Genomic DNA, 57,671 nt, shown 5'->3' on the forward strand with positions numbered 1-57,671 from the left:
AACCAACAAATTAGGCCGATATACGGGTACTACTATCGTTTGGTCAGCTTAAAAATTAAGTTTTCAATTTTCTAAAATCTTAATAGAATGAATGTATATATCACTAAAGGATTTTCACCCTTTCTTCTAAGTGTAGAAGATAAAAGCGTATTGATGGAAGGACAAACAGAATTTGTTTCTCAACATCAAAGCAGATTCGTAACTGGTACAGATTGCACCTGTACAGTATCGGTTTTTGAATCAATAAAAGACCTCGTAGGCACAGAAAACGCACCTGCATTGCACGCAAACAAGGATGTAGCAGAAACACAACCTTACACAGACCGTTTAAATCTGTACATTGAAGACGGTTCTTTAAAATTAGTTTCATAGTCAAAATAAAACAGTAGCCTTATTATTAGTAAGGCTACTTTCTTTCAAATGCTGTATTTACCTTACATCCTTATTTTCATTGCTGCATTTTGTAATGCAATAATGGACACACTTACACATAAGTTTTCAAGTTCTGTTTTCAAAAACTTTAACCCACAGTTTTGGAATCCTACAATAAGTTGGACAAATAAATACAGAAACGGCAAAAAAGAAAATGGTAGAAAGTACCCGTCTTTTCTTTCGGGTGTTACCGACACTTTTAGCGATGGGTGGCACATTTTCAAACTCATATTTATATTGTCAATTGTCACAGGTTTTAGCCTTGGTAACTCTTTTAGGTGTGAGAATATACTCATTTTATTGGCAATTTGGGGGGTAACATTCAAATTGTTTTATGCAGTAATTTTAATTAAAAAATAACCTACCACATGGATATAATGCCTATACTCTCGAAACTATTAGAGGTTTCACCGTTTGCAGGTTTACTGCTTTACTTACTTTTTCGCTCGGAGAAAAGATTGGACGAAAAAGAAGTAAAATATGAAGCGAGATTAGATGCAAAGGACACAGCAGTTAAAGAGGTAACAGACAATTACCATAAATCACAGGCACAGCACACAGCCGTTTTACAGGAACTTGCAACCGTTATAAAAGACCGTAAGAAATGAAACTTACAACCGAACACTTCACAGCCATTGACAAGCGATTAAGTAAAATAGAACCTTACTTGGTTTGGCTTAATCTTTATTTGCCACAGTTCAATATTAATACATGGCAAAGACTTAGTTGTTTCTTAGCACAGTGTTTCCATGAAAACGACTTTTTGAACGGAATCGAAGAATATGCAAGCGGTGCAGCGTATCAAGGTAGAGAGGATTTAGGCAATATTCACCCAAACTACGGAGTAAAATATAAAGGGCGTGGATTTATACACACCACAGGATATTTTAACTATTTAGAATTTACGAAGTTCGCTAATATGATGGGTATAAGTATTGATTTTACTAAACAACCCGAAAGATTAAAAGAACCTCAATTTGCGGTTTTGTCAGGCATTTTCTACTGGAATAACAAAAAACTAAATTCATTCGCTGATAAATTAGATTTTCAAGAAATTACCGAAATAGTGAATGGTGGTTTAACTCATTTGGCCAAACGCAAACAAACGTGGCTCAAAACCTTAGAGATATGCAAACAGATAATTCAATCTTAGCATTTATTAAGCGTGAAGGATGGAAACGCTTAATAGTTTACTTCTTTGTTGTAATTTTTGCCCTCAAATATGCCTTTGGCTTCATTAATTCTTCCCTCCGTGACTATTACACAAAAGATGTAGAAGAAAAGCACCTTAACGAGTTGTTAATGCTTGATTCTCAACTTCAAGAACTCGAAACAGCACTTTCAGAGCGTGGCAAGGTGCAGAAAGTAGAAGTACAAAAAAGCACGGTAACGAATAACAAGGCCGTGCAGAATCAGAAAGATTTAGAGCAAAAAATTAAAGTCTATGAAAAAACTGGTATGGTCATTCGTGAAGGTAGCACTACTGATGCAGTTAGCAGCATTGACAGTCTTAGGGCAGCCCTCAAAGAGCAAGCAGCCGAACGCAAACGAAGAAGTAATAAATCTTTATAAAGATGCGTACCATCTTTGCAAAATAGACTTTGACACCTGCCAAAATCTTGTAAATAAGCAATCAAAATACATTCAGACACTCGAAAGTATCATAGACGTACAGAAACAACGTCTTGGGAAGTTTGAAGCACTTATTTACAAAAATAATGGCCGAAAACGTAGAGCGTTTGGCCTGTACTTTATTTGGAAACGTAACCGTAAAAAATTTTAATATGAAAACAATTAATGTAAACAATGACGGCAAAACATTCATTGCCTTTCAAAATGATGAAGGCTTACTGGTATTTAACCCGATTTTGGGCGGTAGTGCAACCGTATCTGTTAATGATAATTACGTAGCAACTGAACTAAACGGCCAAATGCAATTGGGCAGCCCAATTTTCTCGTTGCCTGCTTTTACTGATAACATCGAAGTTGCAAGGCAGGTAAGAGATAAAGTAAATAGTATTTCTGATACAGATTTTAAGACTTTAGAAAATATACTTCTATGAAGGAATTAATCTTATTTGGTTTGGCGGTCTTAGTACTGACCAACCGCAAACGCACCACCACAACGGCAAATACAGCCCAAACGGAGCAGCCAGTTCCCACCAAAAAAACTACAACCGTAGTAAATAATGGTGGCACTGCTGGCGGTGGAACTATCGAAACTCCTTTGTACTGGTTTACTCATAACCAACAATCTTTTGGTGAAGGTGATACACAAGTACAAGTGCAGCTTGTTTCTCATAGTAGAGTTGCACTGCCAACTGGACAGGCCACAGGCAACGATAATGCAAAGTGTGACTACTGGATTTATGACATGAATAATAATGTCATTGTTCAAATGCACGATGATTTTAATGCACACCATCCGAACTATTTTCCAAGTTCAGACCAATACGCAGGACAAACGGAATCGGTGAAAGTAGAAGTTGCAAGATTAAGCAGCATTTATCAGCCTGTAAATCCTTTTACTAACTATGAGAGCAAGGGCAACAACCACCACCCTTTTTTCAACCGATATTTGAAAGCAGGGAATTATAGATGGTTGATTCAAAACAAAAGCAATTTGAAAACGAATGTTTTTGTAGGATATGCCAACAGCGAACAAGAAAACGTGCAACACGACTTCGATATAGAAGCAGGTGGCACGGCAGATATAACATTTACGGTGGCACTGCACCCAACAGATACGGCCGTACCTATGAAAATCAACCTAAATAATTATCGTAGGTAAAAAACATACATTCTTAGGGGTAAGACTGTATTTCCATCAAACCCGAAAACTAAAAAAGCCACTCGTTTGAGTGGCTTTTTTGTTGTAGGTGCATTTAATTTATTTCTTTGCTTTTATTATAACTTCATCGTCTAAATTATACTCAAATAAAGTACCACGCACAAAACCTGCCTTTTCTCCGTCTTCATAAATTTCTATATCGTCACCGTTTTTCTTTAATTCAAAGGTACTTGTTTCAGTGGTTTTATCTCCATTGTCGTTTATTGTGAAAATAAAATTTACTTTATTTTCGCTTACTTTTAGAAGTTGTATGCTTGAAGATACGCCACCAATAGGCAGGTTTATGGAATCACCGAAAAGTTCTACATAATAAACTTGGTAAGTTCCTTCGACTTGGGCAGAAAGTTCGGGTTCTACGTCTTTTTTAGTGCAAGAAAATACAGCAAAAGAAAGCAGCAGGATTAAGATTTTTTTCATTGTGTTAATTATGTTTAGTGAGTTTCAAAATTATTTCCTAAAAACTTGTAGACCTAAATGTTTTTGATTTATTGATTATTCGGTGTCTTGTTTTTTGTTAGCATTTTTTTAGCTGCAGAGAGCTGATGGAAACACGCTCGGTGCAGAGCGATTGTTTTTAATGGCGTTATTTGTTAACAAATATTCTTAATTCGGTCTAATCTGTTTTGTAAATCCGTTATTTGCATAGCGTAGTCACTTAGTTTTGTACTTTGGTATTGTACTCTTTTACTTAGGTCGTTTATTTGGTTTATATTGGTTGGGTACTGGTATATAATATATTGGATTATATCAGTTGCAGACTTTTTACCAATCTTTGCCCCTACTTCGTTTAGTATCTCATTTGTACGTTCGTCTAAGTCACGAAGCATTACGGTTTTAAATTCTTTCTTCATTAGTACATTCGTTTACGGTGAAATCTGATACAAAATATTTTCCATCTTGGTTTTTTAATGTAAAACAAAAGGTTCTTGCACCTTGCGAAACTGCATATTGACAATCGTCTAAAACAGAAACAAAATCGGTTTCTCTATCTATATTAGTTTCTACCCAACCACGACCATCTACAAAAAAACTATCCAGTGAAGTTACTTCATGGTTTGGGTAAACTTGGTGTACTTTGTTTAGGCTTAAATTTTTCATCTTACAATCGTAAAGTTTTTGTTTTCTAATTCATTTAAAAATCCAAGTTCGAGAGACTTTTTAAGGCGTTCTCGTGCCTTCTTTTTCTGACTATCAATTTTAGAGTTTTTGTCTATTGTTTTGTCATAATTCAGAAAGCCAGTAATTACGTTTTCTTTGGTTAGTTCGATACTGGTGGCAAACATTTGTTTGCATACTTCGTGCAGTTCAGCGTTTTTGGTTTCTTCGCTTTTAGTTTCGAGTGCCTTCACTTCGTTATCGAATAGCACTCTAAAACCTTCCAAATCTTTATCCCACTGGAAAAAGTATGGTTCAAAATCGGAGGTATAGCGGTTTAGCTTACAGCGAACTTGATGCACACCTTTTGCCCTATCTTTTGAAAGCGAAATTGCACCTGAACATTTACGCTCAATTTCCTGCCCGATGTGACCCCTTGCACCGTTGCCGTCCTTGCCTTCGTGTATTACCATTGCCATAGTTGTACCGTTTTCGAGAAGTTTCAATACTTTTTCAATTATCTTTTTAGATTGTTCCTCGTTGTTTACGGAGTCGATGAAATCGGTTATACCATCAATTACGATTAGGTGTGCGTTTGAATGTTCGAGAAAAACGTCTTGCAAGAAGTTCAAACGTTCTTCCATTTCCATCTTGCGAATGTTGTAAGTGAATAGGTTTTTCGGTTCTTCGATTTCGGCAATCTTACAGATACGCTCGTAAAAGCGTTTTGTTTGTTGGCGTGCCTGTTCGGTATCAATATAAACCACGTCCTTAGTGGTGTGCGTGGTTCTGATTAATAGAGTTTGGTTTGTATCGACTTCTTTCATTAGAGCCGTGGCAAGCATATAAACGAGAGCGTTTGATTTACCTGCTTTTTTTTCGCCCGAAATCATCAATATTTCGCCCTCCGTGCCTATCCAAGTATCATCAATAAAAATCGACGGTTGCAAAGGTTTCATTTCGGTATGCTTATTTATTAGGTAATTTTTAAGTATAGATTTCTTTGCCGTTTCGGGTGCAGTATCGTTGTTTGATAGTACAGCACTGATATTAAGTTTCTTTGACATTAGGCAGTGATTTTAATTTTAACTCGTAAAATTCTCGTAATGGTTTAGGGCTTGTTTTTATTTCTTGCCTTATAAATGTTTCAAGAAAATGTTTAGCCATATATCTTGCTTTATAGTTTGGGAGTTCGTTGTATCGCTCAAAAAGTGATATTTCGCACTCAATGCCAACGTACTGGTATTGATTCAATAAACCCCAAAACTCCAAAAGCAACTTGAAAAGCATTTCAGATTCAAGCGGTTGCGGTGGTGGTGGCGTTTGCTCAAACTTCAAAGTTTCGTTTTCTTCAATCAGTTGTTTGACCCCAAGTAAAAATTCAGTCTCGTTCTGAATTGTTCTTATACTCCAACTTTGATTTTGTTCGGCCAGTTGAACACGCTCAATTTTTTGTTGCAACAGTTCTTTTAGTCGATTCATTTTGGAGTATCTTTTTAAGGTCTTTGAAAAACTGTTTATTTCTTGAATGACATCGTAAAATTTCGGCATCTATAAACGGTATAGCTTCATTTATTCGCTTCATTGGTTCGTCACTAATTTGATTCAACTGAATAGAAAGTCTTTCGTTTTTCCATTTCAGTTCTTCAATTTCTTCGTTTTTGTCTTCAATTATTTCTTTCAATCGTTGTATTTCGTAATTCATAGTAGTATCAGTTTGAGGTTTGTATTTACACGGACTGCACTCACAGCCAGTACGCAAAAGGTGGCAATTATGCCCGCAGGTTGTTTTCATTCTCGACGTGCTTTTTATCAATTATTAGAACTATTACCATCAAAATAATTGCAGGAATTAAGCACAGAACCCCGATAACTCTAAGTATTGCTTGCATGGTATTGGTCGGATAAGGTTTGGAGTTCGTAAATTTCTTTTCTCATAAAGTTGAGCCAATAATCAGAATTTTGTTTTGTGCCTACGGTTGTAAGGCCGTTTTCAAACATTTTTAAATCCGTTCGGATAACATTGCCCAACTGTTTAATTCGGTTTTCGAGTTTGGTTTTATCGCTCATGGTTTTGGTTGTTTTCAAAATTTGCACAGGTGTCTTGTTTATCTACATACCATCTTAGTAGCACACAGTATTTGTATTTTAGTGTTTCTACTTTTACGCCCTTTTTGCTTGCGTGTCCTTCTTGACCGCCTGTATAAAAGGCATTTGCACAGTTATCACAATTTCTCATTTCTTCCATCTTAATAAAGCGTTATACACAGCCTTTGAAATAGTGCTTATATGAGTTTCTTTGTCTTTACTTGTATTTGAAAGATTGTAAATAACTCCATCGCCATTTTTATCGGTTTTTGAAACCGTAATAACAAACTCGTCTAATCCGAAACGCTCGCAGGTTTCGGCAATAACTTCTTTAAATAATTGAATCTCGTGAGGTTTCATTAGTCAATAGTCATTTGAAGGTTATTACCGAAAGGAGGAATGTTTTTAAACTTGTCTTGCATTGGTTTCAAGATTAAATCTTTATCAACCTTGCAAACATGGCAAAACAAAAGAATGTCATCCGTTTCGGGTTTTTTCAGCCGTTTGTAAAATTGTTCTTTCGATAGCTTGGTTCGTTCTTGCCAAACCGTTCTAAAATACTTTGCTGACATCGGATTTACCGTACGATAAATATTTTGTAATTCTGACATATAAATATTTGGTATAGTGTTAAAATATTACATTGCTTTGTACTAATATTACAATGCAGTTGCGTATTAGTACACTGCAAATGTATGTCAATATTTGTGTACTATCCAAATATTTGAACCATATTTTTTTATATATGCACGTATTTATTAATGTAAACCCATAAGAAATGCAGAAATCGGCAGAAAAAATATTAGAACTGGTGCTTAGTGAGATGAGCAAAAGGGGTGTGACCAAAAGAAAAGTATATCAATATTTGGATATAGCCCCCACGTCACTGGATAACTATTTTAAAAACAAATATCCTATTTCTTTACAACACTACTTATCTATATGCGAACTGTTAGAATTAAATCCATCATTTTTTTTTGAAGCCAACCACACCAACGTAATCAGTGATAGTAACGTACAGACGGCCACAGGCAAGGGCATAAAGCAAACCATCGGAGCATCGGCCAGCCATGACAACAAAGAAACTGAAATTTTGAGAGTAGAAAATGAGGGCTTGAAGAAAGAGAACGCCCTACTCCGTGAAATGATTGAAATGTATAAAAACAAGTAGTTTCAAACAATCTCTAAAACAATCCGAATTAAACCCAAGACGGACGGACGGATACTACTATATAGATATATCCGTCCGTCCGTCTTTATTTATGTATTTATAGCTGTGTAGGTTCAAACAATTATTCAAACATGAATTATAAGTATTTTATTATCAAGTTTTTGCATGTATCCTTCGGGAACACCAAGACGCATTATTAAGTGCGTCAAAGCCGCTGACTACTTAGTAGTCAGCGGCTTTTTTTGTTATTGATTTACATTAGATAAAACTTAAGTAAACGCACTTAAATCAGTACAATATCATTGGCATTTGCTACCTCGTAGTTGATTGTTTTTAGGTTTTCGACTAACTCAACTGAGGAAACCTTCGTGCGTGCAACAGCCAACATTTCACCGTGATTATCAACTATTTCTACAACTTCACCGATTTCAAAATCACCTTTTACTTTTCTGATACCAACGGCCAACAAACTACTGCGTTTTTGAATTGCTTTGGCTGCTCCTGCATCAATCTGCAAAGTTCCTACTGTAACGCTTCCACTGGCCAACCATTTATTTCTTGATGAAAGATTGACTTCTTGAGCCGTAAACTCGCTTCCTGCCTCACCTTTGATGGCTTTCAAGATACCATCTTGCTCTTTCGTCCCGAAAATAATCACCTTGATTCCCATGCGAGTGGCGAGTTTCGTAAAAGTTAATTTAGAAGCCATTCCGCCTGAGCCGAGTGCCGATTTTGAATTATCAACCAATCCAAGAATCTGATTATCAATGTTTTCTATTTTACGAATGATGTTTTTGTCTTTATCCAAAAGTCCACCAACTGATGTGCAAATCATTAGTGTTTCTGCCCCGAAACCCGTGGCGATTAATGTTGCCAGTTCGTCATTGTCCGAAAATTTTAATTCACGATTACTCACAACGTCGTTTTCGTTGGCAATCGGAATAATATCATTTTTCCAAAGTTCTTGGTAAGTTTCTTTGAGTTGCAAAAACTGCTCACGGTTACCAAAATGTTGACGTTCGCACAAACTTTGAGCGATCTGAATACCGTATTTGGAGAAATATTTTGAGTAAATATTCAACAAAAGCGGATTTCCGATGGCAGCGGCGGCCTTACGCTCGGCAATTTCGCCCGAATAGTTTTTGATAAAATGCTTTCCTGCACCCACCGCCCCCGATGATACCATAACTATCTGATAGTCAGCGTGAAGAATGGCTACTTGGCGGGCAATATCGGCAATGATGGTTTCATCAGGCTCTCCGTTTTTTTGAGTAATCGAAGCTGTTCCGAATTTTAGGATAAGAATAGGTTTTTGAATCATAATGGCAAAGATACAATTTTCAGACTACACAAAAAAAAGCCTTGATAATCTTCCGACTATCAAGGCTTTTATATATTTCTCAGAAATTAAGCTCCTGCAAAAGCGTTTTTGCTTTCTGCACGTTTACGCTCGTTTTCGTCAAGGTAAATCTTACGCATACGAATTGATTTTGGAGTGATTTCCAAATATTCGTCTTTTTGGATATATTCCATTGCATCTTCCAAAGAGAAGTTGATTTTTGGAGCAATCTTCACGTTAGTATCAGAACCCGAAGCACGCATGTTGGTTAATTGTTTCGCAGTTTGTACGTTCACAACGATGTCGTTCTGACGGTTATGCTCACCAATTACCATTCCCATATAAACTTCTTCACTTGGGTCGATGAAGAATACACCTCTATCTTGCAATTTATCAATTGAATACGGAGTAGCTGGACCATTTCCGCTGGCAATCAATGAACCGTTTACACGGCCAGGAATTGCACCTTTGAATGGCTCATACGATTTGAAACGGTGGTTCATGATAGCTTCTCCGAAAGTAGCTGTCAATACGCTTGAACGTAAACCAATCAAACCACGAGAAGGAATATTGAACTCAAGGTGTTGTAAGTCGCCTTTTGGCTCCATAATCAACAATTCACCTTTACGTTGTGTTGCTAATTCGATTACTTTTCCTGCTGTTTCTTCTGGCACGTCAACAACCAATGTTTCGATTGGCTCCAAACGCTCGCCGTTTTCTCCTTCTTTGTATAATACTTGTGGTTGACCAACTTGAAGCTCATATCCTTCACGACGCATCGTTTCGATAAGAACTGATAAGTGAAGAATACCACGACCAAATACTAAGAATTTATCTTCAGTGTCACCTGTTTGAACTCTCAAAGCAAGGTTTTTCTCTGTTTCTTTCATCAAACGGTCACGAAGGTGGCGTGATGTTACGAATTTACCTTCTTTTCCGAAGAAAGGAGAGTTGTTAATCGTAAACAACATGTTCATCGTTGGTTCGTCGATTGAGATACGTGGTAAAGCCTCTGGGTTTTCCATGTCAGCAATAGTATCACCGATTTCAAAATCTTCGATACCTGTTACTGCACAAATTTCTCCTGAACTTACTTCCGCAACTTTTACTTTACCAAGACCTTCAAAAACTTGTAATTCTTTGATTTTATTACGTTTGATTGTGCCGTCAGCTTTGCAAAGTGCTACTTGCATACCTTCTTTCAAAGTTCCACGAGCTACACGACCGATAGCGATACGTCCAACAAACGAAGAATAATCAAGTGATGTGATTTGCATTTGGGCTGTTCCTTCAACTACTGGTGAAGCTGGAATATGCTCAATGATAGCATCTAATAACGGAACGATGTCGGTTGTTGGTTTGGTATAATCCGTACTCATCCAACCTTGTTTTGATGAACCATAAAGGCAAGGGAAGTCGAGTTGGTCTTCGGTTGCTTCAAGGTTAAACATCAAATCGAACACTTGTTCGTGAACTTCGTCAGGGCGACAGTTTTCTTTATCAACTTTATTTACAACAACGATTGGTTTCAAACCCAATGCAAGGGCTTTACCTAACACGAAACGTGTTTGTGGCATTGGTCCTTCAAAAGCATCCACCAATAAAATTACGCCATCGGCTAATTTCAATACACGCTCCACCTCTCCACCAAAGTCAGAGTGACCAGGGGTATCAATGATGTTAATTTTTACGCCATTATATCTTACTGATACGTTTTTCGAAACGATAGTAATTCCACGCTCACGCTCAAGGTCGTTGTTATCGAGAATTAAGTCACCAAATTCTTGGTTATCTCTGAAAAGTTTTGACGCATGAATGATTTTATCAACCAATGTAGTTTTACCGTGGTCAACGTGGGCAATAATGGCGATGTTTCTGATATTATTCATTAAATGTATTTGTTAATTCGTTGTGCATCAACATTTACCATTCACAACTGATAAACAAAGACGAACAACACCTTTCTTAAATAAACCGCAAAATTAGGCAATATAAATGACAAAACCTTGACTATCCTATACAATCCCCTGATTATCAAATTGTTAATAAGAATAGTACAATTATTTTCGAGAAAATCAATGTTTCGTAGGTTTGCGTAAGCTCAACATTTGAGCATTTTGACCTATTACTCACTAATTTGGTAGATTTAGTGGTATTTTAATTTTACCTTAATTTTTATTGTTATATTTTTGCGGTCGATTTTTTTAGAACCCTGTATATCAGATAATTACATTAGTGAAAAACGTACAACAAGCCTTTATTATACATACACCCAAGCAAATCCTTCTGGTTTTTAGATTATGTTTTGCCTTATTTTTCTTGAATATTTCGAGTCATGCCCAAAGTTATAATCACACGACTGTTTGGTCGAGATTATTACTCAGCAAGCAATTTGGGAAGTGGGTTGTTTCGGGCGATGTAGCGTATAGGCGTCAAAATGATTTTCATAAGTCTAAATACAATTTTTTAGATAAGCCATTGCTCGATGCACAGCGTATAATTGTAGGGTATCGTACAAAAAATTGGTTATTCAATTTTGGGGCTTCACGGTGGCATTCTTACCAAATTTTAGGAAAAGAAGCTGACTTCGAAAGACTACCAACTGTTGAGTGGCGATTTACTCCAGGAATTGAGTATTTTAAAAGCTTTAACAAAGCTACTTTTCAGTGGCGAACCCAATATGAGTATCGAAGCTTCGTTGACCGTACGGCTGGACGTTTTCGTCAGCGTTTGCAGCTTCGTCAGCCTCTTTCCGAAACTAATAGTTTGGTTTTTATGCAAGAATTTTTGTTCGGAGCTCCCCCAAACTCTACAAAAAAATATGAGCAGAATCAGATTGGATTTACGTTCAATCATAATTTTACAAAACATTTAGAGTCGGAGTTGGGCTATCGTTATATTTTCCGCCGCCGCCGTACTACCGCCGAAATTGATAACGAAAATGCACTCGTAGTAGGGTTGATGTTTCGTTATTAACACAATTTTTAGTCTGTAATTTCCTTGTTGAACTAATTTAAAGTCAAAAAAATATAAGAAAAAGCAAATATTTCGGTAGTTAAGATTGAAAAAGAGTGCTTACTTTGCTATATTAATTTACTCTATCCAATTTAAAAAACTCATGAAAAGAATATTTTTACTTTTTTCACTTGTTCCTGCTGCTCTTTTCGGACAAACAAAGCCTGTGAAAATTGTTCGTGATGATGCCAATAAAAAAGTGGATGTACTCGTCGATGGTAAGGCTTTTACTTCTTATATCTATCCAGGCCCCGACAAACTAAAGAAAGCCGTTTTATATCCAGTTCGTACATCGGAAGGTACACTTATCACTCGTGGCTGGCCAATGGACCCACGCCCAGGCGAGCGTGTTGACCATCCGCACCACGTAGGCGTATGGTTTAACTACGAAGACGTAAACGGTCATGATTTCTGGAATAATTCAAACACACCGCCAAATCCGAAGGGTGTTTATGGTACAATCGTGCATACAGGAATTAAGTCTGTAAAATCGGGTAAAGATAAAGGATCGTTGGTCGTAACGGCCGATTGGCTCGATAAAGATGGAAAAGTGATGTTGAAAGAAACAACAACTTATGTTTTTCAAGGAACTGATAAACAGCGTGTTACGGATAGAATTACGACATTAACGGCTGTCGATAAAGAAGTTTTATTTAAAGATGTGAAAGACGGTACTTTTGCGATTCGTTTAGCTCGCCAATTGGAACATCCATCTACCAAAGCAGAAATCTTTACCGATGCAAGTGGGGTTGCTACCAGCGTGCCGTCGTTGGATAATACAGGAATTACAGGAAGCTACCGCAATAAAGAGGGAATCGAAGGAGAAGATACTTGGGCAAAACGCTCGGACTGGGTAAATCTTCGTGGTAAAATCGGTGAAGAAAAAATCTCGGTTGCTATTATCGACCACCCAAAAAATGTTGGGTATCCAACCTATTGGCACTCTCGTGGATATGGCCTTTTCTCGGCAAATCCGCTTGGACAAAAGGCATTTTCTAATGGAAAAGATGTCTTGAATTTCAAACTTGCTCCGAATCAATCAACCACTTTTCGTTTTAGATTAGTGGTAACTTCGGGCGAAGTTTCAGACACCGAAATGAACAAATTAACTGCCGATTTTGCGAAGGTGCAGTAAGATTATAGATTTTAGAAAGCGAACGTGGTACATCTCATGAATGTGCCACGTTTTTTTTTATTTTCCAAACATCACATTTCTTTACGTTTTTCATTGAAATTAATCATTTATCAGTATAATTGTGGCGAAATCCAATATTTACAAACAATTATATTCACACCATGACATTCCGCTATTTCTTCGTATGGCTATTATTTATTTCCCAAATAACCTTCTCGCAAGTAAAATTTGAAAGTTTTGATGATTTACCAACCTTGTTTACTGCCGCCCAAACACGCAATAAATTGATTTTCGTACAGACCAAATCTGAAAGTTGTAATCAGTGTAATGATGTTGCCCGAAAGGGTTTGAGTAGTACAAAATTGAGAGAAAAATATGCCCAAAACTTCATTTCTATTGAGATAGAAATGAACTCAAGAATTTATAAGGAATTAGTAAAGAAAACTACATTTAAAGTTCTTCCAAGTTCGATTTTTTTAGATACCAATGCCGATTTAATAGGTTTAGAGTGGGAGAGCTATTCTGATGAAAATAAATATTTAGGACTTGCAAACAGTGCTATTACAAATGCAAAAGACCCTGTAAGACAAGACTTAGAAACCAAATATAAAAGCGGCAATAGAGATAAAAATTTTTTAAAAAAGTATATCGAATATAAAATTTCGGTCGAACATGAAGTGGAGAGCATCACAGAAGAGTATATCAACTTGCATACAATCGGAGAATTATCAACGATTGAAAATGTAAAACTTTTGATAAATACAGCTTCTCCGATTGATAGTAAAGTAAGAAAGGTTTTATATGCAGTTTTACCTGAAAAAATGACAGATAGTTTATTCAGAATTTTACCACTTAATCAACGAGTTATAATAAATAGTAGGATTAGTGGTGCTACATTTAGAAAAGCGGTTACTGAAAGAAATAGCACTTTAGCTGGTCGTTTGGCTACTTTTGTTTCTAATGGTCATGGAAAAGACTGGGAAAAAGGAAGTTTTTTTTATCAAACAACAATACTTAGATTTTATAAAGAAGTGAAAGATACATTGAAGTTTCTGAGTACTGCAGAAACATTTGCAAACTATACTTTGATGACTTCAAGCCTTGATACTCTGTTGAAAAGAGATAGCATTGCTCGAAGTAAATACCTTGCAAGTACAAAAAAAGACACACTTATTTCAGAATCTTATAGTTCATTTTATCAGAAATATGCCGATGAACTTAATAATATTTCTTACAGATATTTTGAGTTTTCAAATGATTTTAATAACTTGAATAAAGCCTTGAAATGGTCGAAAAGAGCTTTAGAAATCAACGAAGTGTTGTCAATGGATGCTTCACGAAAGAAAAACCCTTATATGATGGATACCTACGCCCAATTACTTTTCAAGTTAGGGCAGAAAGAAGAAGCTATTAAATGGCAAACCGATGTAATAGAAACAGCAAAATTATGGAAAGCTGATACGACCAAGTTTGAAGAAACGCTTGCGAAAATGAAGAAATAATCAAAAAAACGTGGCACATTTTTAAAAATATGCCACGTTTTTTCATAATCACACGAGATATTCGTATATTTTCGTAATTCTACTTTCGTAAATCGTTTTACGCAATACTCATTTCCAAAATCTCGGCTACAACCGCAGGAGTAATATCAGATTTTTCACCAAAATTTACGCCTCTTTCTTCAAAACGTTGCTTTATTTTGCCAATCGTTTCTTCGTTTACACCATATTCACTGGCTTTGATTGGCAAACCTAACGATTCATAAAATTCGCCAGTTTTCTGAATTGCTCCAGTCACCAATTCGTCATCGGTTCCGCTCAAATTCCAAACTCTTTTGGCATATTGAATCAGTTTTGCTCGTTTATCTGCTTTTTTGTACTGCAATAAATGGGGCAACACAACTGCCAGCGTTCGGGCGTGGTCAACACCATGAAAAGCGGTGAGTTCATGCCCAATTTGGTGGGTTGCCCAATCTTGTGGCACGCCCAAACCAATCCAACCATTGAGAGCCACCGTGGCTGCCCACATAAAATTGGCACGAGCTTCATAGTCAGTCGGATTTTCGAGCGTTTTTGGTGCAACCTCAATCAACGTCTGAATGACCGATTCGGCAAAACGATCTTGAATTTGAGCATCAACTGGGTAAGTCATATACTGTTCCATGACGTGCGTAAAGGCATCGGCAATGCCATTGGCAATTTGGCGTGGTGGTAATGAATACGTAGTTTCAGGGTCAAGAATCGAAAACTTTGGGTAAACCAATGGTCCGCCCATTCCTTTCTTTTCGTGAGTAGATTTCTTGCTGATTACTGCATAATAATTCATTTCTGAACCCGTAGCAGGCAAAGTCAGCACCGACCCCAACGGAATAGCTGTCTTATATTTTGCTTGTCCCGTTACAATTTGCCAAGCATCGTCACTATCAAATGGAATGGCTGCGGCAATAAACTTAGTACCGTCAAGTACCGAGCCACCGCCAACGGCTAATAAGAAAGTTATTTCTTCTTTACGCCCCAGTTCGACGGCTTGCATGAGTGTTTCGTAAGTAGGATTGGCTTCGATTCCGCCAAATTCTACGATATTTCTACCTTCGAGGGCTTTTTTTACTTGTTCGTAAACCCCATTTTGGAAAATACTGCCACCGCCATAAGTAAGCAAAATCTTTGCATCGGCAGGAATTTGTTTACTTAATTGAGCAATCTGACCTTTGCCAAAAAGTATTTTTACTGGATTTTGATAGACGAAATTATTGAACATTAGCTTTTTGTTTGATGATTCTATCTATTTCAAACAAAGCTATTTTGAATAAAGTTTTTCCGACAAATATTAAATAACCACGGAGGCACGAATTACATAGATTTACACTGAGATAAACTCTGTGAAACTTTGTGTAATCCGTGCCTCCGTGGTAAAAAATCATTCAGGAATATCCATCCGAATTCGCCATTCTTTCGGTAAATAATTATTCATTCTATTGCCAATGACTTTCATAAAACCAAGGTTTAGGCCTTCGTATCGAGCCAGAAGCCAACCATTTGGTGCATTTTCGATCAAAATCTGTTCTTTTTTTAGAAACTTTAGAGCATCTTCTTTCGATAAATCAACGAAAGGCAAATTGGGAGAAATGACCGAACTCAACGCTAAATCATGGCTCGGAATAAAATCTTCGCCTTTGAATTGTCCAATCTCGAAGCCCGACGAACGTTTTTGTAAAACCCTCAAAATTGTCGAATATTCGTTAGATAAATTGGTCGGAATCGCTACGATTGCTCCTTCTGGCTTTTCATAAAAATCGAAATTTTCAGGGTTTGCCAGCCATTTTTTCAATAATTCAACTTTTTTCTGTGGTACACGGTTGAACTTTACTTTTCCTCTTACTTCGGCTCTTGAGCCTTGTGTTTTGCGGAAAATAGCCAAATAAAAACCCTCACCTTTGGTTTTATGCGGATAAAACTGATAACCAAAATTTTTCTCAGTAATATTCCACTCGGTAGGAATAGTTAGTTTAACTTCTTCAAAATCAGCGATTTGCGTAAGCCATAAAGCATTTTCTTGATTTTCTTTTTCATTATATGTGCAGGTCGAGTAGCACAAATAACCATTTGGAGCAACCAACATTGCCGCTGCTTGCAAAATACGCTTTTGGCGAGCCGAGCAAAGTTGTACACTATCAACCGACCACTCGTTGCGTGCTTTAGGGTCTTTTCTGAAAAGCCCTTCGCCCGAACAAGGAGCATCGGTCAGAACTAAATCAAAAAAGCCTTCCAAGTCAATCATATCTTCGGGGTCGTGGTTGCTCACGATATAGTTCGGAAAACCCCACTTTTCGAGGTTTTCTTTCAATGGTGCAACTCTACTTTTAATCACTTCATTGGCAACTAAAAGACTTTTTTCGTTGAGCAACGAAGCCAAAAGAGTAGTTTTTCCACCAGGAGCAGCACATAAATCCATCACTCTGACTGGTTTTTCAAAATCGAGTGTTTGTTTTGCTGCTTCGGCTACAAACATTGAAGAGGCTTCCTGCACGTAATATGCCCCCGCATGAAATGCAGGGTCGAGTGTAAAAACAGGACGCTGTGGTAAATATCGCCCATCTGCATTCCATTTTACGGTCTCCAAGTTTTCTCCCAATAGAGCATCGGCCGATACCTTTTTACGAGGATTCAGTCTAATAGCTGTTGGCGTTTCTTGTTCGAGACTTTCGGCAAAAGTCGAATATTCAGCACCAAGGATGTGCTGCATTTGGGCTACAAAATTTTCGGGTAAATTCATTTACTTTTCATTAACAGTAAAAGTGCAACGCTCGACGTCTTAATGGCATCTTAAAGAAAGATATGAGAAGTGTGACAAGAGACATGAGAATAAAGCTTTTCAATTTCACATTCTTTTGTCAAATTAATTTAACCAAATCGCCTATTCGAGAATATTACTCATTTTTTTACAAATTTAATTAAAACTGATTACTAAAATGAGAACTATGTTCAAAACACTTGTATTTGTGTTGTTGGCAAACTTGAGTTTTGCCCAGATTTTTGTTGGTGTGCGTGGAGGCGTTACGGGCTCAACCATGACAAAATTCAAATTGATTGAAAATATTATACCCGATTTTAAACTTTTACCAGCTCCATCGGGTGCCATTTTTGTCGAATTGCCAATTTCTGAACGAATTTCGATTCAACCCGAATTGGCTTTTACTCAGAAAGGTTTTGCGATAAATGAATCTTTTAATGTGGGTGGAGGCGAAAATTTATTTGGAATCAATATTCCGATTGGTGGACGAATTGCTCTGAAAAATAACCATTTAGAAGTACCAATTTTGGCAAAATTCAAACTTGGAGACTCAAATCATGGACACACCTATATTTTATTGGGGCCATCAGTTGGGTATTTGTTTGATTCAAGAACCGTGATTCGTGTACTAAATATTTTTCCGATTCGTACGGGGCTTGGCACTGGGCTTTTCAAAGATGCCGAATTGAGTGGAGTAGGAGCGTTGGGTTACGAAATTCCATTTAAAAATGGTAAGTTTTTCATGGAAGGGCGTTATCAACATGGTTTCTCTCGTGTACTAAATTTGCCTTTGGTACAATTACCCGTAAGAAATCAAACCGTAGGTTTTTCGGTGGGTTTATCGTTTGCTTTAAGGTCGAAGCTGAGAGAGGTCTAAAGCGAAAATAAAGGCTAAACAAAAAAGGAAGTCTTCGCTAAAGGGGGACACCCAGTCCGAAGACTTCCTTAAACTTAATCGTCCGTGTACTATTAGATTTGAACTCTTTTAAAAGCTGTGATTTTCAAGCCTTTCAAAGTTGATTCTAATAATTGAGCGATTGTCAAGTTATTATCTTTTACGAAAACTTGGTTCAATAAAGTATTTTCTTTGTAGAATTTACCTAATTTACCCATGGCAATTTTCTCCAACATGGCTTCTGCTTTACCTTCTTGGCGAGCAACTTCCATACCGATTTCGATTTCTTTTTGAACGATGGCTGGGTCAACATCGTCTTTGTCAAGACCTACTGGCTTCATCGCTGCAATTTGCATCGCTACGTCTTTACCAACCTCAGTTACGTCAGTTCCTTGAATATTATCAAAAGCAACTAATACACCTAATTTACCAGTTGAGTGGCTGTATGATACAACTTGCTCAGCTTCTACAAATTGGTAATCAGTTACAACGATTTTCTCACCGATTTTACCCACTAATTCGATGATAGCCTCTTCAACAGTGCGGCCATCAGCCATTTTAGTAGCCAATAAAGTTTCTTTATCTTTTGCGTTATTTTCTACGCCTGTTTTTAAAACATCAGCTGCTAACTCACGGAATGAATCAACTTTAGAAACTGGCTCAGTTTCGCAAGCTAATGCTAAGATTGTAGCATTTTTACCGTTATCGCTAATCAATACTAATCCTTCATTTGTTTCGTTGTCAGCACGTTTTGCTGCTACTTTTTGTCCAGCTTTACGAAGAACCTCTACCGCTTTGTCGAAATCTCCTTCTGCTTCTGTCAAAGCTTTTTTACAGTCCATCATACCCGCTCCTGTCATCTGACGGAGTTTGTTTACATCTGCTGCTGTGATATTCATTTTATGTTTTTATTAAGTTTGTATTAATACTTTATCTTTTGAAACAGAACAGCCCAAAACTTTCGCTTCGGGCTATTCTATCTGAATTATATCATTAGCCTTATATTAAGCTTCTGTTTCTTCGTCTGCTACGGCAGGAGTTTCTTCTGCTACTACTGCTTCAGGTGAAACAATAGCTCTTGCTTCGTCAACTGCACGTTTTGCATCTTCTTCATCTTGTAATGCAGCGTTGTCTTTGTCAACTTTACGCTCCATGATACCTTCTTCGATAGCCTTACCGATAGCCAAAGTAATCAAGGCTACTGATTTGTAAGCATCATCGTTTCCTGGGATTGGATACTCAACTGCTTCAGGGTTTGAGTTAGTATCGCAGATTGCAATTACTGGAATACCCAAACGGTGAGCTTCTGAAACTGCAAGGTGTTCACGCTTAACGTCAACAACAAACAAAGCAGCAGGAAGTCTTGATAAGTCAGCTACACCACCCAACAATCTGTCAAGTTTGATACGCTCACGGTCAAGCATTAAACGCTCACGTTTTGCGATATTTTTAGCAGTAGCTTCGTCTTTCAACATACGCTCTACATTTTGCAATTTCTTCAAAGATTTCTTGATTGTTGCAAAGTTTGTAAGCATACCACCTAACCAACGCTCAGTTACGTAAGGCATTTTTAAGCGACGTGCTTCTTCAGCAACGATTTCTTGAGCTTGTTTCTTCGTAGCTACGAACATGATTTTGCGTCCAGAACGAACGATTCCTTTTACAACTTCTTGAGCGTCTTCTAAACAAGCAAGAGTTTTGTTAAGGTCGATGATGTGGATACCGTTTTTCTCCATGAAGATATACGGTGCCATTTTTGGGTCCCATTTACGGGTAAGGTGACCGAAGTGTACACCTGCATCCAATAATTCTTTGTACTCTAATTGTGCCATTTGACTAATTAGTAAGATGTAAATAATAAATTAAACTACGCAGCACAGCACACCGGACACGATTAAGTGCTGTCTGGACTATAAAATAGATTTACGAATGAAGAATTACGATTTACGAATAAAGAGTAATGAGCTTCATATAAAAACTGCGAAGTACAAATAGAAAAATTCGTAGTTTGTACCTCGTAATTCGTAAATAATATTAACGTTTCGAGAATTGGAATCTCTTACGTGCTTTACGACGACCTGGTTTTTTACGTTCAACCATACGTGCATCACGAGTTAAGAAACCTTCTTTTTTCAACGCTGGACGGTTTTCTGCATTTGCTTCACACAAAGCACGAGAAACTGCCATACGAACAGCTTCCGCTTGTCCAGCAATTCCACCACCGTTTACGTTTACTTTTAAATCATACTGACCAGCCGTGCTTGTTGTAGCAAATGGTTGGTTCAAGATAATTTGGAGAATTTCTGAAGGGAAATATTCCTTCAAACCTTTTCCATTGATAGAAACTTCACCATTTCCCGCTTTCATGTAGATACGGGCTACAGCTGTTTTTCTTCTACCTACTGCGTTGATAACTTGCATTTGTATATAGAAATTTGAAAATATTCTGAATAAATAAAGAAATTGTTTTGGCTATCAGTAAGTTGGTTATTGGGAAATTGGTCAAACGACTTACTCACAACTAATAACCAGTAACTAATAACAAATCACCAAATTATAATTCAATAGTTTTTGGTGTTTGAGCTGCGTGTGGGTGTTCAGAACCAGCGTAAACATACAAGTTTGTATATAGACGACGACCTAAAATGCCCTTTGGTAGCATACCTTTTACGGCCATTTCTACCACACGACGACCATCTTTTGCCATTAACTCACGTGGAGTAGCAAAACGTTGTCCACCTGGGTGTCCTGTATGACGGATATAAACTTTATCAGTCATTTTCTTTCCTGTCAAACGTATTTTTTCTGCATTGATAACAATTACGTTATCGCCACAGTCAACGTGAGGAGTAAAGTTTGTTTTGTTTTTACCACGAATAATATTCGCAATCTGGCTACACAAGCGGCCCAATACTTTGTCGGTAGCATCAATAACTACCCATTCTTTATTAACGGTTTCGCTGTTAGCTGAAATCGTTTTGTAACTTAAATGCTTCACTGTTTTGTTTATTTTAAATGTTCGATACGCTTGGCTTCCCAAACGGTTTGAAAAAAGCATTTGTCATCTATTTTTAGCTTTCACTCCCAACTGCTACGACTACCTTTCGATGACTTTTTCCACGAAGTTATGGGGTGCTGAAACAACACTTGATTCGCTTCGGAATTAGCGTTTCTCCCTAACTTAAATTCTCCCTCGAACAAACGGGCTACGCTACGAGGGTGGTATTTTGGGGCTGCAAAATTATAAATTTCTTTTAATAAAAACAATAACTTACGAATTATTTTATGCGTAATTAGTTGATATGAAGATAAGAACGTAAATTTGTAGCAGTATTAAGCATCTTCACAGCTACATTTATAAACATACCCAGTTAGACCCACCAAAAATCATGAAATACATTATTACCTTTTTGCTGTTAACATTTATGCTACCTAAGAGCTTCGCTCAATGGAAATCTAACGAAACCACTCCTTCAATGGTGAGTGCAGCACCTGACTTTCAGTATGCTGTACTTTATTCTATTGACGATGACGGAAATAGCTTTTACGTGTGGGCTGATTATAGAAGTAATCTGATTGATTTATATGCCCAAAAGCTTGATGCTAAAGGCACACCTCAATGGACAAAAGATGGCTTACGCATAGGCAGAATCTTAGATAAAAGCACATTTATATATACTCCCAAATTAATAAAACCCGATGGCAAAGGTGGTGCGTATATTTTGTGGCATAGATGTATTGATGTAAGTAGAACCGACCGCAGAAATTTATATGCTCAGTATGTTTCGAGTGAGGGAAAAGCTCAATGGGCGGCCGATGGTGTGAAGGTGACTGACCAAGAACTCACAAGTGATGATGCCAACGATGGTGTTTTGGAATTGAATGACCTAAAAAATGATAAATTGTTGATAACTTTCAATGTTTTCAATCGCTCGACTAATAATAATGTAGTTTTTACAAAAAAGCTGAATTATGCAGGGAAAGTTGTTGAAAATGAAGTAAAATTGTTTGAAGCGAAAGGATTAGAAACGAAGGTTTTGTACGATGAGAAAAACAGCAAATTTATTGCCCTAATAAAAGACCCAAGCACCGATTATTCGTTCCAGTTGTTTGATGCGACTAATAAGGCAATAATTCCGCTAACCTCTGCTTTACCAAACCCATTTTCGGGAAATACTCGCATTGATTTATTTAAAGTTGATGCAGAAGGTAATGCAATCGTTGGTAGAACACTTACGGCATCGGATAGGAGAACCGTATTTGTGCATAAAATAAATAAGGATGGAAAGAATTTATGGGGAAGTAGCGGCGTGAATTTAGGTTCAAACTCAACTTTTGATGTGCAGATTGTACCAACGAGTGATGGTGGTGGATTGGCCACTTGGATTGAAACAGGCGATAAATCAAGACCTTTTCAGATGGCAAAAATCAATGCCAGTGGAAGTATCATTTGGAAAAAAGATGTCTTTACACCACGTTCTGATAAATCTTATTTTCTGCCAAATAAGCTCATTTCGGATGGAAAAGACGGAGTTTATACGTTGTGGTTATTTCCTAAAAATATTGGCTATGACCTAACGGTTCAGCACTTTGATTCAAATGGAAATCCAAAGTTTGGCGAAGATGGCGTGGCGATAAAAGATTATACTTTTTTTAGTGATTATCGTTTAATGCTTCATCCAAAAACGGGTGGCGTAATTGTGCTTTATGGCTGTAATAAAGAATTGGAAGATGGCCGTGGTGGCTCAGTAGATTTATACACCAATTATTTTACTGAAACTGGTAAGATTGGCTTAGAGGTGCCACCGAGTATTACAGTTGCTTCGCCAAGTCCAAATAGTTTTTGTGCGGGACAAAGTTTTTCTATTACATTTACTACTGCTGACGGTAGTTTTAATCTCGATAATAGATTTAGAGTGTTACTTTCTGACAAAACTGGGAATTTTGATAAAGCGATTGAGTTAGGAAATGATACTCGCAGAACGGTGAATGTAAAAACTACACAAGATTTAGAGAAAGGAACTTACAAAATAAAGGTAGTTTCTACCTCGCCCGTCATTGAAAGTGTGAATACCGTTGAAATTACGGTGGGAGATACGGGTGTTCCGATAATAGCATCTGATAAATTATCTGTTTGTGCAGGTGGAAACGAAAGAGTAACCTTGACTTCGAGTAGTTGCAAAGATGGTTTATTGAAATGGTCGAATGGTTTAACCAGTTCTTCTATTGCGGTTTCGCCAGTTGGTAATACAACTTATACTGCGACCTGTGCGATTTCGGGTTGTAAAGAAAGTGCGGTTTCAAATTCGATTTTGATTCAAGCAGTTAAATTGGTGGTTACAGCCAGTAATACTGGTCCATATTTTGAAGGTGAATTGTTGAGACTGAGCAGTGCTTCGAGCACAGGAACCGCTCCGCTGAAATACGAATGGACTGGGCCAAATAGTTTTGCTTCGACGGTGCAGAATCCGAGTATTTTGAATATTTCGGTGAGTGCTTCGGGTACGTATAGCGTAAAAGTAACTGATGCCAATAATTGCCAAGGAAATGCTCAAACTGAAGTGAAAGTTAGTCCAATTTTGGCCAATGAAGCTCCGAAAGGTGCTGAGGTAAGTATTTACCCGAATCCTGTAAGCGAGCAATTGAGTGTGTCGTTTGATACCGAACCAAACAAGCAAATCAGCATAACGATTTTAGATAGTCGAGGTCGAGTGATTGAGCAACGAAAACTAAAATCAGTAGGTGGAAATCAACAGGAGAAATTTGATATTAGAAACCTAACGAGCGGCCAGTATCTGCTCAAAATAAACACTTCGCAGCAAGAAGCAGTTAAGAAGATAGTAATTAGTCAGTAATAGACCGAAGGTCTAAATAAACCAATAAAAATGTCGTTAAAAACATATTTCCTACAAGTAAAAGAAGTCGTACAAGAAACGGCTGATAGCGTAACCATTTATTTTTGGCATCCATTAAGCGAGCAAATCAAGTATAAAGCAGGGCAGTTTATTACGATTATTGTACCAGCGGGCGAAGGTGGTAAGAAAGTACGTCGTAGTTATTCGATGTCCACTTCACCACATAGCGATACTGCCATTGGAGTAACCGTGAAGCGAGTAGAGGGTGGTTTGGTTTCTAATTACCTCAACGATAACGTAAAAGTAGGCGATTTCTTAGAAGTGCTTGAGCCACTGGGTAATTTCTTCGTAGAGCCAGATGCCGATAAAACTCGTCACTTAGTGCTTTTTGCAGCAGGAAGTGGTATTACACCGATGATGTCAATCACAAAGTCGGTGCTGAAAATGGAGTCAAATTCTCGTGTAACTATCATTTACGGAAATCGTAGCGAAGAAACTATTATCTTTAAAAGCAAACTCGAAGAACTCGAAGCTCAGTATGGTTCACGCTTGGTTGTGCATCATTTGTTGAGCCGTCCATCAAGTGTTTGGGTGGGAAAATGCGGTCGAATCAATCAAGGAGCAGCTATCAGAATCATGAAAGAGGCGGATACTGATTTCTCAAAAGATAATTTTTATCTCTGCGGGCCTGTTGGTATGATGGAAGACGTAATTGCTGGTTTGGGTATTTATAATGTATCGAAAGACCGTATCCACCGTGAAAATTTCCATGCTCCGATGGTTGAAGACGAACCTCAAGAAACCGACGAATCGCTACAAACTCAGACCGTAAAAGTGAAATACAACGGCGATGAATATGAGTTTGAAGTGCAACCGCACCAAACGATTTTGGAAGCGGCTTTAGACTTGGATATTGATTTGCCGTATTCTTGCCAAGCGGGTATGTGCACGGCCTGTATGGGTACTTGTACGGAAGGAAAAGTAAAACTCGATGAAGAAGATGGTCTGACCGAAAAAGAACTCAAAAGAGGCTTGATTCTTACTTGCGTAGCTCACCCGATGTCGAAAGGTGTGGTCATTGAGATTGATTAAGAAAGAGATTTTAAAAGTATTTTTTATGCCATAAATTGCTTTAAAAGAGCGATTTATGGCTTTTTTATTCCTCAATATTTCTCAAAAATTCAATATTTCTTGCTATTATTGCAGTATAAATTTAGCTATAAACATGACAGCAACAACTCTTAAAAAGCACGTAAGATATATAACTGATGCAAAAGGAAAACCTACGGATATTATTATTAGCTTGAAAAACAAGGAGGTTAGAGAATACATCGAAGACTTGATGGATACACAAGAAGCTATGGCAAGAGATGACGATGATACTATCCCTTGGGAAGAAGTGAAGGCTAATTTGTATAAAAAACATGATTAAATATGGGGTACAAAATAGTTGTTCACAAAAAAGCTCAAAAAGAGCTGGAGAAACTGTCAACGTTTTCGAAAATTCATGCTGAAAAAGCCATAGACGATTTAGCAGAAAATCCTTTTCCTGCGGGCTATAAAAAGCTTTCAGGATTTAAGAGCGATAGAACATCAATTAAGCAGTGTTATAGAATCAGAGTGGGGGATTATAGAATTATTTACACAATCGAACAGGAAATTATTACTATCACTATTGTACAAGTCAAAAAGCGTGGGGATATTTATTAAGCAATCAAGGAAGACTTAAAAACATTGCCTGCTTAGTTCGGATAAAATTTTCATTTTAAGCCACAGATTATTTACTTTTGTAATAATCTGTGGCTTTTTTGTTCGTTATACCCCCAAAACATAAACTTACTTCCGTGCTTTTTAAAAACAGAAAAATACTTTTGCTGGCTATTATTTGTAGCTTTTTTGGTTTACTGACTTCGTTTATTTTACCCCAAAAAACTCCGCCCGATTATCTCGCTCGTCAAGAACGCTGGGCTGATAGTTTACTTTCAACCATGACATTGGAGGAGAAAGTTGGACAATTATTTATGATTGCTACTTTCTCGAATCGTACCGAAACTTACTACCAACAAGTAGAAAATAATATTGCAACGTATCATCTTGGTGGTCTGATTTTCTTTCAGGGAGGGCCGTATCGCCAAGCACGTTTGACGAATCGTTATCAACAAATTTCCCGTATCCCGCTCATGATCGGTATGGATGCTGAGTGGGGTTTGGGTATGCGGCTCGATAGTGTCATTGAGTTTCCGAAACAAATAACGCTCGGTGCTATTCAAGATAATAATTATGTCGAAAAATTTGGTGAAGAAGTCGGCCGTCAATGCAAGCGTCTGGGCATTCACGTAAACTTTGCTCCTTCGGTCGATGTCAATACCAACCCCAAAAACCCGATTATCAATTATCGTTCGTTTGGTGAATCTCAGTATAATGTTGCCGAAAAAGGTGCGATGTATATCAAAGGAATGAAAAAATACAATGTCATGGGAAGTGCCAAACATTTTCCAGGGCATGGCGATACCGACCAAGACTCTCACCGAACGCTTCCTTGGGTGAGTCATTCGATTGATAGATTGAACGAAGTAGAGCTTTACCCTTTCCGAAAACTTATTGCCGACAGTGTGGCTATGGTCATGACTGGGCATTTATTTGTGCCAGCTCTTGAGCCTCGCACCAATACGCCAACCTCAATTTCTCGCAAAATTGTGACCGAAACCATCAAAGAGAAAATGGGTTTTGAAGGAATTGCCATTACTGATGCCCTCAATATGCGGGGAATTACGGCAGGTTTACAAGCAGGCGAACCAGAATTATTGGCCTTTTTGGCAGGAAATGACATTTTATTGCAATCGGGGAACCTTCCTGCGGCATTTAACAGAATCAAAGCGGCAGTAGAAAGTGGACAAATTCCGATAGCAGAACTGGAGGCTCGTGTAAAGAAAATCTTAAAGTCGAAATTTTGGGCGGGTTTGAATAATTATAAACCAATCGAAATGGCTGGTTTGGGCAGTGATTTAAACAACAAAAAAGCCACTGACTTAAAAGCTGAATTGTTTGAGCAGGCCGTAACAATCATCAAAAATCAAGATAATTTATTGCCTTTTGTGAATATTGATACTACGAGTTTTGCATCGGTGGCTATCAGTGCCGAATCGGGTAATGAGTTTCAGAAAATGCTGAGTCAATATGCCAATTTTAGGCATTTTGCTGTACCTTTTAAACCTGCGGCTGATAAAGATGTAGCGTGGGTTTTAGAAGAGGCTTCTAAGTATAAAGTAGTAGTGGTAAGCGTGCATGATATGAACAGCCGAGGTGATAGAAACTACGGCGTTTCGCCAGCAACGATTTCGTTTATAAATCAACTTCGACAAAAAACCAAAGTGGTTGTAGTAGGTTTTGGGAATCCATACGGCATGAAATTATACGATGGCGTGCCAAATTTAGTTTGTGGCTATGAAGATGAAATTGCTTCACAGCGAGTTGTGCCACAGATTTTATTTGGTGCATTGCCAGCCAAAGGGAAATTGCCAGTGACGGTCACTTACGAGCAGAAAGTAGGAAATGGCGTGCAAACCGAACGCATCGGAAGGGTATCTTTCGGAACTCCCGAGAGCGTAGGCATGAACGAAAAAAAACTCAATGAAATTGAACAGATTGTGCAGCAAGGCATCAGTAATCGGGCTTTTCCTGGATGTCAGGTTTTGGTAGCTCGTAATGGAAAAGTAGTTTATAATCGAAATTTTGGTACACTTCGTTATGATATTTATGAGCCAGTAAACGACCAGACACTTTATGACATTGCATCAATGACCAAAGTTTCGGCAACATTACAAGCGGTTATGCTTTTAAACGAAAGAGGTGCGATTGATTTGAATGAAAAAGCCTCAACCTACCTACCCGAAATGCGTGGAACTAACAAAGAAAATATGTTGGTTTCGGATATTCTGATGCACCAAGCTGGTTTGGTGGCGTTCATTCCGTTTTGGGAGAAAACCAAGTCGGGAGGAACTTTTAAAAGTGATTATTATCGTTTCGCAAAAGATAGTGTAAATCTGCAAGTATCTGATAATCTGTATATTACGCCCACCATCCGAGATTCAGTTTGGCGTTGGGTGCAGCAATCAAAACTTATCAATGTCTATGATAGATTGGGTGGATATAGGTTTACTTATAGCGATTTAGGTTTGGTTATTCTTCAAAAAATGGTTGAGAGAATCACGAATCAGCCACTCGATGAATTTGTGGAACAGAATATTTACGAACCCCTCGGAATGACATCAACGCTTTATAATCCGAATACAAAATTTGCCAAAAATAATATTGCTCCAACCGAAAACGATGCACTTTTTCGAGCCTCACAGATTCAAGGAACCGTGCACGACCCAAACGCCGCTTTGCTTGGTGGAGTGGCTGGCCATGCGGGACTTTTCAGTAATGTGAGCGATTTAGTGAAACTTTATCAGATGAATTTGCAGAAAGGTTATTATGGCGGTCGTCAGATTTTGTTTCCTACAACCGTTCCACATTTTGCCCGAAATTATACACAACGCAGTCACCGAGGACTCGGCTGGGACAAACCCGAAGCAGGAGATGATAAACCCGTAATTGCGATTGATGCCTCGCCCAAAACTTTTGGTCATACGGGCTTTACAGGCACAGCCGTGTGGGTTGACCCTGAGCGAGATTTAATTTTTATTTTTCTTTCAAACCGAGTTTATCAAAGTTCGGCCAATAATAAAATCAATACTTTGAAGATTCGTAAACGTATCCACGAAGTTATCAACGCTGCCATTATTCAATAGTCTTAGATTTTACACGCCCAACGTTTGTGTTTCATAGAACTTTATGCTAATTTGCTCTCAGATAAAGACAACCCTTTCTATGAACAAAATAACTATCTTCCTTTCATTTCTTTTTCTTTCATTCACTTTTACTACGTTGGCACAAAAGAAGAAATCAATCATTCGAACCCTCATTGTTGATGGGCAAAATAACCATGTTCAATGGCCCAAAATAACCTTCATGATGAAGAATTATTTGGAAGAAACAGGTAAATTTAAAGTAGATGTGCAACGAACAAAATATACATGGTTGGGGGAAGAATTTATAAAGAAATTCCCAATTGAAGGACTTGGCGAAACCGAAGCAATGAAAAAATCGCAAATAGACCCTGATTTCAAACCAGATTTTTCAAAATATGATTTAGTAATTTGTAATTTTGGTTGGAACGCTGCTCCGTGGCCTGAAGAAACGCAAAAGAATTTTGAGAAATACATGAAAAAAGGCGGAGGATTGGTAGTAATTCATGCCGCAGATAATTCGTTTCCACAATGGCCTGACTACAATAAAATGATTGGTTTGGGTGGCTGGGGCGATCGTACCGAAAAAGATGGCCCTTATGTGTATTATAACAACGAAGGACAAATTATACGTGATAATTCCGCAGGTAAAGCGGGTTCGCACGGGCCAGAGCATGAGTATGTGATTGAAATCAGAAATTCGGAGCATCCGATTACGAAAGGAATGCCAACAAAATGGCTACACGCCAAAGATGAATTGTATGACCGACTCAGAGGACCAGCCGAGAATATGGAAGTATTGGCAACTGCGTTTTCGGCAAAAGATAAGAGAGGAACTGAGCGTCATGAACCAATGTTACTCACACTTAACTACGGAAAAGGTAGGATTTTCCACACACCAATGGGGCATATTGATTACTCTGTCGAATGTGTAGGCTTTATCACTTGTTTGCTTAGAGGCTCGGAGTGGGCCGCTACTGGTAAAGTTACATTGCCGATTCCGCAAGACTTTCCAACTGCCGAAAAGACAAGTAGTAGAACATTTAAATGATATTTTTAGAAGGTAATCCACAAAAACTTTGTGGATTACTTATTCAGCATACTAATTTTTCCTCGCTCGAAATCCATAAACAGAAAATCAAACGGGTCGATGTATTGATTATTTTTCTTCAATGTATAATGTAAATGCGGCCCAGTTACCGTTCCCGTAGCACCTACTTCTCCAATTACCTGCATTCGCTTCACATGTTGGCCTTTCTTTACCGAAATTTTATTTAAATGGCCATAAATCGACTCAAAACCGTAGCAATGTTTGATTTTGATGTAATTTCCTAAATCAACCTTAAAACCAACGTCAATCACATCTCCATCGCCCGTTGCAATGGCTTTTTCGCCTGTTGCTCCTTTCAAGTCAATACCACGATGAAACAACGAAACTTTATGCACAGGGTGATTACGAAAACCATAAAATGAATTGATATTGACTTCTTTTTTCATCGGATAACCCGCAGGAATTGCATTGATGAAGTTTTCTTTGAATGGGTCGCTGTAAATATGGCGAAGCATATCATTAATCTCAACCATCGGTGTGAGTTGGGTTTCCCAATAATCTTCTTCGGGAGGGTTATTGCTCGCAAGTTGTGAAAAAACCGAAAAATTTATGGACAGCAAAAATATTATTAACGTTACTTTCTTCATTATCAAATATCGAATGTGGATACAAAAATAAGTCGTTTGTCTATTAAAAAGTACTTTATGTTGTAAACATTCAATAGATTCAACGTATAGTGCTAAACATTCTTGTTGTCCAGAAGGTTAAATAAACTCGGTTTAGTACTTTTTTTTGCCTTCATAAATCCATAAGGTTTAATATTCCGAAAGTATATACAGCAATTCAATTCTCTATTTTTTTCAAGAGAAATTGGTGCAGCGACCGTTAATATTTTTTTAAACTTGCTATATAAATTGCCTTCTAATGGGGCAACTACGTATTTCCTGAAATGAAATTAATCTATCAAGTCATATCATTGTGCTTGGTCTCTTTTGTTGTACTTGCATCTCTGACCCGAAAAGATGACTCTCCACAAAAGAAATACTTGATAGATGCTACGCTACAAATTCAAAAACAACTTATTCCAACTACCTCAATTTCTCAAATCAGAGAATCTTATAAATCATTCGAAATACTTTGTTTTTTTGTGAAAAATGAAGATTTATTCATTGAAAATGCTCAAATTTTACAAAAATTAGAACGTTTTATTACTCAACAAGAACTTGATAAACTGAGTATAAATCTCGGGGAATTAGTGTTTGATTTACAAGAACTCAGTGAAATTGATTGGGTAGATGCTTACCTTAAATCTGTACGAACAACCTATCTGCTCACACTCACAGGTTGGAAAACTAATCAATCATTTGAGCAAAAAAAAGCAGAAGCCCAAGCCCAAATCCGAACGCTTCGATTCTTAAATACGCTTCAAAATTGGTCAAATAAACAGCAAATAGATAAATTTTTATACGATTACCACGAAGTTCTAAATAAGGGGGAAATTGACTGGAAAAGCTTATACATTGACTTCGTTTTACCCATCGAAAAAGCATATTTAGCTAATATAGATATTACGAAATCAACACTTTTTGAAGAAGTTTTATCAAGTGAAAACAAGCCCGATACATCAAAGATTTCTCTTGGGAAACTACTTTTCTATGAAACGGCACTTTCGTCCAATTTCAAGCGTAGTTGCTCATCGTGTCATCGTCCGCAAAAAGCTTTTTGTGATAACAGGCAGACAAGTTTAGGATTTCAGTTAGGTACAAATCTTATGAGAAATTCGCCCACGCTTATCAATGCTTCTTACAATACATCATTTTTTCACGATGGTCGAGCGGTCGACATTCCTTCGGTTATCGCTTCGGTTGTGACTCATCCAGATGAATTTCGCAATGATTTCCCAACCATCATCAAACGTCTTTCTTCGAGTGAAGAATATGTTCAAAAATTTGAGAAAGTTTATCAACAAAAAAGTATTAATCAGCTTCAAATTCAAGATGCTCTCACGGTTTTTATTAAATCATTATCAAGCAAAAAAAGTGTTTTTGATGAATGGGTACGAGAAAAAAACACTACGGTCGATTTATCGGAAGGTTATAATGTTTTTATGAAAAACTGTGCCTCATGTCATTTTGCTGGTACTTTTTCGGGTTTTTTGCCACCATTTTATACAAAAAATGAATTTTATGATGGTATAAAAACTCCAACATTACGAAATATTTTACTCACACAGCCATATATGCACGATGGCAGATTGACCGAATTATCGGATGTAATAAAAAAACACTACGGAGAAAAACTTTCAGACCGAGAGCACCAAGCATTAAAAACGTTTTTAGAGTCATTGACAGATTCTGAAATAGATAAAACAGAACCCAAAAGTTTACCCATAATGCCAATTGCTCTTAATCGAAAAGTTGGCGGATATTATTAAAAAAAACAGTAATCCAAAAAGAAAAAAAATGAAAAAACAACGATTATTTTTGCTCGTAGCCATATTATTTGGTTGTATGCAATTAAACGCTCAAAAGCAAAATTTGACAGGCGTTTGGAAAATACAAGTGCCGCACGGCATTTTGGCGATGGATGTAAGCAATGATAGTAAGAAAATAGTAACGGGTGGTTTATCAAACCAACTAACAGTTTGGGAATTGGCTACTGGTAAAAAATTAATTGAACTAAAAGGTCATACTGATAACATAGTTTCGGTACGATTCAGCCCCAATGGTCGATATATTGTGAGTGGTGGCGTTGATAAAACAATTATTCTCTGGGATGCCATCACGGGAGATATTATTCGTCAGAAAATCGATCATGGAGATTATGTGCGTGATTTAGTGTTTAGCCCTGATAGCAAAAGTTTTGCGAGTGCAAGCTGGGATGGAACAGCCATCATTTGGGATACTTTTTCGGGGCAAAGAATCAATACTATTTCGTCGCACAACGATAACGTAACGGCAGTTGATTTTAACTTCGATGGCAGCGAACTCATTACAGGTAGCGGTGACCACTCAATTTGTGTATGGGACACTAAAACTTGGGCAAAAAAATACGAACACAAAGAACACACCGATGAAGTTTGGGATGCACGTTTTTCGCCAAACGGTCGCTACATCGTTAGCGGAGCTTGGGATAATATGTGTCGTGTGTGGGATATTGCCGCCAAAAAGCAAGTTTTCAGAATCAATGCTCACGTTTCAGATGTTTGGTCAACTACTTTTACGCCTGACCAACAGCTAATCGTGACGGGCGGAGGTGATAATTATGTAAGGGTTTGGGATGTAACCAATGGTGAATTAGTGGCCGAATCTCCCGAAGGAATGCACAATGGTTCGGTTGAGTCGGTGGCGGTGAGCCAAGACAATAAAAACATTGTGAGTGTTGACCGCAACGGTAATTTGGTTGTGTGGCATTTGCCTACTTATGAGCAGCGAATTTCGGCCTATACCAACCGAAAATATGAAGAATGGTCGAAAAAGAGCCAATACGAAAAACAAGAAGAGTATATTTCGAGACTCGAAAAGAAAACCGATTTTATTGAAGATTGGAAAAAAGAATATCAAGCTCTTTCGGTGAATACGTTTATAAAAATGACCGATTGGACAAACTTCCAGATTCTCGGATATGATGCCGAAAAGAGCGTTTTTAAGTTAAGTTCTCCGTATTTTGGTAAAGTTGCAGTAAAAGTGCCGAACCGTGATGCCGAAAAATTTGAGCAATCATTCAAGTCAGCCACCTTTGCCGAGCCTACTATTTCGCTTACCGAAAAAGGTTTTATTTTGCAAAAAGCAACTATTCAGCTTGACCCCAATTCAAGAAAAAATTACACGATTAGCCCCTTGTTTGATGACGAATTAGGCGAAGTGATAGGCAAACAATAACAAAGACTGATTATGAAAAAAATAATTGTTTTGTTGTCGTTGCTTAATGTAGGAATGACAACCGATAAACCTCGCCGTGAATTTTACACGCATAGTAAGCCAAAAGCGGTTTCTTTTAGCACCGATGGTAGTCTGATAGCCGCCAGTTTTGAAGGTTCGATGGAAGTTTATCACACACGAATAGGACTCCGAATAAAAAGTTTTTCCACAGAAAACCTAATAACGGATATAGATGCATCGCCAAACGAGCCAAATATCGTGGCTTGTGCCGATAAATCAAATAGCATTGTGTTTTGGAATATTGAAAAAGGAGAAATTCAAAAGAAAATCACGCTAAAAGAAGCAATAAAAAGCATTGAGTATCAGAAAGATGGGCGTGAGATTTTGGTGAATACTGGCAAAAATGTAAGTTTTTATGAGGTACTTTCAGGAAAAAAAACGCAGACATTTAAGACCACAAATGCCGTTTTAATGACCTATAATCAAGCGAGCCAAATATTGGCTACATCGCATCCCGATAACACAATAACAGTTTGGAATTTAGCGACTAATAAAAAACTTTTTGTATTGAATAAACACAAAGGTAAGATTACGCAGATTGCTATCAATAAAGATGGGAGCCAGCTCATTAGCTCGTCAATTGATAAAACAATCAGGGTTTGGGATTTGAAAACTGGACAAGAAACAAAGAAAATAGCGTATAATGCAGCTTTCAATTGTGTAGTCTATGATTTAAACGAAAATCATCTCATTTCGGCATCAGATGATAAGAAAACGATTGTTTGGGATATCGCTGCCGAAACACCAACAATTCTGAATCAATATGAAGGACAGAGCGAAGCTACTTTTGTAAGCCGCCACCCAAAAGAACAAATTTTGTTATCGGGCTACAACGATACAGTTTTACAGACTTGGTTAATGAAGTGATAGAATCTTAGCTTATTTTTAGAAAGCTCTCTTGGTAAAGGAGAGCTTTTTGTTTAACAATCCACCAAGTTTTTTAGTTAAGCTTTCATGAACATTGTCTGGTTTAAAAGAGACTTACGCCTAAGCGACCACGCACCTCTCAAGGCTGCCATCGAAGATGGAGAGTCGTTTTTGATGCTTTATATTTGGGAGCCTTCGGTCATGACCGACCCACATTATAGCCCAAGACACTGGAATTTTGTGCAACAGTCACTTGATGACCTTAATGCTCAGCTCTCGGCAGGAAATGCTCTGCTTTCCATTACTATTTTAGAAGGTGAAGCCGAAGCTATTTTCAACGCCATTCATCAAAAATATCAGCTAAAAAAAGTATTTTCTTACGAAGAAACGGGACTGAAAATTACTTATGACCGAGATAAAATTCTGACTAACTATTTCAAAGAAAATAGTATCGAATGGCGAGAATTTCAAACCAATGGTATTGTAAGAAAGCTAAAAAATCGTGAAAACTGGTCGGAGCTTTGGAAAACCCACATGCACCAAAAAACCGACGAGCCAGATTGGACAAAACTAAGAAACCCATGTTTGATTTTTGATGAAGAAAACGAGATTTACAAGCAGTTTCTCCCTAAAAAATACTACCTAAAGAACGATAAAGAAAATAAACCAATTTTTCAGCCAGGTGGCGAAACTTACGCTCATCGCTATCTACAAAGTTTCTTGAATGATAGAGCCAAAAATTATTCAAAAACTATCTCAAAACCGCTTGAAGCTCGCAAAAGTTGCAGCCGACTTTCGCCCTATATTGCTTGGGGAAATTTGTCGATTCGGCAAGTGTATCAATATACCCAAAACGCAAAAAAAAGAGTTTCTTACCGCCGAGATTTAGAAAACTTTGCCTCTCGACTTCACTGGCATTGTCATTTCATTCAGAAGTTTGAAATGGAAGACCGCATGGAGTTTGAAAATATCAATCGAGGCTATGATAATTTACAAAAAGCTGAAAATAAATATTTTATTAAACAATGGGAGTCTGGAAAAACGGGCTATCCGCTCGTGGATGCTTGTATGCGATGTGTTTGTGAAACGGGCTATTTGAATTTTCGGATGCGAGCAATGGTGGTTTCGTTTCTTACGCACCAACTTTTTCAACATTGGAAAGGAGGAGCGGTTTTTCTCGCCCAACAATTCCTTGATTTCGAGCCAGGAATTCACTATCCGCAATTTCAGATGCAAGCGGGTGTTACGGGCATGAATACCGTCAGGATGTATAATCCTGTGAAACAATCGCAAGACCATGATCCGCACGGAGTCTTTATTAAAACTTGGGTAAAAGAACTCGAAAATTGCCCCGAAAACTTTATCCACGAACCGTGGAAAATGACACCAATGGAGCAAGATTTATATGGTTTTCGTTTGGGGGAAAATTATCCTTTTCCAATAATTGATTTAGAACAAACCACTAAATTTGCCAAAGATAAACTCTGGGGAATCAGAAAAAACATTGAAGTAAAAGCCGAAAGCAAACGAATTTTGAGCAAACACGTTGTGCATCGTAAGAAAAAGAAATAATTTTGGAAAATACTAACAATTATTCAATAAGTGAAGAACCATAAATCTTATATCTATCTCCTGACCTCCATGTACATCGCAGGAGTAATTGGCCTAAACATCAATACTACTGCCGAACTTTTTAAGTTTCTCACGCCATTCAATTTGGTGGCATCGTTGGGTATTTTGCTCTATTTTCACAACGATTGGAATCGGAATTTTATCATTTTTGCCATCATTACCTTTCTGACTGGCTATTTCATTGAGGTCATAGGTGTAAAAACTGGACTAATTTTTGGACATTATCAATATGACCGAACTCTCGGATTTGAGATTCTTGATGTACCGCCAGTCATTGGTGTCAATTGGCTTTTGTTGGTTTATTGTGTCGGGAGTTCATTTTGCCGAGTCAATCAACCACTTTACATCAAAGTAATTTACGGAGCAATGCTAATGACAATGTTCGATTTTCTGGTCGAGCCAATCGCCATTCGTTTAGAAATGTGGTCGTGGTTTGGGCTGCTTCCACCAGTTCAAAACTACGTTGGTTGGTTTCTTGTTTCGGCGTTTTTGCTCACACTTTTTCACTGGTTGCCGTTCCGAAAAGACAATAAAATTGCCTTTTGGCTGTTGATTCTTCAAATATCTTTTTTCGGAGTACAAAGTTTGTTATTTTAATTTTCAAGTCATTACAACTTTTTCCTATCAAATCGAATCATTACTTTTGAAAGACTATTATTTACTTATTTTCGCCCAAACATCCGCTAATTTTATGAAACGCTCGCTAAAAATTTTTATCGGAATCTTAACTGGTTTTGTGGCCATAACAAGTTGTGAAAACCAAGCAGAAGAACTTACCTCAACTGCAATAGAAAGTTCACTTCTCTCGAAATACATTTCCGTAGGAGGTTCACTAACAGCGGGTTATACCAACGGAGGGCTTTATCGAGAAGGACAATTAGCGTCTTATCCAAATCTCGTTGCTCAACAGGCAGGCGTAAAATTTGACCAAGCTCTTTTTCCAGTAGGACAAGAAAACGGAACAGGTTATTGGGCGACAACTCAAAATAATACTTCGCTTCAATTCGATAAAATTTCTGATAAACTTGCAGTACTTACAACTTCTCCACTCACTTTGGCAAAATATTCGGGAAGTGTAGCAAATAATTATGGAGTAGTTGGTTTGCGAGTTTCGGATGTCAATAAAGCAGGTTTTGGTAATGCTAAAATACAAGGTTTTAACCCATTTTTCGAGCGAATTCTTCCCGCAGGAAAAGAAGAAACATCATACACTGATTTTGTGAAAGAAAGTAATGCTACCTTTTTTACGGTAAGTATTGGTGAGCAAGATTTATTATCTTATGCAACTTCGGGTGGTAAAATCTCCATGACTGAAACATCTTCGTTTGCCCTCAATATTCAAAAAATGCTCGATGCGTTGGTAGTAAATAAAGCAAAAGGGATACTGACTAATATTCCAAATGTACTTGATTTGCCCTACTTTAATTTTTATACCTTCTCAGAACTTGCAAAAAAACTTGGTACTACCGAAATTTATATCACAACAGGCAATGGAATCGTGCGGGCAGCTACAGCTAACGACAAAATATTGATTGAAGCTATTGCGAATGTAGGTAAGCTAAATGCAGGAAACCAAAAGAAAGGTTTTACAATGACTTATCCGCTCACAACAGAAGAAGTTTTGGATAAAGATGAAATAAGTATTATCGCTTCACGTTTAAGTGATTTTAACGGTATTTTGAAGTTTGAGGCCGAAAAACGTGGAATCGTTTTGGTAGATTTGAATAGCTTATACGCCCAAGTAAATAACAAAAACTATTCGGTAAATGGTGTAAAATTCGATAATTCTTTATTTACAGGGGGCTTTTTTAGCCTTGATGGAATCAGTCCAACGCCACGAGGATCGGCAGTTATTGCCAACGAAATCATTAAGGTTATCAATGAAAATTATAAAAATTCATTAAAAACAACGATTCCTTCGCTTGATGTTAGTAATTTTGAGGCTCTGAAAGTCAAACAAACCCAATTTTAGATAAAAAGGTCTAAAACTGAGAAGCGAATAAATAATGAAAATTTCAATCGTTACGGCCGCCTACAATTCTGCGGCAACCATCAAAGACACCATTGACAGTGTACTCTCACAAGATTATCCCGACATTGAATATATCTTAGCTGATGGTGGCTCAAAAGATGGTACGGTTGAAATTCTGAAATCTTATGGCGATAGAATCAGGTGGGTTTCCGAAAAAGATAGCGGTATTTACGAAGCCATGAACAAGGCCGTTAAGATGGCCACTGGACATGCCGTTGGTGTAATGGGGGCTGATGATTTTTATCCTGATAATCAAGTTATTAGCAAAGTAGCAAAAGCTTTTGAAGACTCAAAAGCCGATTCGGTTTATGGTGATTTATATTACGTTGAAGCCGAAGACTCTAACAAGATTGTAAGAAATTGGAAGTCAGGCAAATATGACCATAATCGTTTTTTGAATGGCTGGATGCCACCTCATACCGCTTTTTTCTTGACAAAAGCCGCTTATGATACTTACGGGTTATACGATACCTCTTTCCGAAGTGCAGGCGATTACGAGTTGATGCTCAGGATGCTTTATCGATACAAACTTTCTTCTTACTATATTCCTGAAGTTTTAATGAAAATGAGAGTAGGAGGAAAGAGTAATGCCTCAATCAAAAATCGTATTAAAGCTAATAAAGAAGACCGTCGAGCATGGGAAATGAATGGTATACAACCTCGTTGGTACACCCTTTATGCTAAGCCACTTTCTAAGGTTTTTCAATGGATTTTGAAGTAATACTTTTGATTTGTTTCATCAATGAATAATGATGCTTTGAAGGGTCGCAAACATTCTTCATTCTTCATTCTTCATTCTTCATTAATAGTTATGTCTTCACACCATATCGTACGAGAAAAACAAGAGCCAGCACTCATCATTGCTAATGGCGAAAGTTGTAGCTCCGACCTTCTTGGGCAGCTCCTTGAGTGGAGTCCGTTTGTAGTAGTGCTTGATAGTGCCATTCACCGTGTGATGTCACTGGGAATCAAGGTTGATGTGCTTCTGGGCGATTTTGATAGAGATATTGATTTAGAAGAAATTGAGCAAAGTCAGTACCCAATAGAGATTGTTCATACACCCGACCAGAATAAAACAGACCTCGAAAAAGCCTTTGATTTCTTAATAAATAGGGGTTTCCCTGCAGTAAATGTGGTTTGGGCAACTGGTCGCCGTGCTGACCACTCTATCACAAATATGACCAATATTATTCGTTACAAAAGTAAACTTTCTATCGTAATGATAGATGATTATTCGGTCATTTACCCCCTTCTACCCCTTCCTAATACCTTTGAAAAATGGTACGCAAAAGGTTCACAAATTTCACTTATTCCGATAGGTGACACTATCAATATACGAACAAAAAACCTGCTATATGAGCTTGATAATGAGCAACTTACACTTGGTTATCGTTCGGGTAATAGTAACGAGGCTGCCGAAGATGGTATTGTAAGTATTTCTTACCAATCTGGCGACCTTCTGCTGATGGAATGCCACGATTAATTTATGTTTTTTTCAATGTGGATAACTTTTTCAGAATTTATTTTTTTTTCTGAAAATAAAATATTTACATTTGTCAATGAAAATATAACCAAACTACTGCAATAGAAAACCTCAATTTAGAAAGAAAAAAGTATTTGCTTCATGTGGATAACTTTTTTTATTAAACTTTTCTAATCCACTCGTTAAGTAACTGATTGATTATTAGCTCTTAATAATTTCGTAACATTACACTTTTTTACTATCGGTAAATAGGTATAGGATTTTGATTTTTATATACCTTGACATTTTACTAATTTTACACTTGTTGTTTTTCAAAATTGTTGATTTCAACGTTTGATTGACTGCTCTAAAAATTTAGTACTAAAGAACCCAAAAAGTGGCTGGCAGTCACGAATATATATAAAAGTTTTTTACTTAAAATTTGAACCTTTGTGCCGGACTAAAGCAAATTTAGCCTGCCTGTAATCTTGTTGTGAATCCCTTAAAACCCTTTTTAAAGGCTGCCTATGTTTGTAATTAAGAGAGACGGACGCCGCGAGTCGGTAAAGTTCGACAAAATCACTGCTCGTATCGAGCGACTTTGCTATGGTTTAGAACCAGCATTTGTCCAACCCGTTGAAGTTGCCATGAAGGTTGTGGCTGGTATTTATGATGGCGTTTCAACGTCAGAATTAGATAGCCTCGCTGCCGAAACTGCCGCTTCGATGACAACCAAGCACCCCGACTACGCTATCTTGGCAGCTCGGATTGCAATTTCAAACTTACACAAAAACACCCTCAAGTCTTTTTCTGGTACGATGAAGATGTTATATCAATACATCGATCCAAAAACAGACCAAAATGCTTCTTTAATTGCAAAAGATACATGGAAGGTGATTCAGAAACACGCAGCTTTGCTTGATTCTGCTATCATCTATGACCGTGATTTTGGTTACGATTATTTCGGTTATAAAACGCTCGAAAAATCATACTTACTCAAACTCAACGGTAAAATCGTAGAGCGTCCACAACACATGTTGATGCGTGTTGCTGTTGGTATTCACGGTGAAGACATCGAACGTGTTATTGAAACTTACGAATTATTATCGGAGCGTTGGTTTACACACGCTACTCCAACATTGTTCAACGCAGGAACTCCAAAACCACAGCTTTCATCATGCTTCTTGCTTACGATGAAAGAAGATAGTATCACTGGAATTTACGAAACTTTGGCCCAGACCGCTCAAATTTCGCAATCGGCTGGTGGTATTGGTTTAGCAATCCACGAAATTCGTGCAACAGGCTCTTATATCAAAGGCACTAACGGAACTTCAAATGGTATCGTACCGATGCTTCGTGTTTTCAATGACACTGCTCGCTACGTTGACCAAGGTGGTGGCAAACGCAAAGGCTCATTTGCCATTTATATTGAGCCACACCACGCTGATATTTTCGAGTTTTTGGATTTGAAGAAAAACCATGGTAAAGAAGAGCTTCGTGCAAGAGATTTATTCTATGCACTCTGGATTTCGGATTTATTCATGAAGCGTGTAGAAGCCAATGATACTTGGTCATTGTTCTGCCCTCACGAAGCACCAGGTTTGTCTGATTGCTACGGTGAAGAGTTTGAGAATTTATACGAAAGATACGAAAGAGAAGGCAAAGCCCGCAAAACCATTAAAGCACAAGACCTTTGGTTTGCTATCATGGAGTCTCAAATTGAGACTGGTACGCCGTATATGTTGTATAAAGATGCTGCTAACAGAAAGTCTAATCAGAAAAACTTAGGTACGATTAAATCATCGAACCTTTGTACTGAAATCATGGAATATACTTCACCTGATGAAGTAGCGGTTTGTAATTTGGCCTCAATTGCTTTGCCAAAATACATCACGAAAGATGAAAAAACTGGTTTCTCGAAATTTGACCATCAGAAATTATACGAGGTAACGAAGGTAATTACTAAAAACCTCAACAAAGTAATTGATGTAAACTATTATCCTGTGCCTGAGGCTAAGCGTAGTAACTTGCGTCACCGTCCGATTGGTTTGGGTATTCAAGGTTTAGCCGATGCTTTCATTATTTTGAGAATGCCTTTCGAGTCTGATGAAGCTCGTAGATTGAATAGAGAAATCTTTGAAACAATTTACTACGCCGCAATGGAGGCTTCAATGGAGTTGGCTATTGTTGAAGGTGCATATCCGACTTGGGAAGGCTCTCCGATTTCGCAAGGTATTTTCCAATTCGATATGTGGGGCGTAACGCCAGATTCAGGTCGTTGGAATTGGTCAGAATTGCGTGAAAAAGTAATGAAAAATGGTGTAAGAAATTCACTTTTAGTTGCTCCAATGCCAACGGCGTCAACGAGCCAGATCTTGGGTAACAATGAGTGTTTCGAGCCTTATACATCAAATATTTATACTCGTCGTGTGCTTTCGGGTGAGTTTGTGGTTGTGAATAAGCATTTATTGAAAGATTTAGTAAAAATCGGTTTATGGAATGATACCATGAAAAATAAATTGATTGCTGCTAATGGTTCAGTACAAGCGATTCCAGAGATTCCGCAAAACTTGAAAGATTTGTATCGCACGGCTTGGGAAATTAAGCAAAAAACCATCGTTGATATGGCCGCTGACCGTGGAGCATATATCTGCCAAAGTCAGTCGTTAAATATCTTTATGGAAAATGCTAATTTCGGAAAATTAACTTCGATGCATTTCTATGCATGGAAAGCAGGTTTGAAAACAGGTATGTATTACTTACGTACAAAAGCCGCTTCTGATGCAGTGAAGTTTACGGTTGACCGACAAGCAATTGCCGAGGTGATGCCTGCAACTTCTGTAGTAGAAGAAAAACCATTAGATTACGCAAAATACGCAGAAGAGCAAACCGCAAAAGCAACTGCGGCCGCTACATTTGCCAGCGAAGAAGAGTATCAATATGCTGCGATGCAATGTTCACTCGACGACCCTGAGGGTTGCGAAATGTGTGGCTCATAAGGGATTCCGACTTGCAAACGCTCTTTTCTAATATAAAATTGTATGCAAAACCACCTCTCAAGGGTGGTTTTGTTAGTTTTAGACTGACAAGTTCATAAATCGACTTTGATTCGCTATCCGATTTAGAATTCAATTAATTTTTAGCCATAAGACAGAGTTATTGCTTGAGATTTCAACAATTTGGTAACTTTTTACGTGATTAAGATTCCAAGTAACGCCATCAATGACAATAAAATTATTATCAATTTTGAATGATGTACCTGGGGTATTTTGGAGAGCTAAAGTAAAAAAATCGCTGAAAGTCTCTGAGGCAATTACCCGAACTATCCTCTGATTATTGATAAACTGCTCAATTTGTTGCGAAACGTTCGGTTGAACCTCTTCTGTCTTACAAGCAGAAGTCAGTAAGAATGTAAGTAAAATTAGCTTTTTCATATTAGTGAAAGTAGGTGAAAATACTTTTTAGAAAAACGTATTTCAAAATGAATTTGTTTTTAAATTTTAAATCAGTTAAATCTCATCTATAAAACTAATTTCTGAGCTTATTCTTCTACGATTTGAGATACTATGGAAATCTTGGGGATGATATAGAAGTGCAAAACCACCTATCAAGGGTGGTTTTGTTAGTTTTGACTAATCGCTGAAATTATTTTCTGTAAAAATACATTTCGGTCAAATATTTGGTTGAAGTGCTTGACAGACTCATATTCTTGACTGCCGTCGGGATAAAAATCAAGAATAAAAAAATCGGTGTGTTGAGTTGAAAGTGTATCAAAATCCAGATGACAAGTATCAAGAACAACTTGCTGATAATGAGCATAAAGGGCATCTTCATGCAGGTGTTTTAGCATCTGGCTAAAGGCAATAATCCATTCAGTTTTGTACCACAGAAAATTGAAAATACTGCCTTTCTGAAAACTCTTGTTGGATAGATATACCACGTAAACGATTCGCTCTTCCAAAGTCAGTGTAGCAAAAAAATCATCTAATTGTCCGCCATTTTGTTTCCAACTTTCTTCTTTTGGACGAATGTTCTTTCGGAAAAGTTCTTTTAATTGTAATTCAGGCGTTGTGCCTTCAAAGACAAAAACTATTTTTTCAGAGATAACTTTTTCTTGAAATAAATTGAAAAATCCACGCTTTGGGTCATGCTCAAATTTTGCTACTTTTCGATTAGATTTCAATAAACGAAGAGCAAAAACTATCAATAACAATAATTTGAATATGACCCAGAAGTGTTTCAAGTTTGAGTGTTTTATGCGGCAAATTTACGATAAAATTCCTTTAATTACTTGTCCATGCACATCGGTTAACCGAAAACGACGACCTTGATATTTATAAGTCAATTGTTCGTGGTCGATGCCCATGAGGTGCAGTAAAGTTGCTTGAAAATCGTGTACATGAACAGGATTTTTGATGATATTATAACTAAAATCATCAGTTTCTCCGTAGCTAATACCTGATTTTACTCCTGCACCTGCCATCCACATCGTAAAGCACCTAGGGTGATGGTCACGGCCGTAATCATCTTTGGTGAGTTTTCCTTGAGAATAAACTGTGCGGCCAAATTCTCCGCCCCAAACCACCAAAGTATCTTCGAGCAAACCTCTTCTTTTCAAATCTATAATCAAAGCTGCGGTGGCTCTATCGGTTTGTTTGCATTGGTGAGCCATTCCTTTCGGTAATGAGCCGTGGTGGTCCCAGCCTTGATGATATAGCTGCACAAATCTGACGTCTTTTTCGAGTAATTTCCGAGCTAAAAGGCAATTGGCGGCATAAGTTCCTTTGTCTCCACTACCTTCGCCGTAAAGTTCGAAAATTTCATCGGGTTCTTTAGAAGTATCCATTACTTCGGGAACAGAGGTTTGCATGCGATACGCCATTTCGTATTGAGCGATTCGGGCATCTACTTCGGGGTCGCCCCAAGTTTCATTTTGTAGTTGGTTGAGTTTGGTCAAATATTCCAACATTTGTTGGCGGTCTTGGCCGTCATAACCTTCGGGATTATTAAGAAACAAAACAGGGTCTTTTCCCGAACGAAATTGTACGCCTTGATGCTCGGAAGGCAGAAAGCCATTTCCCCACAAACGAGCATAAAGAGGCTGGTCTTTCGAGGCATTTTTTGAAACCAAAACAATGAACGCAGGTAGATTTTGGTTTTCAGAACCCAGTCCGTAACTCATCCAAGAGCCAATTGAAGGTCGTCCAGGAAGTTGATGGCCAGTTTGAAAAAATGTAATGGCAGGGTCATGATTGATTTGCTCGGTAAACATAGATTTTACGATGCACAAATCATCAACCACTTGTGCCGTATAAGGCAGTAAATCGCTTACCCAAGTTTTAGTTTTTCCGTATTGATTAAACTTATAAGCCGACGGAACGAGTGGTAAAACCGCTTGATTGGCACTCATACCCGTGAGTCGTTGCCCTTTTCGCACCGAATCGGGCAAACCTTGCCCAAACATATTGCTGAGTTTGGGTTTATAGTCGAAAGTTTCAAATTGCGAAGGCCCACCACTCATAAACAAATAAACGACTCGCTTGGCTTTGGGGGCAATGCTCGGTAAGGCACCCATGATTTGTTGTTCGAGCGTGTTGCCTTTTGCGTTTGAACTAATCAAACTACCCAAAGCCATTGCACCTAAACCAGAGGCTGTGCGAAGCAAAAAATCACGTCGGTCGAGCTTTCGATTCAATGCCGAAAACTCAGGAGAATGTAGCTTGAATGTATCGTCGTGATGTGCCATTTTATCGTTTGGTGATGGTTGCGTCTGAGTTTAAAATCGTACTTGCTACAACTGCATTGGCGGCTACTGCGGCTGCTTCTAAAGTCGGGTCAATTTTATACAGCCCTGTTTTTAGCCAACCTTTCGTTTTATCAGGATTTTGTTTAAACTGTTCATATTCAGCTTTTTGTAGCGATAAAAGCAAGTCCAACTCTCTTTCAGATGGCATTTTACTGCTTAGTTTTCGGTAAATTTCAATGATTGCTTTTCGTGTATCAGTTTGTTTGGTCATACTTTCTCCCATTACTTTGGCGGCTTCGATAAAAGTTGGATCGTTGAGCGTAACGAGGGCTTGCAAAGGCGTATTGGTCTTTTGTCGGCGAACCACACAATAGCTGCGAGAAGGAGCATCGAATGTACCCAATGTTGGATTTGGTACTGAACGTTTGACAACTACATAAAGGCTTCGGCGATAAATAGCATCGCTCGAATCTTGGGTATAGTGTGTATTATTGATTTCCCAAAGTCCATCGGGTTGGTAAGGTTTTACGCTTTTACCACCAATTTTTTTATTGATTAAACCGCTGACTGCCAGTGCATTATCACGAAGCATTTCGGCCGAAAGTCGATTGCTTGGTCCGTGCGAAAGCAAACGATTTTCAGGGTCACGCTCACGCACTTCTTTGGTGGCTTTTGAATCTTGTCGGTAGGTGGCCGACATCACGATTAGTTTATTAAGTTTTTTTACATCCCAATCTTTTTGAAAACTAAGAGCCAGCCAATCGAGTAATTCGGCGTGGCTTGGCATTTCGCCTTGATTGCCAAAATCTTCGGTAGTTTTCACAATGCCCGTTCCGAAGAAATTTTGCCAAATTCGGTTCACCGCTACTCGTGCCGTGAGCGGATTATTTTCATCAGTGAGCCATTGTGCCAAACCAAGTCGATTTTTAGGCAAATTGGCAGGAAATGCAAGAATATCTTTGGGTGTATTGGGTTTGACTTCTTCGCCTAAAGCATCGTATTGCCCTCGGTGAAGCAAGTGCGTGATTTTAGGTTTAGGCATTTCTTGCATGACCATTATTTCAGCGATTTTTTCACTTGAATCAGATAAGGCCGTCCGGAGTTTTTGTAATTCTTTTTGTGCCGCTAAAATGCTGGGATTGACAGCTGAAAAGTAATAGTCTTTTAAAATCGTTTTCTCTTGAGCATTTAGTTCGCTTGCTGATTTGTTGGTAATATTGCTCCAATCGGCCTTTTTTGCTAAGATTTTTACTTCAAATGGTGTTAATGCTCGATTGTAAACTACGGCATCGTCAACTTTTCCACCCTTAAAACCTAAGCCACGCCACCAGCCACCAATCTGTAATGCTGGCTCTGATTTTGAATAAAAAATGATGTCTTTGTATAATTGGTCGATGACGGTTTCCATAGTCATCTCTTCACCATCGAGATATAATTTGAAACCATTTGCCTTGGCCGAACCATCATAAGTCATGCTCAAATGCAGCCATTTTTCACGAGGGGCATCTTTCAAACTCAATTTTGTAATGGCATTTGAAGGTGCGGTGTGAGCCATCGTGATTTCTAATTTATTTTTGCGTAGAAAAAGGTGATAACCCTTGAAGTTATACAAACGCTCGGCGTTGCTTTTATGAAAAATCACGCCATCTTTCATTTCTTTTGGAATATACGCCCACATTCCAACCGTAAATGCTTCTGATTTTCTGAAAACGCCTACATCTTTTAAATCGGCATAGACATCGCCGTCTAAAAGCAAAACTTGTCCTTTTGAGGTCTTCTCGAACGTAGGTTTGTCGAGTGTGCCAGCATCACGACGCATCACGCCCGATTGTTTAGGGTTGATACTGTTTCTTAGGGAATCTTCAAATGTATAAAATCCTTGTAGGTTAGCTTGTGGTAAAGTGTTGTTGGTCAGTGATTTATATTCATTGTTTTTAAGCCATTTTTCAAAATCTGCCGAAGCTGAATTTTGAGTTTCGATAACTTTTTGTTCCTGCTCGGAGATGGAGTTTTTAATAAAATTAACGACTTTTTCTTGTTCAGCAGTAGGTAGAAGTAGGGTAGGAGTGGGAAGGTCATCATTCCACGAAATTTGTCCTGCTTCTCTTACATTATTGAAAAAGCTGAATAACTCATAATAATTTTTCTGCGAAATTGGGTCATATTTATGGTCGTGGCATCTGGCACAACCAACCGACATCGCCAAGAAGGCATCACCAAACGTATTGGTTCTGTCCATGACATATTCGGTCTGAAATTCTTCTTCCACAATGCCACCTTCTAAATTTTGCGGATGATTTCGATTAAAAGCCGTAGCAATAATCATATCTTTTGTGGGCGAAGTGAGCAAATCTCCCGCCAATTGTTGGTGGATAAAACTGCTATAAGGCATATTATCGTTGAAAGCCCGAATCACCCAATCTCGGTAGGGCGACATATCTCGAAGGCGGTCAACGGTATAGCCATGCGAATCGGCAAAACGTGCTAAATCGAGCCAATCGGTGGCCATTTTTTCTCCGTAATGTGGTGAAGCAAGTAATCTATCTACTTGTTTTTCGTATGCATTGGGGCTATTATCGTTCAAAAAAGCATTAATTTCTTCGAGAGTTGGGGGTAGGCCAGTCAAATCAAAAGATAAACGACGCAATAAAATTTCTCTCGAAGCCTCTTTCGTTGCTGATAAACCTTCTTGCTCCAGACGGCTAAAAATGAAATTATCAATTTGGTTAATCGGCGAAAAAGTAAGCGTATTTTTAAGAGAAGGAATAGGCCTTTTGTGTGGTTTTACAAAAGCCCAATGAGGTTGATAAACCGCTCCATTTTCAATCCACTTGATGATAACAGCTTTTTCGTGAGCCGATAAACTCAGATGAGATTTTGGTGTAGGCATTACATAAATCGGGTCGGTAGAAAGGATTCGGTGAAAAACCTCACTTTTCTTTAAATTTCGTGGCGAAATAGCGACTTTTCCTGGGCTTTCGGGTAGTTGTGCATAAGCGGCTTCAGGCAAATCTAAGCGTAAACCTGCTTTTTGTTTGGCTTTATCTGGTCCGTGGCACGCAAAGCATTTATCGGATAAGATTGGTTTTACATGAAGGTTATAGTCTAAGGTTGCAGGTAAGTTTTTATAGGCAAGTGCTACCTCTTCGGGCAATTTTGCGGGGTCAGCAAGCTGATGCCCATTCGGTTTGAATGACCACAAATAAATACAAGCAATTAGTAATAGTAAGTATTTTTTCATGATTAATTCATTAGTTGAAATGGCAAATTTTGATTAATTAGTAAAAGTGTTAATAATCGAATGTTCATTACGTCGTACAGATACTCCGTTAGGAGTTAAATATTGGTAGAAATATCAGTTAAAAACAAATCTTTGCTCCATAGGAGCTAAACCAATTTACTCAGGGTCTTTGAAAATATATTTTTCATCAAATTCAATATCTAACAACTTTAAAAATCCCTTGTATTCTTCTAAAAATGTTCTCTTTGTATGATGTTCTTCTTGGTTTTCAATGTATTTTATGATAATTGGTAGTTGAGATTGTCCGTAAGAAAATGCGGCGTAACCTTCCTGCCAAGCAAATTTACCTTTGGTGAATTTATTTTCGTTTATCCAAAGCGAAGTCATTTGTTTTATATCTCGCATCAAATCGGCAAGTGCTTGTGTGCTGCGAAATCCGATTAATATATGAATATGGTCAGCCATACCATTGATAATCAGAACTTTGTGACCATTGTTTTGTATGATTCCAGTTGTGTATTTATAAAGTTTATCTTTCTATTCTCGTTGAATTTGGCTTTGTCTAAATTTTACCGCAAATATCAAATGCAAATGTATTTGTGTGAATGTATTAGCCATTTTTTTGGTGTATTTTTGCGTTGTTGTTGGTTGGTTTAGCTCCTGACGGAGCATAGAATCTGCTTTACCTCTATTTCTACCGATATGGAACTCCTAACGGAGTAGGTTGAATCATGATATATTTGTTCCTTAGTGGCTTCTCGTACTACTGATTGGTTTAGCTCCTGACGGAGCATTGTGCTACCGATATACAACTCCTAATGGAGTAGGTTGAATTTCAACCATTTTGTTCCCTAATTTTATTTTTAACAATTGTGTTCTGTGCCGTTGGTTTAGCTCCTGACGGAGCATTAAAAATATGATTGTTTATTTACTACCAATATACAACTCCTAACGGAGTATGCCGAGCTTCAGCAATTTTTGCTTGAATTAGCAGCGGGTTTAAAATGTGCCGTAGGCACTATATATCGGTAGAAAAGGCTATCCGAAATCAAAATGAGCGTGCCGTAGGTACGCAACAAAAAACAAACTTATTTTATCGTTTTATTCGTATCAAGCTTCGCAAATTGAAATTCTCCCGTTTCGATTTGTAATTTGGGTGATGCCTTTTTCAGTTGTTCTATTCCCGATTTACTCACTTTGGTTTGCCATAAATATACCACTTTTAGACTGGGATATTTTGCCAAAACTTGTAGTCCGCTATCGGTAATTTTTGTGCCATATAAATTGAGTTGTTCGAGGTTTGGCAATGTTTTTAAATGTTCTAAAGAAGCGTCTGTTATGGCAGTATTTTCAAGATTTAACTTGGTCAGGTTTTTAAAGTTAGTGATTTTTTTAATGGCATCATCATTGACTGGTTGATTACTTAATCTTATGGTAACGATTTGATTATGAATGCTTTCCAAATCATTTAATAATGTAGGTTGATAGGTCCTGATATTCACAAAATTGGCCGAAATATAATTCGAACCATTACCTAAATAGGTAATTCTGATGTTTTGTTGCTTTAGTTTTTCAAGTATAGCAGGGCTAATGGCTTCTACATTACTTACCATTTCTTTTGAATCTTCTTTTTCAATGACTGGAATATCAGCAATTGCTTCAGATGAAATCGGTGTGTTTTGAATGAAGGTTTGCTCTAAAGGTTTTTCGCTGGTAATAGTCTCAACTTCTTCTACAAAAGACGCTCCTTTTTTTATCCAAGAATAAATGGCCGAAATCTCGTTTCGGGTAAGTTGCGTTTTACCTTTTGGTGGCATGTGTTTATCATCATCTTCGGGTAAAATTAAGTGCGTAAATAAGGTGCTTTTGTTTGGATTCCCAACGCTCACAATCAGTCCAGTTTTACCTCCTTTTTTTATGAAATCTTCCGAATCTAAGCGTAAACCACCTTTCTTTTTACTGACAGAGTGGCAGTTGTAACACTTAGTTTTTAGAATCGGAATAATCTTATCTCGATACACAAACGATTTTTTTACGGTTGCATGATTGATGCTTTGTGAAGTGTCAATACTATCAAAAGAAGCTATTTTTGTGGTGTCTGTCGGTGCAGATGTTTTGTTATTTTTAGAAGTAAAAAGATAGCCTTCTCCATGTGTGAGATTTCCTCCGAAATGCCCCGCTATTGTCAAACAAATGATAGTTGAGGTTGCTAAAATCCAGCGATGATTTTTGAGAAAATAGGCTAAAATACCGAGAATGACGGTGCTTATGCCTGTCCATTGATGTTTAAAAATAGCTTCGGTTTCGTAGTCGCCCGATTGGGCTAAAAACCAACCAGCAATACAGGCCATTACAGAAGAAATCGTTCCGAGAAGTAGTGCTAAATCAATGGCAGCATTCAGTTCGATTTTCCGAAATTGCTGCAAAACCATCATTACATAAGCAAAAATCAGAATGCCGATGGGCAAATGCACAATGAGTGGATGTAAATGTCCGATTAATTCTGGTTGAAACATTTTTGTTTTTGAACAAAGATTTTCTCAAAATTAATCAAATTTACTTCTCAGAAAAGAAAGTAATGAGATTAGATTTTATGTAGATAAAATTGGATGGAAGGTATTTTAGAAGTCAGGTTTTTATGCCTGACTTCTAAACTTTTATAATTTTCCTTTCAAAAAATCGGCAGTATAGTTTCCTTCGAGTTTTACCATTTCTTCTGGCGTTCCTTCAAATGTCAAATGACCACCTTTTTCACCACCTTCGGGGCCTAAATCAATAATCCAGTCGGCCGATTTTATCACCTCCATATTATGCTCGATGATAATCACGGTATCGCCTTGGTCAACCAAAGCATTGATGGCTTTCAAGAGTTTCTTTATGTCGTGGAAGTGCAAACCAGTAGTTGGTTCATCAAAAACAAAAAGCGTTTTACCTTTATCCGCATTGCCTTTGCTCAAGAAAAACGCCAGTTTTACACGCTGTGCTTCTCCACCTGAAAGTGTACTTGACGACTGCCCCAAACCAATATAACCCAAACCAACATCTTGAAGCGGACGAAGTTTATCGGCCAATTTTGGTTCAGTGGTGCTGAAAAAATCAATGGCTTCGTCAACGGTCATTGCCAAAATATCGGCAATGTCTTTTTCATTATATTTTACTTCCAGAATCTCTTGTTTGAAGCGTTTTCCGCCACAACTTTCACATTTTAGGCGTACATCAGCCATGAATTGCATTTCGATTGTCTGCTCGCCTTCTCCTTGGCAGGCTTCGCAACGCCCACCATCAACGTTGAATGAGAAAAATGCTGGCTTGTAATCTCGTGCTTTTGAAAGTTGTTGTTCGGCCATCATTTGGCGAATGTAATCATAAGCCTTGATATAGGTAACGGGGTTCGAGCGAGATGATTTTCCAATCGGATTTTGGTCAATCATTTCAACCTGCGTGATGCGGTCGAGTGAACCAACCAAACCAGCGTATTTACCAGCTTCTTCACTATATTCTCCTTTCAAACGAGCGATTGCAGGGAATAGGATTTTACGAACCAAAGTCGATTTTCCCGAACCACTCACGCCAGTTACGACCGTCAACACGCCTAACGGAAACTTTACATCTACTTCTTTGAGGTTATTTTCTCTTGCACCTTTTAGTTCAATAAAATCAGTTGGTTTTCGGCGTTGGATAGGCACAGGAATTTGGTCGATTCCTGTAAGAAAATTGATGGTGTGGGAAGTGCTATTTTCGCTCGATTTTTTATTGATCTCTGTCCAACTTCCTTGAAAAATCAACTCGCCACCCAGCCTTCCAGCATTTGGGCCGATGTCAATGATTTGGTCGGCCGCACGCATGACTTCTTCTTCGTGTTCAACCACCACAACTGTATTGCCCATATCTCGCAAAGATTCCAGAACGCTTACTAAACGCTGTGTATCTCGTGGGTGTAAGCCAATACTTGGTTCGTCAAGAATATACATCGACCCAACCAACGAACTACCGAGCGAAGTAGCCAATTTGATACGCTGAAATTCACCGCCCGAAAGTGTTGAGGCCAAACGATTGAGAGTTAAGTATCCCAACCCAACTCGTTCCATAAATTCCAGTCGGCTGTTTATTTCTATTAAGATTCTTTTAGAAACCGCTTTCTGATAATCGGGTAGTTCTAAGTTTTTGAAGAAAGCAGCTAAATCAGAAATCGGCATCAAAACCAAATCAACGATTGATTTACCGCCAACTTTTACATAACTGGCATCTTTACGCAGGCGTGAACCTCGACAATCGGGACAGTCAGTGCGGCCACGATAGCGAGAAAGCATCACACGGTATTGTACTTTGTGAACTTGGCTTTCGATGTCGGCAAAGAAAGCGTCAAGCCCTTGAAAATATTCGTTACCCGTCCAAAGTAATTGTTGTTGTTCGGGAGTTAAGTCTTTGTACGAGCGGTGAATCGGGAAGTCGAAACGAATACCATTTCTGAGCAAAGGGGCAAGCCATTCGCTCATGCGTTCGCTTCGCCACGGAGCAATCGCTCCTTCAAAAACGGATAGGTTTTTATCGGGAATTACCAATTCTGGGTCAATTCCCAAAACTTTTCCGAAACCCTCGCAGCGTTTACAAGCTCCATAAGGATTATTGAACGTAAAGAGATTTACGCTCGGTTCTTCAAAAGCTATTCCATCAAGTTCAAATTTATCTGAGAATGTACTGCGAATAGTCTGGCGTTCGCCAGTTTCGACATTTGTCGTGATAACATCTACAATACACTCACCTTCTCCCTCAAAAAACGACGTTTGTACCGAGTCAGAAAAACGAAATTGCGTATCTTCATCGCCGTGTTTCACAACGTTTCTGTCAATCAGAATTTCTAAATCTTGTTCGGGCGAAAGCTTAGTTTTGGCTTCTTGCAGTTCTTCGATTTGCTTTATTTCTCCATCAACTACAATACGAGTGTAACCTTTTTGGAGCAAAAGTTCTAATTCTTTTTCTATTTTTCGACCTTCTTTTACTTTCAGAGGCGTTAGCACCATTACACGTGTGCCTTCTTCATGCGAAAGAATAAAATTCACAACATCGGTTACAGTGTCTTTTCGTACCTCTTGTCCCGAAACAGGCGAGTAGGTAGTACCCGCACGGGCAAAAAGAAGTTTTAAGTAATCGTAGATTTCGGTTGTTGTGCCGACCGTCGAGCGTGGATTTTTGGTTGCTACCTTTTGTTCGATGGCAATCGCTGGCGAGACGCCTTTGATATAATCGACTTCGGGTTTTTCCATTCGACCCAAAAACTGACGAGCATACGAACTCAAACTTTCAACGTACATACGCTGCCCCTCGGCAAAGAGTGTATCGAATGCCAAAGAAGATTTGCCACTTCCCGAAAGCCCCGTGACTACTACGAGCTTGTTGCGGGGAATTGCCACATCAATATTTTTGAGATTATTTACTTTTGCTCCCTTGATGATGATGTACTGCTTTGGGTCAAGAGATTCGACGTCGGTATGATGTGTATTTTGGGTATTATTCATTCAGTTTTTAAAGAATAGCTCGAACTAATTTAACCAATTTTGGGGTAATATAGTTTCGTTATTTTTGGATAATTAAGCGAGATGAATCTTCGATGCCATCACCTTTGATTCTGATGATGTAAGAACCTTTTTCTAAGCTCTTTAAGTCGGTTTCTATTCGCTCGGAGGTATCATTAGCTCTAAATTTTAAAACTTGTTTTCCTAAAATATTATAAATACTCACTTCTACATTCTTGATATTTTCTTTCGAATCAATATATATTATGTCATTGGCAGGGTTAGGATATACCGAAATAAGGCTCTTTGCTGCTTTAAAAATAAGTACATTTGATGCAATAGAAGAACAGTTAATGGTTTGATTATTAGGTGCTTGATAAGTTCTGATTGTTGAAACTTGATAATTTCCATCTTGAGAAACTTTCAGATTCTGAGTTGTCGTTCTTGAGAAAATTACCTGATCTTTTTTCCATTCAAACTGGTCGTTGGTAATCAAATCTGAACTCGAAGTGGTTAAGTTAAAAAGACCTGTTTGGATAATTGTTGGTTGTTGGGGAGATGGGTTTATGCTTAAAGTTGGCAGTACTGTTGAGGGAGAAACACAACCAAAATTATCATTTATCTTTACAGAAAGTTGGTAAGTACCTATTTCTGTTAATTTCAATAGTTTGGTAGTATCATTATTACTCCAAAGTACTTTATTATTATCGACCGAAAGTTTGATGGTATCGCCTCTGCATATATTATTTGCAGGTAAAATATTAACCTTGGGAGCAACGGGAGTCGGTTTTATCTCAACTAAAACTTTATCAGAAATTGTTGAGAAGCATCCTGCATCGCTCTTTGTTTTTGCTGATAATTCATAAACTCCAATACGGCTTAACTTTATATTTGGTGAAGTGCTATTATCGCTCCAAATGACATTTTGAGTTATATCTGTTGAAAGTGTAATACTTTCACCCTCACAAACGCTACTGGCTGGCGAGACCGTGATTTTAGGTTGTAAAGGAAGCGGATTTGCTTTCACAGATACTTTGTCTGAAACCTCCGAAACGCAACCAAATTCGTTTTTCGCTCTTACCGTAAACTCACCAGTATTACCAACAGAGATTTTCTGCGTGCTTTCTCCCGAACCCCAAATATATGATTTTGCTCCCGAAATATTGGCTGTTAGTTCAACTTTGTTGGAGCCATCAGTGCAAAATTCCAAACTTTTATCGGCCGTAATTACTGGTTTTTGTGAAGGATAAATCAAGTTGGTATTGATACTCGGAACGAGTAATTTATTGCCTCTAAGGTCTTTTACCGCTACCGAAAAAGTGCCTTTATCGACTGTGATTTGGTTAGTTTTAGCACTATTTGACCATTCATAACTTCTTAATCCTTCGGGAAGCTTGATAATGACTCTGTTATTGGCATCGCAGTTGATTTCGGGTTCGATGATTGATTTTGCCAAAATTGGTCGGGAATTTCTGAAAAAATTATCGTCCAGTGATTTATCCCAGTTTTCGGCTAAAAGCGAAATACCCATATTACCAGGAACATTCTGAAAATGTACATTATCAATGCGTGGAATTTGCAGATTATCAGTGAATGGCCCCGCAAAAACATTATTCCCCGCTGTATTGATTACTTGATTTTGTCCGCCAATGACTTCAGGGTTCGATGGAGCTAAGTAGGTAACCGAAGTTCGAGCTACCATCCAAGTAAGGTTTTCGTCGAAATCATTTCTTGAAATATCAATCACACGTTGAAGGTTAGTAGAATAAGCATCAGCCGAAAGCCTATTTGGCGAATTATCGGTTTCGCCTTGAATCCAAAGTAGCGACCGAACGCCCATTAAAGCACCATAATATTGTAGGGTATTTTTGAGGTTTATGTAAGGCAAGCCATTCGGTAACTGAAAACGTCCGCCAACGTCTAAAACGAAATTGAAAGTTGGTTTTCCTTCGGCACTTTCTCGCCAATTAATAACCGAAACCAACAAAAGTCCTTCATTGAAAAACGCCACTGGCACATTTAGTCTTCGCACGAGCCTATCGCCCAATTCTCCGTAGCACCACGGGCCATCGCCTTGAGGAGCAATGTTTACGTTTTCGCTTAGTTGTACAAAATTAAGATTTTCGGGAAGCGGGTCTAACACATTACTATTCTGAAAATTAATGGCATTTACTCTGTCATCGGTTGCTCCTTTTGCCCCATAATTAGGTATTCCTTGGGCATTTGACTGCCCCAAAGCGATAAAAACCTCACCAATTCCTACTTTTTCAATACTTATGGTCTTGACTGTGCTACTGTTTCTGATGGCTCTCACATCAAGTTTATACCAACCTCCTTGTCCTTGTATTTTTCCTGAAAAATAGCCAGCCTTCGGTTTATCCTGCACCAAAGTCCAATCTGTCTCTACGCCCTGCCCTGCAACGATTGGCGTAAGCTTCGCTTCGACTTTATCAATTTCTTCTGAGTAATTGCCAACAATATTTATAAAACCGATATTGTCGTTATTTCGCTGAAAAACAATACGATTGGTAGGGAAAGAAACACTTATTTGAGCCAAAACCTCAACACCGAATACTGTAAAAAACAGCATAAACAGTAGTTTTTTGTCGAATTTAATCAAAGATTTGTGGGGCATCGAAAGAAGAAAGGAAAATGTGAATGATGGCAATTTAAAGCAAAAATAACTACTTTCCATTAACTTTTATCAATCCAGTACTATTTTTAGCAAATCAAAAGATAAAAATACGCTCCGAAATACTGTATTTTTGCAAAATAAAACTTAAACCTCCCCAAAGAAAATTGGAAACATCTTTCGCAGTTATTTTTGATATGGACGGTGTCATCTGCGACACAAACCCTTATCACTCACTTGCTTGGAAAGCATATCTTGATAAACACGGAATCGCATCAAGTGAAGAAGAATTTATTGCTCACATGTATGGTAAAAGCAATAGTTATATTCTGAAGCATTTTTTCAAAAGAGAAATCGTTGGCGAAGAATTCGACCGTATGGAGTTTGAGAAAGAAGCTCTTTTTCGTGAAATCTACGAAGCTCATGTAAAGCCAATTGCTGGTTTAATCGAGTTTATCGAAGACCTAAAAGCCAATGGCGTTAAAACGGGCATCGCAACTTCAGCACCTTATCTGAATATGGAAATGATTCTGAGTAAATTGCCTTTACGAGATAAAATGCAGTCATTACTCGCCAGCGAAGACGTAAGTACACACAA

The 57,671-nt window shown here is 38.0% G+C and carries 52 protein-coding genes and 1 pseudogene (1 of these 53 running past the window's edge); 27 read left to right on the top strand and 26 right to left on the bottom strand.

Annotation, left to right across the window (positions count from 1 at the left end; all coding sequences use genetic code 11):
* Positions 1-87: 87 nt before the first annotated feature.
* From ABR854_RS22500 to ABR854_RS22525, 6 genes are all read left to right on the top strand, one after another.
* Complete coding sequence (locus ABR854_RS22500; protein WP_350268105.1) at positions 88-372, top strand: hypothetical protein; 285 nt, start codon at positions 88-90, stop codon at positions 370-372.
* Positions 373-800: 428 nt separating this feature from the next.
* The gene (locus ABR854_RS22505) at positions 801-1,040 is read left to right on the top strand and encodes a hypothetical protein (RefSeq protein WP_350268106.1); all 240 of its coding nucleotides are present in this window, start codon (positions 801-803) and stop codon (positions 1,038-1,040) included.
* Positions 1,037-1,585: a glycoside hydrolase family 19 protein gene (locus ABR854_RS22510; RefSeq protein WP_350268107.1), complete on the top strand. Its 549-nt coding sequence runs from the start codon at positions 1,037-1,039 to the stop codon at positions 1,583-1,585. The genes ABR854_RS22505 and ABR854_RS22510 overlap by 4 nt, the downstream gene beginning before the upstream one ends.
* On the top strand, positions 1,561-2,004 hold the full coding sequence (locus ABR854_RS22515; protein WP_350268108.1) for a hypothetical protein: 444 nt from the start codon (positions 1,561-1,563) through the stop codon (positions 2,002-2,004). The genes ABR854_RS22510 and ABR854_RS22515 overlap by 25 nt, the downstream gene beginning before the upstream one ends.
* Before the next feature lie 146 nt (positions 2,005-2,150).
* On the top strand, positions 2,151-2,495 hold the full coding sequence (locus ABR854_RS22520) for a hypothetical protein (protein WP_350268109.1): 345 nt from the start codon (positions 2,151-2,153) through the stop codon (positions 2,493-2,495).
* Complete coding sequence (locus ABR854_RS22525) at positions 2,492-3,223, top strand: hypothetical protein (RefSeq protein ID WP_350268110.1); 732 nt, start codon at positions 2,492-2,494, stop codon at positions 3,221-3,223. The genes ABR854_RS22520 and ABR854_RS22525 overlap by 4 nt, the downstream gene beginning before the upstream one ends.
* A 99-nt stretch (positions 3,224-3,322) precedes the next feature.
* Here ABR854_RS22525 and ABR854_RS22530 read toward each other — a convergent pair whose 3' ends face one another.
* The 9 genes from ABR854_RS22530 to ABR854_RS22570 all read right to left on the bottom strand — a co-directional run bounded on the left by ABR854_RS22530 (position 3,323) and on the right by ABR854_RS22570 (position 7,077).
* A complete protein-coding gene (locus ABR854_RS22530; protein ID WP_350268111.1) occupies positions 3,323-3,700 on the bottom strand; it encodes a hypothetical protein in 378 nt (125 codons plus the stop codon).
* Positions 3,701-4,117: 417 nt separating this feature from the next.
* Positions 4,118-4,381 carry a hypothetical protein gene (locus tag ABR854_RS22535; protein WP_350268112.1) on the bottom strand — a complete coding sequence of 88 codons (264 nt, stop codon included), beginning with the start codon at positions 4,379-4,381 and terminating at the stop codon, positions 4,118-4,120.
* Positions 4,378-5,445, bottom strand: a complete 1,068-nt coding sequence (locus ABR854_RS22540; RefSeq protein WP_350268113.1) for an AAA family ATPase — start codon at positions 5,443-5,445, stop codon at positions 4,378-4,380. The genes ABR854_RS22535 and ABR854_RS22540 overlap by 4 nt, the downstream gene beginning before the upstream one ends.
* Entirely contained in the window at positions 5,429-5,860 is a 432-nt protein-coding gene (locus tag ABR854_RS22545) for a hypothetical protein (RefSeq protein ID WP_350268114.1), read from the bottom strand. The genes ABR854_RS22540 and ABR854_RS22545 overlap by 17 nt, the downstream gene beginning before the upstream one ends.
* On the bottom strand, positions 5,823-6,173 hold the full coding sequence (locus tag ABR854_RS22550; RefSeq protein ID WP_350268115.1) for a hypothetical protein: 351 nt from the start codon (positions 6,171-6,173) through the stop codon (positions 5,823-5,825). Before ABR854_RS22550 ends, ABR854_RS22545 begins: the two co-directional genes overlap by 38 nt.
* Positions 6,174-6,253: 80 nt before the next feature.
* Positions 6,254-6,448, bottom strand: a complete 195-nt coding sequence (locus ABR854_RS22555; RefSeq protein ID WP_350268116.1) for a hypothetical protein — start codon at positions 6,446-6,448, stop codon at positions 6,254-6,256.
* A complete protein-coding gene (locus tag ABR854_RS22560) occupies positions 6,438-6,626 on the bottom strand; it encodes a hypothetical protein (protein WP_350268117.1) in 189 nt (62 codons plus the stop codon). Before ABR854_RS22560 ends, ABR854_RS22555 begins: the two co-directional genes overlap by 11 nt.
* Entirely contained in the window at positions 6,614-6,826 is a 213-nt protein-coding gene (locus ABR854_RS22565) for a hypothetical protein (RefSeq protein ID WP_350268118.1), read from the bottom strand. The genes ABR854_RS22560 and ABR854_RS22565 overlap by 13 nt, the downstream gene beginning before the upstream one ends.
* Complete coding sequence (locus ABR854_RS22570) at positions 6,826-7,077, bottom strand: hypothetical protein (RefSeq protein ID WP_350268119.1); 252 nt, start codon at positions 7,075-7,077, stop codon at positions 6,826-6,828. The genes ABR854_RS22565 and ABR854_RS22570 overlap by 1 nt, the downstream gene beginning before the upstream one ends.
* Positions 7,078-7,244: 167 nt before the next feature.
* On the opposite strand from ABR854_RS22570, the gene ABR854_RS22575 reads away from it, so the two are divergent.
* The gene (locus ABR854_RS22575; protein ID WP_350268120.1) at positions 7,245-7,637 is read left to right on the top strand and encodes a coiled-coil domain-containing protein; all 393 of its coding nucleotides are present in this window, start codon (positions 7,245-7,247) and stop codon (positions 7,635-7,637) included.
* Between the two features lie 283 nt (positions 7,638-7,920).
* On the opposite strand, the gene proB is transcribed toward ABR854_RS22575, so the two are convergent.
* Both proB and typA read right to left on the bottom strand, forming a co-directional pair.
* Positions 7,921-8,955, bottom strand: a complete 1,035-nt coding sequence (gene proB, locus ABR854_RS22580; protein ID WP_350268188.1) for a glutamate 5-kinase — start codon at positions 8,953-8,955, stop codon at positions 7,921-7,923.
* Between the two features lie 89 nt (positions 8,956-9,044).
* Entirely contained in the window at positions 9,045-10,865 is a 1,821-nt protein-coding gene (gene typA / locus ABR854_RS22585; protein ID WP_350268121.1) for a translational GTPase TypA, read from the bottom strand.
* A 346-nt stretch (positions 10,866-11,211) separates the two neighbouring features.
* Between typA and ABR854_RS22590 the strand changes: the two genes are divergently transcribed.
* The 3 genes from ABR854_RS22590 (at position 11,212) to ABR854_RS22600 (ending at position 14,628) form a co-directional block, all read left to right on the top strand.
* Entirely contained in the window at positions 11,212-11,952 is a 741-nt protein-coding gene (locus tag ABR854_RS22590; protein ID WP_350268122.1) for a DUF2490 domain-containing protein, read from the top strand.
* A gap of 142 nt (positions 11,953-12,094) precedes the next feature.
* Complete coding sequence (locus tag ABR854_RS22595) at positions 12,095-13,126, top strand: DUF6807 domain-containing protein (protein ID WP_350268123.1); 1,032 nt, start codon at positions 12,095-12,097, stop codon at positions 13,124-13,126.
* 161 nt (positions 13,127-13,287) lie between these two features.
* On the top strand, positions 13,288-14,628 hold the full coding sequence (locus ABR854_RS22600) for a hypothetical protein (protein WP_350268124.1): 1,341 nt from the start codon (positions 13,288-13,290) through the stop codon (positions 14,626-14,628).
* Between the two features lie 97 nt (positions 14,629-14,725).
* Here ABR854_RS22600 and ABR854_RS22605 read toward each other — a convergent pair whose 3' ends face one another.
* Both ABR854_RS22605 and ABR854_RS22610 read right to left on the bottom strand, forming a co-directional pair.
* The gene (locus ABR854_RS22605; RefSeq protein WP_350268125.1) at positions 14,726-15,883 is read right to left on the bottom strand and encodes an iron-containing alcohol dehydrogenase; all 1,158 of its coding nucleotides are present in this window, start codon (positions 15,881-15,883) and stop codon (positions 14,726-14,728) included.
* Between the two features lie 159 nt (positions 15,884-16,042).
* Complete coding sequence (locus ABR854_RS22610; protein WP_350268126.1) at positions 16,043-17,398, bottom strand: methyltransferase RsmF C-terminal domain-like protein; 1,356 nt, start codon at positions 17,396-17,398, stop codon at positions 16,043-16,045.
* Positions 17,399-17,603: 205 nt separating this feature from the next.
* On the opposite strand from ABR854_RS22610, the gene ABR854_RS22615 reads away from it, so the two are divergent.
* The gene (locus ABR854_RS22615) at positions 17,604-18,293 is read left to right on the top strand and encodes a porin family protein (RefSeq protein ID WP_350268127.1); all 690 of its coding nucleotides are present in this window, start codon (positions 17,604-17,606) and stop codon (positions 18,291-18,293) included.
* A 92-nt stretch (positions 18,294-18,385) separates the two neighbouring features.
* Here ABR854_RS22615 and tsf read toward each other — a convergent pair whose 3' ends face one another.
* The 4 genes from tsf to rplM form a co-directional block, all read right to left on the bottom strand.
* Positions 18,386-19,210 (bottom strand): translation elongation factor Ts, encoded by an 825-nt coding sequence (gene tsf / locus ABR854_RS22620; RefSeq protein WP_350268128.1) that lies wholly within the window; start codon positions 19,208-19,210, stop codon positions 18,386-18,388.
* A gap of 105 nt (positions 19,211-19,315) precedes the next feature.
* Positions 19,316-20,143, bottom strand: coding sequence for a 30S ribosomal protein S2 (gene rpsB / locus ABR854_RS22625; RefSeq protein ID WP_350268129.1), 828 nt, complete (start codon positions 20,141-20,143; stop codon positions 19,316-19,318).
* A 202-nt stretch (positions 20,144-20,345) separates the two neighbouring features.
* Positions 20,346-20,732, bottom strand: a complete 387-nt coding sequence (gene rpsI / locus ABR854_RS22630; RefSeq protein ID WP_350268130.1) for a 30S ribosomal protein S9 — start codon at positions 20,730-20,732, stop codon at positions 20,346-20,348.
* 133 nt (positions 20,733-20,865) lie between these two features.
* Complete coding sequence (rplM, locus tag ABR854_RS22635; protein ID WP_064197998.1) at positions 20,866-21,309, bottom strand: 50S ribosomal protein L13; 444 nt, start codon at positions 21,307-21,309, stop codon at positions 20,866-20,868.
* A 391-nt stretch (positions 21,310-21,700) separates the two neighbouring features.
* Here rplM and ABR854_RS22640 point away from each other — a divergent pair, with 391 nt between their 5' ends.
* The 6 genes from ABR854_RS22640 to ABR854_RS22665 all read left to right on the top strand — a co-directional run bounded on the left by ABR854_RS22640 (position 21,701) and on the right by ABR854_RS22665 (position 30,007).
* Positions 21,701-24,166 (top strand): T9SS type A sorting domain-containing protein, encoded by a 2,466-nt coding sequence (locus ABR854_RS22640; RefSeq protein WP_350268131.1) that lies wholly within the window; start codon positions 21,701-21,703, stop codon positions 24,164-24,166.
* A 30-nt stretch (positions 24,167-24,196) separates the two neighbouring features.
* Positions 24,197-25,258 carry a 2Fe-2S iron-sulfur cluster-binding protein gene (locus ABR854_RS22645; RefSeq protein ID WP_350268132.1) on the top strand — a complete coding sequence of 354 codons (1,062 nt, stop codon included), beginning with the start codon at positions 24,197-24,199 and terminating at the stop codon, positions 25,256-25,258.
* Positions 25,259-25,391: 133 nt separating this feature from the next.
* Entirely contained in the window at positions 25,392-25,598 is a 207-nt protein-coding gene (locus ABR854_RS22650; protein ID WP_350268133.1) for a hypothetical protein, read from the top strand.
* A gap of 2 nt (positions 25,599-25,600) precedes the next feature.
* The gene (locus ABR854_RS22655) at positions 25,601-25,876 is read left to right on the top strand and encodes a type II toxin-antitoxin system RelE family toxin (RefSeq protein WP_350268134.1); all 276 of its coding nucleotides are present in this window, start codon (positions 25,601-25,603) and stop codon (positions 25,874-25,876) included.
* 134 nt (positions 25,877-26,010) lie between these two features.
* On the top strand, positions 26,011-28,959 hold the full coding sequence (locus ABR854_RS22660) for a serine hydrolase domain-containing protein (RefSeq protein WP_350268135.1): 2,949 nt from the start codon (positions 26,011-26,013) through the stop codon (positions 28,957-28,959).
* 79 nt (positions 28,960-29,038) lie between these two features.
* Positions 29,039-30,007 (top strand): ThuA domain-containing protein, encoded by a 969-nt coding sequence (locus ABR854_RS22665; protein WP_350268136.1) that lies wholly within the window; start codon positions 29,039-29,041, stop codon positions 30,005-30,007.
* A gap of 35 nt (positions 30,008-30,042) precedes the next feature.
* Here ABR854_RS22665 and ABR854_RS22670 read toward each other — a convergent pair whose 3' ends face one another.
* Positions 30,043-30,654 (bottom strand): M23 family metallopeptidase, encoded by a 612-nt coding sequence (locus ABR854_RS22670; protein WP_350268138.1) that lies wholly within the window; start codon positions 30,652-30,654, stop codon positions 30,043-30,045.
* Between the two features lie 302 nt (positions 30,655-30,956).
* On the opposite strand from ABR854_RS22670, the gene ABR854_RS22675 reads away from it, so the two are divergent.
* From ABR854_RS22675 to ABR854_RS22715, 9 genes are all read left to right on the top strand, one after another.
* Complete coding sequence (locus tag ABR854_RS22675; protein WP_350268139.1) at positions 30,957-32,441, top strand: cytochrome-c peroxidase; 1,485 nt, start codon at positions 30,957-30,959, stop codon at positions 32,439-32,441.
* A gap of 28 nt (positions 32,442-32,469) precedes the next feature.
* Positions 32,470-33,888, top strand: coding sequence for a WD40 repeat domain-containing protein (locus ABR854_RS22680; protein ID WP_350268140.1), 1,419 nt, complete (start codon positions 32,470-32,472; stop codon positions 33,886-33,888).
* Positions 33,889-33,900: 12 nt separating this feature from the next.
* Positions 33,901-34,815 (top strand): WD40 repeat domain-containing protein, encoded by a 915-nt coding sequence (locus ABR854_RS22685; RefSeq protein ID WP_350268141.1) that lies wholly within the window; start codon positions 33,901-33,903, stop codon positions 34,813-34,815.
* Between the two features lie 87 nt (positions 34,816-34,902).
* Positions 34,903-36,387: a cryptochrome/deoxyribodipyrimidine photo-lyase family protein gene (locus tag ABR854_RS22690; RefSeq protein ID WP_350268142.1), complete on the top strand. Its 1,485-nt coding sequence runs from the start codon at positions 34,903-34,905 to the stop codon at positions 36,385-36,387.
* 30 nt (positions 36,388-36,417) lie between these two features.
* The gene (locus ABR854_RS22695; protein ID WP_350268143.1) at positions 36,418-37,044 is read left to right on the top strand and encodes a carotenoid biosynthesis protein; all 627 of its coding nucleotides are present in this window, start codon (positions 36,418-36,420) and stop codon (positions 37,042-37,044) included.
* Positions 37,045-37,138: 94 nt separating this feature from the next.
* Positions 37,139-38,419 carry an SGNH/GDSL hydrolase family protein gene (locus ABR854_RS22700; RefSeq protein ID WP_350268144.1) on the top strand — a complete coding sequence of 427 codons (1,281 nt, stop codon included), beginning with the start codon at positions 37,139-37,141 and terminating at the stop codon, positions 38,417-38,419.
* Between the two features lie 34 nt (positions 38,420-38,453).
* Positions 38,454-39,200, top strand: coding sequence for a glycosyltransferase family 2 protein (locus ABR854_RS22705; protein ID WP_350268145.1), 747 nt, complete (start codon positions 38,454-38,456; stop codon positions 39,198-39,200).
* Positions 39,201-39,290: 90 nt separating this feature from the next.
* A complete protein-coding gene (locus ABR854_RS22710; protein ID WP_350268146.1) occupies positions 39,291-39,962 on the top strand; it encodes a thiamine diphosphokinase in 672 nt (223 codons plus the stop codon).
* Between the two features lie 506 nt (positions 39,963-40,468).
* The gene (locus tag ABR854_RS22715; RefSeq protein ID WP_350268147.1) at positions 40,469-42,940 is read left to right on the top strand and encodes a ribonucleoside-diphosphate reductase subunit alpha; all 2,472 of its coding nucleotides are present in this window, start codon (positions 40,469-40,471) and stop codon (positions 42,938-42,940) included.
* Between the two features lie 129 nt (positions 42,941-43,069).
* On the opposite strand, the gene ABR854_RS22720 is transcribed toward ABR854_RS22715, so the two are convergent.
* The 8 genes and pseudogenes from ABR854_RS22720 to ABR854_RS22755 form a co-directional block, all read right to left on the bottom strand.
* Positions 43,070-43,375, bottom strand: a complete 306-nt coding sequence (locus tag ABR854_RS22720) for a hypothetical protein (protein WP_350268148.1) — start codon at positions 43,373-43,375, stop codon at positions 43,070-43,072.
* Positions 43,376-43,563: 188 nt separating this feature from the next.
* Complete coding sequence (locus ABR854_RS22725) at positions 43,564-44,184, bottom strand: hypothetical protein (protein ID WP_350268149.1); 621 nt, start codon at positions 44,182-44,184, stop codon at positions 43,564-43,566.
* Between the two features lie 24 nt (positions 44,185-44,208).
* A complete protein-coding gene (locus ABR854_RS22730) occupies positions 44,209-45,687 on the bottom strand; it encodes a DUF1501 domain-containing protein (protein ID WP_350268150.1) in 1,479 nt (492 codons plus the stop codon).
* 1 nt (position 45,688) lies between these two features.
* Entirely contained in the window at positions 45,689-48,928 is a 3,240-nt protein-coding gene (locus tag ABR854_RS22735; protein ID WP_350268151.1) for a DUF1553 domain-containing protein, read from the bottom strand.
* A 156-nt stretch (positions 48,929-49,084) separates the two neighbouring features.
* A pseudogene (gene tnpA / locus ABR854_RS22740) lies at positions 49,085-49,546 on the bottom strand (IS200/IS605 family transposase).
* A gap of 470 nt (positions 49,547-50,016) precedes the next feature.
* Positions 50,017-51,444: a c-type cytochrome domain-containing protein gene (locus tag ABR854_RS22745; RefSeq protein ID WP_350268152.1), complete on the bottom strand. Its 1,428-nt coding sequence runs from the start codon at positions 51,442-51,444 to the stop codon at positions 50,017-50,019.
* A gap of 141 nt (positions 51,445-51,585) precedes the next feature.
* A complete protein-coding gene (gene uvrA / locus ABR854_RS22750) occupies positions 51,586-54,444 on the bottom strand; it encodes an excinuclease ABC subunit UvrA (protein ID WP_350268153.1) in 2,859 nt (952 codons plus the stop codon).
* Between the two features lie 58 nt (positions 54,445-54,502).
* A complete protein-coding gene (locus ABR854_RS22755; RefSeq protein ID WP_350268154.1) occupies positions 54,503-57,031 on the bottom strand; it encodes a T9SS type A sorting domain-containing protein in 2,529 nt (842 codons plus the stop codon).
* 209 nt (positions 57,032-57,240) lie between these two features.
* Between ABR854_RS22755 and ABR854_RS22760 the strand changes: the two genes are divergently transcribed.
* A protein-coding gene (locus ABR854_RS22760) for an HAD family hydrolase (protein WP_350268155.1) crosses the window boundary here: on the top strand, positions 57,241-57,671 show its 5' portion. The gene runs 229 nt beyond the window's last position; 431 of the gene's 660 nt are visible here — the first part of the coding sequence; its start codon is at positions 57,241-57,243; its stop codon lies off the right edge, out of view.

Origin of the sequence: Emticicia sp. W12TSBA100-4 (genome assembly GCF_040253585.1) — a bacterium.
Classification (GTDB): Bacteria; Bacteroidota; Bacteroidia; order Cytophagales; family Spirosomataceae; genus Emticicia.

Coding starts and splice junctions, on each gene's coding strand:
- ABR854_RS22500 (WP_350268105.1), top strand. CDS start 88: ATGAATGTATATATCACTAAAGGATTTTCACCCTTTCTTCTAAGTGTA.
- ABR854_RS22505 (WP_350268106.1), top strand. CDS start 801: ATGGATATAATGCCTATACTCTCGAAACTATTAGAGGTTTCACCGTTT.
- ABR854_RS22510 (WP_350268107.1), top strand. CDS start 1,037: ATGAAACTTACAACCGAACACTTCACAGCCATTGACAAGCGATTAAGT.
- ABR854_RS22515 (WP_350268108.1), top strand. CDS start 1,561: ATGCAAACAGATAATTCAATCTTAGCATTTATTAAGCGTGAAGGATGG.
- ABR854_RS22520 (WP_350268109.1), top strand. CDS start 2,151: ATGGCCGAAAACGTAGAGCGTTTGGCCTGTACTTTATTTGGAAACGTA.
- ABR854_RS22525 (WP_350268110.1), top strand. CDS start 2,492: ATGAAGGAATTAATCTTATTTGGTTTGGCGGTCTTAGTACTGACCAAC.
- ABR854_RS22530 (WP_350268111.1), bottom strand. CDS start 3,700: ATGAAAAAAATCTTAATCCTGCTGCTTTCTTTTGCTGTATTTTCTTGC.
- ABR854_RS22535 (WP_350268112.1), bottom strand. CDS start 4,381: ATGAAAAATTTAAGCCTAAACAAAGTACACCAAGTTTACCCAAACCAT.
- ABR854_RS22540 (WP_350268113.1), bottom strand. CDS start 5,445: ATGTCAAAGAAACTTAATATCAGTGCTGTACTATCAAACAACGATACT.
- ABR854_RS22545 (WP_350268114.1), bottom strand. CDS start 5,860: ATGAATCGACTAAAAGAACTGTTGCAACAAAAAATTGAGCGTGTTCAA.
- ABR854_RS22550 (WP_350268115.1), bottom strand. CDS start 6,173: ATGAAAACAACCTGCGGGCATAATTGCCACCTTTTGCGTACTGGCTGT.
- ABR854_RS22555 (WP_350268116.1), bottom strand. CDS start 6,448: ATGAGCGATAAAACCAAACTCGAAAACCGAATTAAACAGTTGGGCAAT.
- ABR854_RS22560 (WP_350268117.1), bottom strand. CDS start 6,626: ATGGAAGAAATGAGAAATTGTGATAACTGTGCAAATGCCTTTTATACA.
- ABR854_RS22565 (WP_350268118.1), bottom strand. CDS start 6,826: ATGAAACCTCACGAGATTCAATTATTTAAAGAAGTTATTGCCGAAACC.
- ABR854_RS22570 (WP_350268119.1), bottom strand. CDS start 7,077: ATGTCAGAATTACAAAATATTTATCGTACGGTAAATCCGATGTCAGCA.
- ABR854_RS22575 (WP_350268120.1), top strand. CDS start 7,245: ATGCAGAAATCGGCAGAAAAAATATTAGAACTGGTGCTTAGTGAGATG.
- typA (WP_350268121.1), bottom strand. CDS start 10,865: ATGAATAATATCAGAAACATCGCCATTATTGCCCACGTTGACCACGGT.
- ABR854_RS22595 (WP_350268123.1), top strand. CDS start 12,095: ATGAAAAGAATATTTTTACTTTTTTCACTTGTTCCTGCTGCTCTTTTC.
- ABR854_RS22600 (WP_350268124.1), top strand. CDS start 13,288: ATGACATTCCGCTATTTCTTCGTATGGCTATTATTTATTTCCCAAATA.
- ABR854_RS22605 (WP_350268125.1), bottom strand. CDS start 15,883: ATGTTCAATAATTTCGTCTATCAAAATCCAGTAAAAATACTTTTTGGC.
- ABR854_RS22610 (WP_350268126.1), bottom strand. CDS start 17,398: ATGAATTTACCCGAAAATTTTGTAGCCCAAATGCAGCACATCCTTGGT.
- ABR854_RS22615 (WP_350268127.1), top strand. CDS start 17,604: ATGTTCAAAACACTTGTATTTGTGTTGTTGGCAAACTTGAGTTTTGCC.
- tsf (WP_350268128.1), bottom strand. CDS start 19,210: ATGAATATCACAGCAGCAGATGTAAACAAACTCCGTCAGATGACAGGA.
- rpsB (WP_350268129.1), bottom strand. CDS start 20,143: ATGGCACAATTAGAGTACAAAGAATTATTGGATGCAGGTGTACACTTC.
- rpsI (WP_350268130.1), bottom strand. CDS start 20,732: ATGCAAGTTATCAACGCAGTAGGTAGAAGAAAAACAGCTGTAGCCCGT.
- ABR854_RS22640 (WP_350268131.1), top strand. CDS start 21,701: ATGAAATACATTATTACCTTTTTGCTGTTAACATTTATGCTACCTAAG.
- ABR854_RS22645 (WP_350268132.1), top strand. CDS start 24,197: ATGTCGTTAAAAACATATTTCCTACAAGTAAAAGAAGTCGTACAAGAA.
- ABR854_RS22650 (WP_350268133.1), top strand. CDS start 25,392: ATGACAGCAACAACTCTTAAAAAGCACGTAAGATATATAACTGATGCA.
- ABR854_RS22655 (WP_350268134.1), top strand. CDS start 25,601: ATGGGGTACAAAATAGTTGTTCACAAAAAAGCTCAAAAAGAGCTGGAG.
- ABR854_RS22665 (WP_350268136.1), top strand. CDS start 29,039: ATGAACAAAATAACTATCTTCCTTTCATTTCTTTTTCTTTCATTCACT.
- ABR854_RS22670 (WP_350268138.1), bottom strand. CDS start 30,654: ATGAAGAAAGTAACGTTAATAATATTTTTGCTGTCCATAAATTTTTCG.
- ABR854_RS22675 (WP_350268139.1), top strand. CDS start 30,957: ATGAAATTAATCTATCAAGTCATATCATTGTGCTTGGTCTCTTTTGTT.
- ABR854_RS22680 (WP_350268140.1), top strand. CDS start 32,470: ATGAAAAAACAACGATTATTTTTGCTCGTAGCCATATTATTTGGTTGT.
- ABR854_RS22685 (WP_350268141.1), top strand. CDS start 33,901: ATGAAAAAAATAATTGTTTTGTTGTCGTTGCTTAATGTAGGAATGACA.
- ABR854_RS22690 (WP_350268142.1), top strand. CDS start 34,903: ATGAACATTGTCTGGTTTAAAAGAGACTTACGCCTAAGCGACCACGCA.
- ABR854_RS22700 (WP_350268144.1), top strand. CDS start 37,139: ATGAAACGCTCGCTAAAAATTTTTATCGGAATCTTAACTGGTTTTGTG.
- ABR854_RS22705 (WP_350268145.1), top strand. CDS start 38,454: ATGAAAATTTCAATCGTTACGGCCGCCTACAATTCTGCGGCAACCATC.
- ABR854_RS22710 (WP_350268146.1), top strand. CDS start 39,291: ATGTCTTCACACCATATCGTACGAGAAAAACAAGAGCCAGCACTCATC.
- ABR854_RS22715 (WP_350268147.1), top strand. CDS start 40,469: ATGTTTGTAATTAAGAGAGACGGACGCCGCGAGTCGGTAAAGTTCGAC.
- ABR854_RS22720 (WP_350268148.1), bottom strand. CDS start 43,375: ATGAAAAAGCTAATTTTACTTACATTCTTACTGACTTCTGCTTGTAAG.
- ABR854_RS22730 (WP_350268150.1), bottom strand. CDS start 45,687: ATGGCACATCACGACGATACATTCAAGCTACATTCTCCTGAGTTTTCG.
- ABR854_RS22735 (WP_350268151.1), bottom strand. CDS start 48,928: ATGAAAAAATACTTACTATTACTAATTGCTTGTATTTATTTGTGGTCA.
- ABR854_RS22745 (WP_350268152.1), bottom strand. CDS start 51,444: ATGTTTCAACCAGAATTAATCGGACATTTACATCCACTCATTGTGCAT.
- uvrA (WP_350268153.1), bottom strand. CDS start 54,444: ATGAATAATACCCAAAATACACATCATACCGACGTCGAATCTCTTGAC.
- ABR854_RS22755 (WP_350268154.1), bottom strand. CDS start 57,031: ATGCTGTTTTTTACAGTATTCGGTGTTGAGGTTTTGGCTCAAATAAGT.